This window comes from Mycobacterium sp. 20KCMC460 (assembly GCF_022179425.1).
Lineage (GTDB): Bacteria > Actinomycetota > Actinomycetes > Mycobacteriales > Mycobacteriaceae > Mycobacterium > Mycobacterium kiyosense.
Window position 1 is genome coordinate 57,672 of sequence record NZ_AP025525.1, and the last position, 57,006, is coordinate 114,677.

Below are 57,006 nucleotides of genomic sequence, written 5' to 3' on the forward strand. Positions count from 1 at the left end.
CGTGGCTCCAACCGGCGAGCCCGTACCAAGCGCGCGATCGCCACCCTCAAGGCCCGCGACAGCAACCGACGCAAAGACTGGCTCGAAAAGACCACCACCGACATCGCACACCGCTTCGACACGATCCGTCTCGAAGCCCTTGATGTGCGGGCGCTGACCTGCTCGGCGCGCGGAACCATCGAGAAACCCGGGCAACGGGTCGCCCAAAAACGCGGCCTCAATCGCGGTATCAGCCGCAGCGGCTGGGGCCGGTTGGCCGCGCGTCTGCAGCACAAAGCCTCTGGTCGGGTCGAACTGGTCCCGGCCGCGTACACGTCGCAACGCTGCTCGGCGTGCGGGCACCTCGCTCCGAAAACCGTAAGAGCCAAGCGGTTTTCGCCTGCGAAGCCTGCGATGCGGGCCCGTGCAACGCCGATGTGAACGCCGCACGTAACATCGCCGCCGGACGGGCGGTGACAGCACGGGAAGACCTCGGCATTGGCCGGTCGACGAACCGTGAACCTCAACTCAGCTCTCCTGCCGCCTAGGTAGTGGGATCGGGTTGGAATCCACTGGCTTTCAGCCAGAGGAGGACGTCAAGGTGTTTGTTACTACCAGCAACTTGTTGCGGACCGCACGACATCACTTGCGCGCGCACCGATGAAGCGGGAAGCACCTCACGGACGAAACTTCCTTAACTCAGCCAAGATCCGGATCGCTTCGTCGCGCTCATCCTCCCGTAGCCAAGCTAGCATCCAGATCAACGCCTCTTCAGTTTCACGAGACGCGGCGCTGAACTCTTCGTCCATCCGAGCGCGGGCGGCTTCGGGCATAGTGTCGCGGTGCTCGAGGAACGCCTGACGCATCTTGATCAGGCGCTGAGCAAGGGCCAAGCGGTCCCCCGCGGCCGTAGCGGTATCCCTGTCCGCAGGCGCAGCCGGCACGCCCGTCTCCTGGATGCGAGGGGCGCCACCTTTCAGGATTGCCTCGACACTGCCGGGCAGCCACGCAAGGCCTCGCTCTAATGCACGCTGTGTGCTGGCGTGTGGTTGGGATAACCGGTTGTTTTCGACCCCGCGAACGGTTGACTCCGACAGCCCTCCCCGCTCGGCGACCTCAGATTGGGTCAGCTTGAGCTGCTTGCGGCGAAGCCGCACCGCAACGCCGAGCCGATCTGAGGTCATAACTCGCTATCTTGCCCGACGAACCGTCAAATCCACCTGTCTTAGCCGTCAAGACCGTCAAATTCGTGGCTGATTTTCTGACGGGCACTGCCGGGCGCACCTCGACCACTGAAACAGCACATGACATGCGGCAACAGTGCGCACGGCGTCCGCCTGCCGTCTCTCCGTCGATGCGCCGCCACCCCCGGTTCTGACGGTTATAACCGTCAGAACCGTCAAAACCGTCAGAAATTCTGTTAGATTACGGGTAATTCACGGGCGATCGAGCCGCTGAAGAACCGACGACCTACAGAAAGGACGCCTCCCATGACCACCGCCCTGACCCCTTCGGCCGATAACCCCCCCGCCGGCGCCAGACCCTTCGCGTCCTTCCAGATGCGCGCCGACGTGCGTCTCTTCCAGACCAGCCAACATCTGGCCTGCCAAGAAGACCCCGAGTTGTTCTTCAACCCCCGCACCAAGCACCGCGCCATCAAGCGCTGCAACGACTGCCCTTTTCGGGGCCGCTGCGGCTACAACGCCGTGGCCACCGGCGCCACCCATGGAATCTGGGGCGGAGTAATCCTGCCCGGCGCCCAGCCCAAGGCCCTCAAACCCGTCTACGCACGGCTCGCCGCCCAGTTCGAACAACGCCGGCGCACCGAGCTCGGCGATATCCGAGTCGCGCCGCTACCAGAGCTCATTGACGACGAGGAAACCGACGCCGACGACGATCCCCTGGTCTTTCAGGCCGGCGCTGTCGCGTGAAATTGGTTGCGCCGTGGGTGTCGAACGAACCAGGAGGGGTGTGGAAAGCATGTTGACCGAGGCATTCAAAGGCGGTGATTGGCAGCCGCATACGGCCCAAGCTGCTGGCCTGACGCACACATGGGTAGAAGGGTGGTACGCAGGCGGGGTCGAGGCGATCGTTGCCGAGGTTCGCGGTGAGGCGTGGGAATGTCTGATGATCGAGAGCACGTCCAACGGCCCGATCACGCAGACCGCGCGCGCTAAGGTTTTCGCCCTCGGGGCAGCTGTTGTTGGCCCCCGCGATTCGCGTGCGATACACGCGGCCCTCGCCACCGTGGAGCAACGACTGCAACGCAGTCTCGGCCTGCCGTGCTCTGATTTCCGACCGCTGCTCCTGCTGGTCGGCGACGGCGACCACATCCAGAACGGTGTCCTCCAAAAAGCTGCGTTCCTCGGACGTGGGGCGAACGTGCACCTTGCGATCCATCACATCGCCCGGGCGCGAACCCCAAGACACTTCGACGACAACATCGGCGGTTGGTATCACGGCTCGGGTCAAAGTTGCGCAACCAATCTGGTGCCACAGCACACCTAGACCACGGAGGTTCCCATGAGCTCGGCGGTTGCAGAGCATCCCGTCATCGCCAGCGTCGACGACAACGGCACGGAACGCATCACGGTCTTCGATGACGATACGTCGGTGATCTGCGGGGCATTTCGGCCCGCCGGCCACCTTTACTGGCGGCTGTATCTGACCGCGACGGTCGCCAGCGCCGGCTGTCCGGCCCCCCAGATCCCACCCCCGCATGTACTGGCAGCGCGCCGCGAGGACGCGTGTCGGTGGGTCGAACTCATCGCCCACCTTTACACCCATCCCGCTGCCGTGGGCAGCTAAGCCGGAGGCCGGTGACCGGGCCCTTATCCCCAACACCCGCAAGGACTTTCATGATGACCATCCACGAAGCGTTCACCTCGATTCACGAGGCGGGCCTGCTTGACCACCTCAGCCGCGAACCGCGCCGGCCAGCCGGCCCTGCGGAGCCAGCATCGGCCGCCAACAACGTCACGCACCACCGCCACGGCGCGAGCACGGGCGCTTTCACCGGCCTGATTCCGAGCTGTCTACGACCGCGAGTCCAAGCTGCCGAACACCATTCACCCAACCCAGGGCCGTCGCACACCTGAATAAGGGCGACTCCCATTCTCCCAGCCTGTGATTCACACATGTGCACAAACATCAGGGATCACCCGACGCAGAGAGGACACCAAATGACCACGGCCACACAGGATTTGGTACCACAAACTCCCGCATCGCCGGCCGCCGGCGATCACCCTGGCTCGCAGCACGCCCGGCCGCAGCATCGCACACCGACTCGCTGGGCTGACATGATGGACGAACTGACCACGTTCATCGCCGAGCATGGCCACGCCCGCATACCCGAGGACTACCGAACTGAAAACGGTCGCTTCCCGGGCCGCTGGCTCAATGAGCAGCGAAAAGCCCACCGCGCCAACATACTTGATGATCAGCGGGCAGCGCAGCTTGCCGCCTTGCTCGGCCCGCGCTGGGCTACACCCCGCGAGGCTTATTGGGATGCCATGTTCGCCGCGCTGACCCAGTTCGTCGCTCAGCATGGTCATGCGCGCGTCCCGCAAAACCATGTCTCTGGCGACGGCACCCCGCTCGGAACATGGGTGGGCAACCAACGTTCCCGCCACCAACAAAGCACCCTTGACCCCGCACGCGCGGCACGTCTGGAAGCGTTGCCGGGCTGGGTATGGCGCGACAGCCGCGCAGACCGCTGGGAACGCGGCTTTGCCGCGCTGACCCAGTTCGTCGCCCAACATGGCCACGCCCGCGTCCCCGGCTCCCACATCACCGATGACGGTCACCGTCTCGGCGCATGGGTAACAGACCAGCGGCGAGACCAGCGCAAAAACCGCCTCGACCCCGCACGCGCCGCACGTCTACAAACGTTGCCGGGCTGGGACTGGAGCGGGAACGCGGGCCACGAGGAGTGGCTGGAGCAGCGCTGGGAACGCGGCTTCACCGCGCTCACCCAGTACGTTGCCGAACACGGCCACGCCAACGTGGCTCGACTTCACATCACCACCGACCACTTTCGCCTCGGTGAATGGGTGGATAACCAGCGTGCTTCCCATCAGGACAACCGGCTCAACCCCGCTCGCGCCGCGCGGCTAGCAGCGTTGCCGGGCTGGGTATGGCGAGAAAGCCGCGAGGACCTGTGGGAACGGCTCTTCGCCACGTTAGGGGCGTATGTGGCCGAGCACGGTCACGCCCGCTTCCCCAACGACTACATTCACCTGCGACGGGATCAAACTTGGTCAGTGGGCGCGTGACCAGCGCCGCAAGTATCGCCAAGGCCGCGTCAGTGCCGAGCGTGTCGCACGGCTAGAAGCCTTGCCGGGCTGGGCCTGGAGCGACAGGCTCGATGAGCAGTGGGAACGCGGCTTCACCGCGCTCACCCAGTTCGTCGACGAGCACGGTCACGCCAACGTTGCGTCACGGCATACCTGCAGCGACAGCTTCCACCTCGGTGGCTGGGTGTCCGCCCAACGCCGCAAGCACCACCGCGGCGAGCTCGAGGACGGCCGGGCCGCACGACTGGAAGCCTTACCAGGCTGGGTATGGCGCCGGCGCGACCGCACCCCAGGCGTTTACTGCGGGTGGGACGGCAGGTTCGCCGCATTGACCCAGTTCGTCGACGAGCACGGCCACGCTCGCGTCCCGTCAGCACACATCACCGGTGACGGCATTCGCCTAGGCCAATGGGTCAACGCACAGCGCCACACCCATCGGCAAGGCGCGCTGGACGCTGACCGTGCGGCACGGCTGGAAGCCCTGCCGGGTTGGGTATGGGGCGCCAGCGGCGAGCAGCGCTGGGAACGCGGCTTCACCGCCCTGACCCAGTTCGTCGACGAGCACGGTCACACCCGTGTCCCTCATGGCCACATCAGCGCCGACAGGTTCCGGCTGGGTCAATGGGTCAACACGCAGCGCTACACCTACCGGCAAGGCGCGCTGGACCCGCGCCGAACCGCACGCCTGCAAGCGCTGGCCGGTTGGGTATGGAACAGCGACGCCCCCGGCCGACAGGTCAATGCGGCGTGAGCGTGCGTTCGACGGCGCGGACCCGGTGGGGTCTCAATCCCCCACCCCCGCACCCGAATTCTCGCTGATTCATTGCTGATCGGGAATTCCCGATACTCCCTGCTCCAGACCTTATTGACAAACCGTCGATCCTTCGGCGTGTCACGGTTGCTGCAACCGAACCCCCTGGCAAGGTGATCTTCTATGGCTCCTCCAAGCAAAGGTGATCGCGGCGCGCACATGGTGAAAAACCATCCAGCCGTTACGCAACGTCTCATCGCCATGGCAGAAGAGGCGGGTTCGTCGTCGATGTCTCAGTACATCGCTGACGTTCTGGCTCTCTATGTCGGCCTACCTGAGCATGTTCGCGAGTTCAATCAGCTGCCGATCGCGGCGACCCGGAAGTTGGACGGCCTGCGGGGTGACTCGCGGGACAACAGGATCATGACGCGGCCGCATCGCGAGGTTTCTGAACGGCTTGCTCGACAGGCCGCCCAGTCCGGTTCGCATCGCGGCCAAGTGGCCCCCTATATCGCGGACGTCCTCGCGGTCCACGTCGGGTTGCCTGAGTATGCCCGAACCCCCACCTGTGTTGAGGAGGGTTTGCCGCTGGCGATGTGAAATCTCCCGCCCGGCCCCCCTTTCGTCGTGGCTGACGCTTGCCGGGCAGATGTGACATCTCAATAGGCGGTGCGGCTCTACCCGCTGATATGACGAAGGCCCCGCGTTAACGGGGCCTCTGTCTAGAGGGTTCAAACCGAGTTGGCAGCTCGGTTCCGGGTCCGCACCCGTTGCCCCTGAAAGGGACGTAGCTTGGACAGCTCGTCTCACGGTAGCGCATACCTTGCCGCGGTTCCAGATCCGCCGCGCGAACGGTGTGTAAACCGTGACATTTCTCGCGGCCGAGATCCTGGTCGGCCGTTTGCTACGCGGCCCCGCACGTATCGCGGTTGTAGCGCTGTTCGCCCGCGGCGCGGTGTCGTGCGCACAACCCCGGTAGCCCAGGTGCTGCAGATCCGCCGCGGCCACCGACTGCACGGTGGTGATCCCCCGCCGGCGAGCGTGTTCGTCAACCTCGAGCTCGCCGAGGACACCTACGCAGGCGTGCCGTGCTGGTCCGGTGGTGGCGCCTATTGGGCGCACGTCACCGTGGCCGCGGCCTACGACCTGCGCTACACCGAGATCCGGTCGCAGATGACCTCAGGGGGCATCGCCAAACGCACCCTGGTCGCGATCGCGGCCGCCTTCGCCCGCACTGCCGACGCCGACACCGGCCGCAACGCCCGGCCAACCAACGACCAATTGCAGCGCGCTACCGGGTTTACCGAGCGCACCGTCCAGCGGGCCCGCGAATGCCTGCGCCTTTTGGGCGTGGCCACCGAGGTCCTGCGCGGTCGCCAACGCACCTACATCGAACGCATGGCGTCCTGGCGAATGGGCGATCGCCACCGCGGCTGGGCGTCGGTATGGGCGCTGCACGACGATGCCCAGGTCAACCGGGTTATCCACACCGTGTCACCCCACCTGGAACGGTCCCCAGTAACCACCCACACCTCACCTTCAAAAGGACTGGTTACTACCCACGGGCGCCACAAGGGCGCCCGGCACGGCGTCGCTTCGCGCCGCCCAGCTCCAAACCCCGGAGGGCGGCAGTTGGCGGCGGCCTGGCGAGCCGATTCGCACGCCCCACCGTGGGCACGCCGCTTCACCCCGACCAGCTGGGCGGCCATGCTGGCCGCGCCGGCGGCCGCCGGCTGGACCCCGCGTGACCTCAACCAGCTCGTCACCGACTGGCTCGGCGTCGGCCGGCGCATCCCCGACAGCCCCGCACGTCCGATCGGATTGCTGGGGGCGATCCTGGCCTGGCACGGTGCGGACAACCTGGCCGATCGCCCGGCCGCTCTCGACGAGGCCCGCGAAGCTCAAGCCCGCGCCGCCGAAGAACGGCGCCGCGCCCAGAGTGCGGCCGAGCACCGCGCACATCTGGCCGGCCGGGCCGCGGGCCAGGCCGCGCAGTCCGGTCCCGGCCGCGCTGACGTGTTCGCCGCCCTGGCGGCCGCGCGACAGCGCAGCGCGCAGCGTCGAACCGCTGAGGCTGCCGCCGAACAGGCACGCATCGAAGCGCTCATCGACCGCGCCCGGCGCGCCGGCACTCCCACCCCGGACGCGACTCGGCGCGGCCTGTGGCGCTAACCCGCGGTGACGCGCCCCGTACCTCCCATCGTCGCGGCCCGATCTCCGTGAGCGGGAGCAGTGAACACCGCGCAAGACATGCGGTGAGATAGTCGTCGAGATATTTGATGCGATAGCGCGCCGGGTGGTGGGTTACCAGTCGTCGCGCAGTGCCTTGAGCTCGTGCCAGGATGATTCCGGGCCCCAGTACCGGTCGATGATCGCATTACTGGCCTCGAATAAACGATCGAAGCTTTCGCGTAGCACGTCGGTGATCAGATCTTCCAGCCCGGTGTGGGTGTAATCGGCCAGTGCGGTCGGTTTGATGAAAAGGTCGCTCAAATACCCGTCGGAGTCGAACGCCGCTATCACCACGTCGCTGATCGGGTCGCGTTCGCGCATGTTGTGGGCGGCAGCGTTGAGTTCGGCCAGCAACGCTCGCGTGACGCGAAGCCCCTGGTCGACGTCGGCGATTCTTTCCTGAGGGGTGCTCAATGCTTCTTCCGATCATCGGGTCTGGCGCGGCCTTCTCGACGGTTTTTGACCGGCTCGCTGTTGGGCGGCGCCACCACTTTCAGCTTGCGCTCCTGGTAGAGCTGCTTGTTGTCCGGGCCCGATCCCTCACCGCCGCCGCGCATGGGCGGCATCATCGGGCCCATGGCGCCCACCGCCGGGGCCGGTGCTTCGGCTGCCGCCGGCGCCGAGGGTGCCGACGCCGGCGCGGCCGCGGCCGGTGCGGCGACTTCGGGGGGTGCGGCCATGGGGCTCTCCCCGCCCGCGGGCTCGGTATCACCCCCACCCCCGCCGGCGCCCAGATCATCGGGGGGTGACAGATCGCCGGCCGAGGGAGGCTCCGGTGACTGGGGGGATTGGTCGCCGCCGTGCTGCGGTTCACCGCCGCCGGGATGCTGGCCCAAACCGCTCATCGCCGGCCCGGCCGCCTGTTCTAAGCCCTGTAGTGCCTTTTGGCCCGCGCCGGTCAGGCCGCCCAAAACCCCACCTAGGCCGCCTACGACGCCGCCCATGATTCCCGGGATGACTTCCGAAGGTAGCGAGCTGGCCGTCGCCGGTAGGGCATCGGTCAGTGGGTCCGCGGGGGCCGCCGGGTCAGGGGCGCCGGGCGGCCATGTCGGCCCCGGTGTCAGGTCCTCTCCTAGACCAGGACCTCCCTGCACCGGGTCCACCGGTGCGCTCTTGGGTGAATGCTGCGGTTGTCGTGGTCCCACCGGGCCGTCACCGGCTCCGGTCGGCGGGGTAACCGGCGCAACATCTGGGCTTGGGCCCGGCGGCGGCTTGGGTACGTCGGGCTGTCGTGGCGCCGCTTCGGAGAACGTGTACGTGGTGAACCCGGCCGTCGAGGCCGAGTAGAGCTTGCTGACCTTCACTTGCGCGTTGACCACAGCCACCCGGTGGGCGCCGCCGGCGCGGGCATTGGACTGCAACGCGGCTTTGAGCTCCCGCTCGGCGTCCAGCACGTGGCGATACGGCGGGACATCAGTGACGACTTTGGAGAAGTTCTGAATGTGGGCCTTGGCCTGCTCAGCCAGGCCGTCGACATAGTGGGCATGGCCCTCATACCAGGTCTGAAGTGCCCGCATCTTGGTCGTGGCTGCATCGGCGGATTTTGCTTGCCATCCATCACCGGCCGTGCTGATCGCGGTGCCCAGTTGATCGGCAGCCTCACGCAGTTGTTTGGCTTCGCCGCGCAGGCTGGTTTCCATGGCCTGCCAGGTCTGCTTGCCCGTGCCGGCCCGGCCGGTCTCAATCAACCTGGCGATGTCACGCGGGCTGGTGGGGACTTCACCCGCGGGCAGACCGCCACCTGCCCCGCCTGACACGAGATCCGCGGGCACCACATGCGCGGCCGGTAGGGACCGCGTACCCGACACCGCCCGCACAGCCCCACCCGATCCCGGGCTGCCCAACGTCCCTGCGGACTGCACTTCCTGCTCGTCGTAAGCGCCGGCGCTGGCATCGAGTTTCACCCCGAACTGGCGCGCCATCGTGTTGGCCATCGTGGTGTATTTGCGAGCCAAGCCCACCTGTGCGGTGAAACGGGTGCTCGCGCCCACCGACACCATGTCCGAGGCGCTTGGCTGCACCTGACCTGAACCGGGCGTTGCGGTCCCGCCCGCCGCGTCGGCCTGACGGCCCGCCGAGCGGACAACGTCGGTGTCAACCCGTACTGAATCCGCCACCGCGCAAGCCCTATGGTTAGGTTTGCAGGGTTTGCTGGTTGTCGGCTTCGGTCTGCTGGTAGGAGGCCAGGCTGGACCGAATATGGCCAGCCACACCCTCGCAGTATTGTCCCAGCGCCTGGCCGGCCTCAGCACGTGCCTGCAGCGTCTCGTTCAACGCCTGAAGCACTTCCCATCCGATGTCGCCGAAGCGTTGTCCCACGCTTTGCGCTGTGCCAGGGTCGACGCTGAGGCGCTCACGCACCCGCGGACCCTCTTGATCCCACCATTGCGCGTGCTGATCCCACTCGTCGAAATCCAGCGTCGCACTGTTGCCGGCCACCGCATACCTCCCATTGAACTGGCTGTTTGCTAAGCCTAACAACGACTTAGCGGGCTACGCATCGGTCGGCGCTGGCTAAAAATCGATCGTGTGCCGGTATTCGTCGACGTCGGTCAAACTGGGCCACCCCGGGGTCGTCGGCAGCGCTGTGCCGTATTCCTCGATGACACGCTGGCGCTGTTCGGCGCGGGCCCGCATCAACGCCAACCGGTGCAGACGCATAATCCGATCCGCCAGTATCTCTGCGGTCCACGACCGGGTGACCTCGGGTTCGAGCTGGACCTGCAGCCCCTCCCCTTGCCAGTCGACCGCGACCATCAAGGCGCCATCGGCCGACCACTCCGCGACAGTGGGAATGGCACCTTCCTCTGGCAGCTGTTCGTCGGTCACCGCGACTCCCGCATCAAGGCCCCACATTTAGGTACCGCTGGTATTCGTTGTCGTCGGCTGGCCTGCCGGAGCAGGGCTGCCCGGCGCAGGCGGCACAGCGGGAGTACCCGCCAGCCCAGGTGGGTCGATCCAGCCCGAAAAATCACCTGTAGGCAGGGCACTTTGTGGTTGTAGCTGCCCATCCAGCCAGATTTTGCCATTACCCATGTACATCACAGGGTCACGACTCTTAAATTGCGCGATTTCACCGGGCACCAAATGACTCGGGTCGGCCGGAGCGGTCACCGGTGTACCTGGCGGCGGTAGCTCCACATGAGCCTGCTTCCAGGCATCAGTGACGGTCTGACCGTTGAGGACCCCACGCACCGCCGCGGCGTGTTGGGCCGTTGTTGCCGTCACCGGAGAACCGTCCGGCATCTGCACCACCTGGCTTGGGTCACCACCCGCACTGGCCGGGACCGCGGCCGGCGGCGCAGGCTGGGTGCTCGGCGCAGGCTGCGTCGTCCCCGCGGGCTGAGTCTGCCCGTTCTTGCTGCCGGTGTCGTCCTTACCGGCCCCCCCGTCATTGTTTTTCCCGCCATCACCGTCACCCTTGCCGTGCGGGCCGTCTTCGAAATCGTCGGACTTGCCGTGATCGTGGGCGTCGGTGTCCTTAAATCCGTCTCCACCGCCCTGACCGGCAAGCCCACTCAGGCCGCCCAGGGCGTCCATCGGCAGTGAGCCTGCCGCCCCACCCAAGGCGCCCGGAATCGAACCCAGACCCGCCATCGCAGGACCCAACATCGACAGCGGATCACCCATGCCCGCACCGCCCAAGCCCGCCAACGGGTCGGTCAATCCCCCACCGCCTGTAGTGCTTCCGCCCCCACCGGCGCCCCCGCCATCACCACCACCGCTGCCGCCATCACCACCGCCACCGCCGCTATCAGTGGTGTCACCGCCCGTGTCACCGTTGCCGCCATCACCGCCGCCGCCGTTCGCCCCTCCGGCGCCCTTTTTCTTCGGATGATCCCCACCCGCGGTACCGCGGTACTCATCACCCAGGGCGGCCAGCAACTCAGCCTGTTTTTTGCTATCGACCTTCGAGCTGTCCAGAACCTGTTGAATCTCGGCCAGCTGACCATCCAAGAATTGGTTGAACAACGCCATAGCGTGCGGATCATTGGCCATCTGTGGGTTCGCCGCCAGCGCGCGGCGCGCTGTCTCAATGTTGCCCACGATCCCACTGATTTTCGACCGGGCCGCATCATTGGCGGCGAAGATCTGTTTCAGCAGGTCAGACAGCTTGTCATCCGTCTGATTCACCGCCCCGCTCGCCTGCTGGTAGGTCGTTCCGGCCTGATCGACGCCCTGCTGTAAACCACTGGGCCCGTTGGGAACTTGCGGCGCCGGCCCCCACGGCGGGCCTGCGTTGGGCAGCGGACCCGGCCCCCACTGCTCGGGAGGCCCATCATCGCCGCCGTCCCCGCCCTCATCATCCCCGTCGAATATGCCCGTCAGGTCATCCAACAGGTCATCGAAGACGTCAAATAAGCCCATCGCGGCCAAATCCCCTCTAAGTGCAGGTCGTTGGGCAAAACGCTACCGCCGCCTGCCGGCACTATGCGACGGTCGCGCCCCACCGATTTGGATCGATTCCCCGCGCAACCCCGACCGGTCAGCAAGCGCGTGAGATATTCCATGAGATAACGCAGCAGATAGCGCACGACATAGCGGCATCCAGCGTGCGAACGCGGAATTTCCCCGTTTGAGGTGCGGACTTACACCTCGCCAGTCGCCATGCCCAGCGCCGCACCGGCAGCGTCGCGAATCTTTCCCACCGTGTCGTGGTGCAACCCGACCTCCGGCTTCGCCCCGATCGCGCGCAGTGAGAGCGCCGGCCGAGACTCATACAAGTACCGCAGCACCTGCACCATCTTGTCGGTAGGCACACTCGGGCAATACCCCTCTTCGTGCAGCTTGGCCGCCGCTGCCTCCCACCGGTCCATTCGCTGCGCGGCCAGCTCCAGCGCCCGGTCACGCACCTGCGAGCGCGCATCCGGCGGTGGCACCGGATCAAACCGCCACAAGATCCCCAGAATGTGCGTGGTCGCCAATAGCGCCACCGGCGGCACGCACGCCAACCCTGCTGACCCCCACCGCATCCACGACACCAGATGCCCGGTAGATAGCCACGCGTGCAAGCCATTACCGCCGACACTCACCAACGCCCCAACACCTAACACTGTCCACAGAAAAACCCGGTTCCAGAACTGCGCGCGATACGGCGCCAGCGACACGATTACCAGGGTCGCGAGAATGATCACACCGTCAACAAGCAGCGGCGACAACCACGACGGCCAGCCCGGCCACGCCGTCATCGCGGCGAGACTTCGCAGCGAATTGAACGACAACACGAAGCTGATGGTCGCGATAAACACCGTGAGCCACACGGATGCGGTGCGGCTTCGGATCACGAGGCGCAAAGTCCGCTCGGCGTCGTCATGCGCCTCTTCACCCCTCCGGGAGGCAGGCATAGGCGACCGCGACTCCGTATGGAGCTCACCACTGCCGGTTGGTTGCCGCGGTTCGATCGGACTACCGACCGTGCTCGTCTCGCGGTCACTGTCGCCCGGGATCACTGCGCCATTGCGGCGGGCCTCAATGGTCGTCACCTCGGTATATCCCCCTCCGCGCCGTTAAGCTGGTAGATCATCAAGAAACGCTCCACAGGCAAAACCTACCGGCCCCAAAGCCCTTACGCGCTACTCGCGGCGATGCAATTCGGGCATTCGCTGCGCACCGCGAAGTATGGCGCAAGACAATCCGCGAGATATCCCGTGCGGCCTTAGCTGACATATCGCGTGCGATAGTGGGTGAGATAGCGGGCGTACTATCGGGCGTGGTACCGCGAGAGGGAGCGCGCACGACAGGGCGCGAGGTAGCATGGCACATAACGCGAGTATCAATGCACGCGATCATGCGCGGCTTATTGCAGGCAACAGCACACGCATTACGCCACGGGATAGACCACGGCAGATGGTGCGGCCCATCGCACGCGTTACCTCACGCATCCTGACACGCCGCAACGTGTGCAGTAGCGCGCGCACCGAGCTACGCGCTATGCTTCGCGTAGCTGCACGCGGGGGGAGTTGGACGTAGCGGGCGGAGGGCCTCCCGTTCGGGCCCCGCCTCTCGGGCCCGGCCCCCCCGAGGTAAGGGCCCCCCTGTGAAGGAGAGAAGGTTTCCCTTGTCTAATCCATCAACCCTTGAGGCAGCCCGACGCCTCGCTGTCAGTGACCCGGACCCGCAACTGCTCACGACCTTGCAAGACCTCATAGTGGCGGTCGCAGCGCACAAAGGGGAGTGGGTAAAACCGAAATCGCCAAAGAGTTGGCCTGGCTGCTCGCCGGCATCCTCATCGACTTCGACTGGGACCGCGGCGGCGCCTCCCGTGCTTGGGGATACCGCTACGAAACCCGCACCAATGCGCCGCTGCTTGATGCGATGGAAAACAGCCGAACACCCCGCCCGCTCACCGGAGGCCCTTTCCGCGCTGATCTGGTCCCATCTCACCCCGACTGGGGCAATAACCAGCCCCCGCAAGACCACGTCACGACCCAGCTTGAGAAATGGTCCGCCGAATGGCGCCGACCCCTCGTCATCGATACCCACCCTGGTGGGGGAGACGACGCCAACCCCAGCGCCTCCGGAGCCATCGCTGCCGCCAACGTCATCGTTGTACCGATCGTCCTGGAAACCCGGCCTCTGGAAGCCCTCGAAGGCATGGCTGACGAACTTCGCGCCTTCCCGCTGCTCATCATCCCCAACATGGTCGACGCAGCTCCGCGCAAGATGGTCGACTGGCTACAACGCATCAGCGAGACCTACAACGTCCCCGTAGGCCCATCAATCGGCAAATACGGCTGGCTCAGCCGCCGATCCCTACGTATGGCCGTCGCAGCGCGCACTCCCGTGCCCGCCAAGAATCGCCAATTCGTCGACGAGATCACCGACGTCGCCCGGGCGGTAATCACCTACGCCCAGAAAGCCCAAGGCTGACCATGAGCGACAACCTCGGCGGTATCCATCAACTCCACGAGCGTCGCGCTCGCCGCACCCGCCAAGCCCCCCAGCCGCGCCACCCCAAGCTCGGGGCGGCTGAAGCGCTCGATCAACCACTCACCGCCGAGGACGGCCGTAGCGACAGCACCACCACTGCGGCGGCGCCGACTCCGCCTGCACCAACGCCCTCACCGCCCCCAGCCGAGCCGCAAGCCACAGCGCCAGCAGAATCCCAGCCGGCGGCCGAATCACACGACCGCGCCACGGCAGAAAACGACGCCATCGAAGATGTCTCGCACGACAAGGCTGACAGTGACCCCGGCGCGATGCCAACACTGGACATCGATCCTGACGACCCCACCGCCCACATCGTTTCGCCGACTGTCCTGAGCATCCCCGCCTCGATCGTCAAACGGTTCGAACGCGCCCGCGCCCACGCCCCCAGTCACACAGCCCTCGTGCTCGATGCGCTCCGCGCACATGCCCAGGAACTTCCAACGCTCATCCTCAACCGCCGACCCGGCCCAAAACCCGGCGACCTCTTCCCCTTCCGTGAAGCCCCGGGCCGCACGTCCCAGGACACACCCCTACCGGTACGCATCCGCCCGACCAAAGGCGAACTCGCAGTCATGAAGACCCTTACCGACTGGGCCAGCGCTCGCATCGCCAAACAGCGCCCCGGAACACGCGAAACCAACAGATCTGAAATGGTCGCTGCTGCCTTGGACGTCTTTCTTCCGCCCCTCAAGAAGACCTCGCCCTGAGGCACACCAACCCCAAAAGCCGTACGATAATGCCGTACAATAACGGTACTGGGTATCGGTACGGTTAGAAGGGCCGAGGTCATGGCTATCAGTGCAAGTGAGGCCCGGCAGCGCCTCTTTCCGCTGCTTGAACAAGTCAACACCGACCACGAGCCTGTGCGGATCACGTCCAAGGCCGGAGATGCAGTGCTCATGTCGGCCGCTGACTACGATTCGTGGCAAGAAACGGTCTACCTCCTGCGTTCCCCCGAGAATGCCCGCCGACTCATGGAGGCCGTCGCCCGAGACAACGCCACCCGGCCCACCCCCGGCAGCTACACCAAGTCGATCGACGAACTCGAGGAGATGGCCGGCGGCCAGGAGTGAGAAGCATCAACTTCGATCCCGCCGCGTGGGAGGACTTTCTATTTTGGCTGGCTTCCGACCGCAAAACAGCACGGCGCATCACCAGACTCATCGCAGAAATCCAGCGCAACCCGTTTGCTGGGATTGGAAAACCAGAACCGCTCAAGGGTGAACTATCCGGGTACTGGTCACGGCGCATCGACGACGAACACCGGATCGTCTACCGCGCAGACGATAACGAAATCAAGATCCTCAAAGCCCGATACCACTACTGACCAGCTTGAACCCGACTGATCTAGGTGTCCACGCGTACCAAGATCTCGTACTCTCGGGCGGGCGGTGAAATCGCAAGTATGTGAGGCGATGCCGGCCGTCCACGATCGCCTGGCCAGCGATGCGCAGCGGGGTTGCCAGCCAGGCACGCGAGAGACCGACGTCGCCGCAGTGAGGCCGCGCCCAGTCGTCCCACTCAGAATCGAAGGCCAGCGGCTCATTGAGCAGGGGCGCTGATCGGGACAGGTCGGTGGCGGCCTCCACGTCATCGAGCAGGCCTGAGCTCCACGACGTCTGAGTGAGCGCGTACAGGACGATCCGTCGATACTCAGGATCTTCGGTCAGGTAGGCGCGTTTATGGGCCGTGGCGCTGAAATGGCGGTCGTCGCCGAGGTAGGCACGCAGCTGGCGCTCGAGCTGCTTGTACGGATGGTTCGGGCCTGCGTTCTTGCCCAGGCCCGAAGGCCAGGGCAACGAGCCCAGGCGGCGGATCACGAATCGGTGGACCATCGTCGAGGTTCTCGGATCATTTCTTCTCGGGGGCTGGACGCGATGATCGTTTCGACGGTGGTCGGGGAGAGCTGCTCGGCGGTGCTGTTTGAGGGAGTTGGGCGCGATACGCGGCGGTGGTTTCACGGGCGAGTGCCAAGGCCTCAGTAAGGGTGTGCACCCGTTCGTCGGCGCTACGTTGCATTTGGGTGAGCTGTTCGGTGTGGTCGATACGAAGCCTTTCTCGTTCTGCCCGTGCGTCGTCGCGTAGTCGCTCGAGCTCTTGGTTGAGCGATGCCAAGGCTTCCCGTTCGGCTTCTATCGTTCGCTGTGCGGCCGTGGCCTCAGCACGCGCAGTCGCGAGATCGGCGCGCAGACCGGCTAACTCGGCTGCGGTCTGCTGCGTGGCCTCGCGTGCGGAGTCGACCTGGGCCTGGAGGCGTTGACGTTCTTCTTCGGCCGCGCGGCGGGTTTGGTCGAGTTCACGACGCACCGCGGCAGCGGTGTGACGCTCACGCTCGGCCGCCTCGTCGGCGGCCTGTTGGGCGGCCTGGGCCGAGGCGGCCTCAAGTTGGGCGGCATTGGCGTCGCGGCGCGCTTGGTCAAGTTCGGCGCCGCGGTGCGCGAGTTCATTTTGGTGTTCGGCCTGCGCTGCCGCCAACTGCTCCTGCGCGCTTGCTACCGCGCTCTCGGCCTCGGCGCGAACCTGGGCTATCTCGGCTTGCAGCTCCTCGCGCACACGCGCCGTTTCGGCGATCGCGTCCTCGGCCAGCGCATCGGCTTCTTCGCGTTCACGCTCGGCGGTCTGTGCGCGCTCGTTAGCCTGCCGGGCGGCGCGCTCAGCGGTCGCGCTGCGTCGCTCGGCCTCAGTCACCTTCGCGAGCGCGTCCCGGTGCGCATCTTCAACCTCGGCGCCCGCAGCCTCGACGTCGCCGGCCGCCCGCAGCTGGACCACCAAGTCATCGAGGTACACGCGCAGGTCCGCCACCTTCTCCGGTAATTCGTCCAACCGCTGCTCCAAGGTGGCCCGGGCCAGGGACACCCCGGAGGCCAGCCCAACCTCCTCCTGCATCGCGACCGAACCACGCTGCGCGCGGCGGGCCCGCCACGCGTTGGCGCGGTTATGCACCGGCCCGCCGGAGCTGTCGGGCTGTTCGCAGTATCGCGACGGACGGCCCGTGGCTGGGTCCGGCCGGCTAGCGCGTGTGCAGCCGGGGTAGTTACAGCGATCCCGCGGCGCGGAGTCGTCCGTCGGGGCAGTTTCGCTCATTCCGTAATTTTACCGCTTTCGTCGCGGTAGAGCAATGACGCAACGAAACGAAACGAAAATACGAAACAAAAATACGAAACGGATCGCGCCGGACACGCGTGTGCCGGGCAGCGATGGTCAGATTGCGGGCGCGCGGTGCCTGCGCGCCGATGACGCGCCAAACCCCGTCACTGTGACGAAACCTGCGGCGACGAGCCCTACGCCACCCGGGGTGAATAGTTGGCCCGACCCGAGTCATCAACGGGCGCGCGGCGGCATGCGATGCGCACCGGCACCGCCGGCGGCTAGGAGGGCAATCGATGAGGGCCCGCTGCAACGCTGGAACATATGCCGGCTCGGCGATGTCAGCCGCTGCAGAGACACCAACCCAAACCGCGAAATTTGCCACACCAGCCGTCATTGTTCATGCATAACAGCTATTATGCATGAACAACGTGGGCGACCACCCGCACTCGCCCACCCGACTACCAAGGAATGTGAGACATGACCAGCCAGGCCACGTGGCCGCCGCCAGCGTCAATCGACGATCTTCCCAGGGACGGGTGGAGCTGGAGCGATTTCAGCCGACCCGTGTTCGAGTTCGCGCAGGTGCTTTCCGACACGAACGCTGTCGCGTGGTCGGGTGACTCGTGGGCGTTCTGGGAAAAGCCCTGGGATTGGAACAATGCACATGCGTTGTGGGAGAAGCTCGGTAAGCCTCGTCGAGACGATCCCACGTGGATGCGCTTCGTCCACGCGGTCGACACCCACACTGAGTCCGAACAATTGACCGACCTGGAAAACACCGGCCAGCTTGCCGCCCTCTGGTGGGAAGACGACGACGAATGGTCCACGTTCACCAAAGTGCTTGTCGCAGCAGGCCATAACTACCTGTCTGCCTACATCACCCCAACCTGCAGGCGCACACCTGCGCGGCGCCACGTGTTCCGCTGGACCTTCGATGCACCACACGCTGACTGGGTAGCACTCGGCCGGCCACAGCGACGCGGCCGCGGCTGGGCCGAATTCCTCATCAAGTGGCGCATGCCCGAACCGGCTCGCCGTGCCCGGTGACATTCCTGCACGGTCCCGTGGCCGTGGACGCACTGACGCCGAACGACCCAGCTGGTTTCGCGCATTCCTTACCGACCGGGCAACCCGTAAGCCATCGCCGCACACTCTGCAGGCCTACCGGCAAGACTTCGACGCGATCGCAGCCGCTATCAAGGGTGTCACCGCCGATGAATCCTTGGCGCAGTTTGATCCCGCCGACCTGACCAAAGACTCACTGCGCCAAGCGTTTGCAGCGTACGCGGGTACCCACGAAGCGGCCTCCATTCGCCGCTGCTGGTCGACATGGAACACGCTGTGCACCTACCTCTACACCGCCGAACTGCTCCCTGGAAATCCCATGCAGCTCGTCGGCCAACCCAAACCGGCCAGAGCCCTTCCCAGATCACTTCCCGCCGACGCCGCCCAAGCACTAATCACGGCGATCGAGGCGCCGGCGGCAAACAAACGCGCCGCCGACTGGCCCGAGCGTGACCGTGCCATCATCTTCACCGCTCTGCTGGCTGGATTACGCGCGGCCGAGTTACGGGACGCCAATATCGGCGACCTACGCCTGGGCGCCAGCGGAGGAGTCTTTCGTGTACGGGGAAAAGGCGGCAAACACCGCTCTGTTCCCATCGAACAAGCCCTCGTCGACGTCCTCAACAGCTACCTCACCACCCGAGCTGCCCGCTTCCCCACCACGACCCGCGGGCGCACAGGCGAGGGGCAGTGTCCCCAGTGGCCAGCCAGTGCGCCATTGTTCGTCGGCCGCGATGGCACTCGAATCACCCGCGGCGCTTTGCAATACCGTGTGCTGCGCGCTTTCAACCTCGCTGGCCCCGACGCCCAGCGCTCCCCGGGCGCCCTTGTGCACGCACTCCGGCACACGTACGCCACCGAACTCGCCGGGGCCAACGTTAGCGTCTACACCCTCATGAAGCTGCTCGGCCATGAATCCATGGCCACCTCGCAGCGCTACGTCACCGCCGCCGGATCTGAAACCCGCTCCGCGGCCGCCCAAAACCCACTCTATGAGCTGCTCGCCGCCGGCGGTGAGGCCGACAGCGCTCACGTATCGACCTTGCCCGCTGACCCACCGCAATAACCATTAATCACGTTTGGCTATCGCGCGGCTCAACCCCAGCTGTGAGAATTGGATCAAAACGCGCAACCGGCTCTCCCCGCCCGCTTCGTAGCAGCCGGACACCATTTTCCCACCTTCCCATTGTGGGAAAATGGGCTATACTCAGGAGATGACCGAACTTGCAGTGGTCGAAACCGATGACCGCAGCCGCGCAGTCCTACCGGGCCGTCCCAACCAACGTTTCGTGATGCGCGAAAACTCTGACGGCAGTTTGCTTTTGCAGCCTGCGCGAGTGGTGACCGACGCCCAGCATGAATTCGATTCCAATCCTGAGCTTCGTGACCTGCTCGCACGTGCAGCGGCATCCCCCACCGTGCGTCGCGCACGGACCCGCCGAACGTGAGCGTCGAGGGTGACTACTCCCAAGTCGCGGACACCCAGCTCGACGCCCTCGAACACAGCCCCGATGTCGACCTCTATAACAGCGTCTTGGACGCCATCGAATTCATCTTCCGACTTCCCGGCCAAGCCCAAGCGCTATCCACCGCGATCACCACGCCCGCCGGCATCCGGATGCGCCTACCCGTTGTCGGCCATCCGCCCTACAAAGTGTTCTGGTCGACTGATGGCCCCCGCATCGAGGCTGTCTTTCCCCACCCGTGAGCCGTCCAGCCCGCCCAGGGCGAGCGGTGCGCTTTTCCGAGCATCGACCCGTTTCGACGAAGTGGTATGCGAAATACCCTACCGCGCTGGGAGTCTCGCGTCATGAACCGCACACCGTCCGATCGTCCCGACGCGATAGATGCCGGACTTGCCGCGCACATGGCTCACGTGGTGTTCGATGCGGATGACCCAGACGGTTCCACCATCTGCATCGTGGAGATTACCGGCGACAGGTGTACTGCCATTGTGCGGGAAGCAGATTCCCCCAAAGCCAGCACGGTGATCCTGACCTTCGACCAACTCGCCGCCATGGCCGAGGCCGTGCAGCGCCGGCTTGGTCGCAACCTCTAAGCGGCGCCTCCTTCAACGCCCGTCGAGAGCTTGGAGCGTACACGAATCACCAAGGGGCGGAGTGTGAATCGTGTACTGGCAGTGCTGGCAACGGTGTGAGCGGTGCATCCGTAATTCGCAACGGCAGTGTGCTATTCCAACCAGGACATGATGCGGCCCGAGATCCGCGCCGCATTCGGGACAGTGCGACGGGCGAGGTTCTTCCCACCCTCGCCTAGTCTGCACAAGCGCCATTTTCCGATGGTAGCGGGGAAGTGCAGTTGAAGCGCCTGCGGCGCTGCTGAGTGGCTTGGGCCGTGAGGGCCCAAGCCGATGTTTGTTTGCCTTTCTGGCTTTCGATTATGCCGGCGGTCCTCCTCGCGCCAAGGCCACGGCCTGCGCTTCGCTCCGGGCACAAGGCTCGCACAGTTGGCCGACACGCTCGCTTCGCTCGCGGGTCGGCCAACTGTGCGCCCGAACCTTGCACTCGGCGGCCCTATGCCGGCCGAAATCTCAATTGCCAGAAGGCAAACAGAACGGGCGGCCCGCGTGGACGCCTGACTCACACAGAAAGGTTCAACCATGACCGAGACGACCAACCCCGAAAGCACGGGCATCGAAGCCGGGCAGGTGATCGGGACGCTCGAACACCTTGACCCGATGTCGCTGGATATCGGGGACAATGTGCGCGACGATGCAGCGCTGAGCAAAGCGTTCATCGCCAGTGTCGCCGAAAACGGTGTCCTAGTGCCGATTACGGGTGTTCGTGACCCGGAGCGGCCCGAGGTCATCCGCGTCCGCAACGGCCAACGACGCACCCTGGCCGCCCGCGAGGTCGGCTTGTCCAGCGTTCCGGTCTACGTGCTGCCGTCCGCCGCTGCCGATGCCAGCCAGGAAACCATCGACCGCATCGTGCACCAGATCGTGACGAACGATCAGAAACGGGATCTCACCGACGCCCAGCGGGCGCGCGGTATCCAGCAGATGATCGACGCCGGGCTGTCGGTGACCAAGGTAGCCAAGCGGTTGTCGGTCCCGAAGGACGCCGTGAAGGCTGCGCACGCGGCCTCGCGGTCAACGACCGCCATGGACGCGCTGGCCAACGGCCAACTGAGTCTGGGCGAGGCGGCGGCGATCACCGAGTTTGAGGACATGCCCGGTGCCGTTGAGCGGTTGATGACCTCGGCTGGTCGAGGGTGGTTTGAGCACACCGTCGCCCAGCTGCGCCAAGAGCGCGACACCGCCCAGGCCAGGGCCGAAGCCGCCCGGCCCTACGCCGAGAAGGGGTTCACCATCCTTGAGCAGCGTCCGGATTCGTGGGACCCGGCCTGCATACCGCTGCACCACCTGGTGACCGCCGAGGAGGATGAGGCCGACGACACCGCTGTCACCGACCCGGCGCACTGGGCGGTGTTTCTCGTTGAGGACACCGCACTGTGCGACGTGGAAACGGGCGATGTCGTGGACGAACAGAGCGTGGACTGGGACACCGAGGACCAGCCCGATGCCACGCCCGCAGAAGGGCTGCGCCACGCCAACACGGTCACCGAGGCCCAGGTGTTCGATCCCGATTACTACTGCCTCGACTACCGTTCCGCAGCACTGACCCCGCAAAGCTGGTTCGCGAGGCAGGCCGGACTAGTGGACACCGTCAGCGGCGAAGCGGTCGACTTGGACGACGAGGCCCGTGAGGCAGCACGCCAGCAGGCCGCGATCGAAAAGGCCGAAGCCGACAAGCGTGAGCGTCGGAAAGTGTTGGCGCTCAATAAGTGTGGTGATGCGGCTCTGAGTGTGCGGCGCGAGTTCGTCAAGAAGCTGTTGGCGCGAAAGACGCCGCCCAAGGGTGCGGCCCTCTTCGTCGCTGGCGTCCTGGCCAGCGATAGCCACCTGCTAAGTGACCACAACGCACTCGACACGACTGCTGAATTACTCGGAGCGGACAGCGCCCAGGCCGTGGCCAAGCTCGTGGCTGATCTGCCTGCCAGCGGCGACGGGCGTGCTCAGGTGATCACGCTGGCCCTGGTTCTCGGCGCACTCGAATCGCGAACCCCCAAGGATGCCTGGCGCAACAACGCGGGCTACTGGGGCCGCCATGTCGGCAGCGGTGAGTATCTGCGTTGGCTTGCCGAGAACGACTATCCGCTGGCTCCGGTCGAGGAAGTCGTGACCAAGGCCAAGAGCGCCGAGGAGGTCTACGAGCGGTATTTGGCCGATGCGGTAAAGGAATAGCGCGCTCGTCAGGTGGGGTCAGGGCTGAGGTTCTGGCCCCACCTTTCGCCAGTGCTGAGCCCCCGCCATAGCCGAACAGCTTGTGCCTTTCTGGCTCGCGATTCTGACCGCCTAGACCGCTACGCGCAAGGCGCCGGCCTTCGCGGTGCTACGGGCCGAAGGCTCGCGAACTTTTCCCTCTGCCGCTCGCTGACTCTCGCTGGGAAAACTTCGCGCCCGGGCCTTGCACTCCGCGCCCTATTGGCGGTCCCCATCGTGATTGCCAGAAAGACAAAAGAATGGCGGCAATGAGGCCAACGTAACGAATCGTTGCAGCGACACCATGAATGGCGCAAAGGCGATGGCGGCAGAAAGGATGGGAGCGGAGTATTCGTCTGGCCCCCCGTTCCAGTAAAGTCGCGTCGAATCGTGAATCGGAACGAACTTCCGGCGCAACATAGGTTCTCCGTAGACCGGCCACCGCCGACATCAGCTCGCTACAAAACACCAGGCTAAGGCCATCGAGGAGGCAAAGATAGCAATGTACGTCAGGCCAGGGAAAGCGAGCACCCACGTATCGGTCGGCATCAGCGCGGAGCGCTCAAGAAATTGACCGAAATCCCTTCTCGCGACTATGGCATAAGAGCAATCTCGGCAGTAATATTTAATTATCAAACACAGCATCTACTAATGCGAAGGAGGCGACTAATGTCCCCAATTACTGTTTATACCAAACCGGCCTGCGTGCAGTGCAACGCGACTTTCCGGGCGCTGGATAAAAAGGGAATCCGTTACGAGAAAGTCGACGTCACCGAGCACCCTGAAGCCCGCGACTACGTGATGGGCCTGGGCTACCTGGGGGCACCCGTGGTCTATGTCTCCCCCACGGTGCATTGGTCGGGTTTCCGCCCGGATCGCCTGGCCAGCCTCACCGCCGCCTAGAGCCAACCCCACACCGAAGGACGCACATTCATGCACACCGACACCGCACTCGAGCAAGCCGAAGCCGAGTTCACCGAGCTCGACGCCATCGAGCGAATCGCTGAAACGCGAAGCCATTTGCTCACCCACATCTCCGCGGCCGTCAAGGCACTGCAGGACGCGACCAGCGCGTTGGCGCAGCTACGCAGCAACAGCGTCTATGACGTCGAGTTTGTGGAGGGACGCGATGGCCGCGACGTCGCCACTTTCCTCGACGAGAGCATTCGCAACACCCGCGCGGCCTACGCCGTAGTGCACACCGTCATCGACCAGGAGACGCCGTGATTGCCAACGCACCCCAACTCCGCAGTCCTGGAACCGCTTTGGACGACGTGCGAAATGCCCTGCAAGCGGCAGGGCACAGCATCCGCCCTCGCGGCGGCGAGGCCTTCATGGCCAGCTGCCCCCTGCACACCGACCACTCCCCCTCCCTGTCGGTGGGGTGGCGCGAAAACACCGGCGCCGGGCACGGCGGGGCGGTCCTACTGCACTGCTTTAGCTGCCAGGCCCCGGCGGCCGACATCGCCGCTGCACTGGGCCTGCGGCTGGCGGATCTGTTCGACAACCCCACCCCCGGCACGGCGCAAAGATGGCCGCGCACAGCACAATCCAAGGCTGCTCGGCGAGCCCCTGCGCTGGGACCGCTCCCAGCGCGCATCACTGCGGCGCGCGAACACCGAAACCATCAATGGCGCCGGGCCCGGGTCTACACCTACCTCACCTCCACCGGAACACCGGTCCAGCAGGTCATCCGCGAAGAATGCGAGTGCACCGGCCACCCCCACAAACAGTTCCGGCAGCGCTACCGCGACGGCCGCCAGTGGGTGTACCGCAAGCCGCACGACTTCGCCCCGGTGCTCTACCGGCCCAACGCCATTCAAGCCGCCACCAAACGCGGCGCATGGATATGGCTCACCGAAGGCGAGAAAGACGCCGACACCCTGACCGCGCTGGGCCGCCTGGCCACCACCAACGCCCAAGGAGCCGCCAACTTCCCCGCCGCACTAGTCAACGCGTTCGCCGGCCTCAAGGTCGCCATCGTGACCGACCGAGACCTTGCCGGCTATCAGCGAGCGATCAACCTCTACGAACTCCTCCACACCATCACCGCTGAGATCGTCGTGCTCTTACCCGCCCTCGACGTCGAGAAGGCAGACGTCACCGACCACGTCAACGCCGGCCTGTGGAACCGCGCCGAGCCCTTCGGAGGCCTTGCCGTCATCACCGCGACCGAACTGCACACCTTGGCAGCGGCCGCCAAAGCTCGGATGGCCGCCGACCGCTTCGACGTCGCCCTGCAGGAAGCCCGCGCACACCACGCCCGGCGCGGCCTGGTGCCCGGCAGCGCACACAACGCCGCACGATGGCTCGCCGAAGCCGCCGAACAACTGCGCGCGGCGCAGCGCACCCGGCAAGACCTGCACCCCGACACCACAGAGCAACCGTCACCCATCGAACGCGCCACCGCGGCCGCCGTCGACGCCCTCCTCGAGCGGCTCGTCACTGACTACCGAAACAACACCCGCAGGCCAGCAACGCCCGCTGGCCAGGATCGCCTGAAGGAGTCTGCATGACATCGCGTTTCGAGATCGTCATCACTAACCGTGCGGCGGCGGCCATCGCCGCGACCGCAGGACGGCCCGGGCCCGCAGCCAACACCGCCCGCGCCTGGATAGACAGCATGACCGCCCGCGCTCAACTACGCTCCGAGCGTCGCCTGCGCCACGCTCGTGCCGCCTAACCCGGAGGTGACCCCACTCATGCACGCCGTTACCCGCCGATTGGCCACCGCCGCAGGGCTGCTGATCACAGCAACTGTGACTCTAGCCAGCCCACCCCCGGCCCAGGCCGCGCTCGCCGTGGTCAGCCCCGGCGAAGAGGTCGACTACATCAACCCCTCCGGAGGTAACCAATTCTGCACCATCGGCTACGTCTACACCGGCGCAGACCTGCACACCTACGCCATCACCGCCGCCCACTGCCGCTCCAACCCCGCGTCAGGCTATGCGCGCGACAAGCGCAGCGGGCTCACTGGCAATTTCGTGCGCACCATTTTCGAATCGCCCCGCAGCGGCGGAGCCGACTACGCGCTAATCGATTTCCACACCAACTCCATCGCATCGGCGTTGATCGACGCCAACCACACGCTGTTTACCGACGACCATCCCGAACCCCAGATCGGTGAAACCGTATGCCGTATCGGGGTTTCCAGCGGCCAACACTGCGGACAGATCGCTGCCAGCCAAGGTCAAGATCAATACCTGACCACGGGGATGCCGCCGAGCATCCCAGGTGACTCCGGAGGCCCTGTGTGGACGCCGACCGCTCAGGGCTACGCCAGAATCGTCGGGATCTGGCTTGGAGAGAAAACTACGGCCGCCGGCCAAGAATACGGCCGCTTCGGCTCACTCGCTAGTGGCCTTCGCGCCCTTAACGCACCCGACCGACCGGGTCAAAATCTCAGCAACCCCGAGTAATCCCCGCGCGGATACGACACATCGACACTGAGTCCCTGTGCTGGCCACCGGCCGGTCACCAGCCAGGTAACCGCCGGCACCGCAACACCAGGCGGCCCATTCATCAGATCACGCGCGAACGCCTCTTCGAACACCACACCAGCCTACAAGGCCATCGTGGCGCACACCCGTCACCTAGCGGTCACCGAGATCCGTAGCCCCTCACCTTATTTGCCTGTCAGCGGGGTGCTCATGGTAAGCGGGCGGGGACCCCGACCGGTCCACCCACGCCCGCACCGGGCATCGCCGTACCGAGTGACTGTTTTGGGCCCTAATGCCAGCTCGCCCCAAGGCGCTACGCGCCGGGCGAGCGCGGGCCCAAAACCCGGCGCCACCCGCCGCGGGACTCTTCGGGATGGACCGCCCACCCTCACCCGCTTACCCGCACCCCAGCGCTGACCGGCGCACATCAGCACAATCCCGAAACGGAGAAACACCAATGACGAAATCCGCGACACCCATTCACGTCACACCCGCCGGCGCTATCACCCACAGCATCGTATCCATCAAGGGCCAGCTCGAGCCCGACATCACCGTGCACCACGCCCGCACACCGATCGCCCGTATCGGCATCACAGTCGGCGGCATGCACATGAGCCTGCAGAACTGCCAGACAGCTCAGGGTCTGCTTGAGGCCTTCGTCGCTGCACGGACTCAGATGATCCATGTGCCTGCGGAAATCCCCACGGCTGGCGCCGCGGCCGACGAGCCCGCCGGCCGCGCAGTGCTCGCCGTCGAGTGGACGAGAGCACCGGCCTACGCCGTCGTGTCACAGGCGGCGCTCAATAAGCTCAAAACCGCGAAACTGCACTGGGTCGAGATCTACACCGGCCCGATCACCTGGCAATTGCGCGACCGCGCCGCCATCTTGTCGATGATCGACGCGCTCCGACAGGTCCACCAAGTGGCGATCGCCGTCTTCGCCGATGGTGAGCGCTACCAGGCCGATCCCACCGACGCCGACTATCGAGCGGCCTAAACGGATACCGCGGGGTCCGGCCGGCTCTCCCACCACCAGCGGTTGGCCGGGCCCCCTTTTTTCTTCCGGCCCACCAGCAGTGCCGGCGCGCCGGGCGCGACCGGACTGGCCACCTGGCGGTGGCCACCGAGATCCGTAGCCCCTCACCATCGTTTGCCGTTAGCAGGGGTCGCAGTCTAATCGGCAGGGGGCCCGACCGCTCAACCCACGCCCGCACCGAACTACACAGGCCGAGTGACCTTTTCGGCCCAATGCCAGCTCGCCCCAAGGCGCTGCGCGCCAGGCGAGCGCGGGCCGAAAACCCTGCTGCGTTCGCCGCGGGACTCTTCGGGGTTGACCGCCCACCCTCACCCGATTAGCCCACTCCCCCAGCGCTGACCGGCGCACCACTCAGCAGACAGAACGGAGAAACATCATGTGCTACAACCGCATCGCGATATTGGCGGATCTGCGTAGTCAACTCGTCAACGGGACCTGCAACCCCAGCCGCGGCCTCGCCGAACTCACCGCCCCTCTTCTGCTCGACGACAGCTTTAAGACCCTGCTCTACAAGATCGCCGACCGCCGGCCCCTACGGGCCGCGCTGCTATGGAGCCGCATCGCTGACCACCTCAACGGCCAGGCCCGCATCGAAGCGCTCACGCTGGCAGCCGTATTCGCCCTCAACGGCGGCAACCCCGGCATCTCCGCCAGCTTCATCACCCGCGTCGACGTCGCGGCCCGCCGCGAACACCTCGAAATACCCGCGATGCTCGCCATTCTCAAACTCGACCACCGCGTCCGTGACCACCTGGCCTACGCCGTCGCCTGACCCCACCAGCAGAACAGAGAGGCCTGAGCCGCCATGAGCGACAAAGAATACTGGGAACAATGGTGCGAATCCACCGTCCTGCCCGTCGAACGCATCAAACGGCACGCCAAAATCCGCTACGTCGACGGAATCCGGTGGATCACTTATCCCGACGAAATCAATGGCACCAAAGTGGTCGTCGACATGCCCGTCAACGCTCTGACGAAATCCTGCGACCAAGACCGTCATGACCAGTGCCCGCACCGTCTAGGCGGGCCACAAGAAGGTGGGGTAGTCCTCAAGGTGTCACTCCCCGGGTTCTGTTGGTGCGGCTGCCCATGCCACCGCGATCCGTTCCGCGCCGGACGACTGTTCTGACTACGGCGCCCGAGGCGGGCCCCCCTTTTTCTTCCAGCCCCCAAGGTGCCGGCGCGCCCCGCGCGACCGGACTGGCCACCTGCCGGTGGCCACCAAATCCGTAGCCCCTCACCTTATTTGCCTGTCAGCGGGGTGCTCATGGTAAGCGGGCGGGGACCCCGACCGGTCCACCCACGCCCGCACCGGGCATCGCCGTACCGAGTGACTGTTTTGGGCCCTAATGCCAGCTCGCCCCAAGGCGCTACGCGCCGGGCGAGCGCGGGCCCAAAACCCGGCGCCACCCGCCGCGGGACTCTTCGGGATGGACCGCCCACCCTCACCCGCTTACCCGCACCCCAGCGCTGACCAGCGCACATCATCACCATCCGAAACGGAGAACACCAATGACCAGCATCGCCGTCCCCGACCCATGGGCCATCACCGACCCAGACGAAGCCCAAGCACTGTCCGCCCCCGGGCCCGCCGCGCACGACGCACACAGCCACGCGCGACACCGTGAAGACGGCAATCTGCCCGACGTCGACGAGCTCGCCGTACTGCAAGTCGCCAACGACGGGTTACGGCTGCCGCTGCGCGGCGACGACCGTGACGAAGCCGTACGCCGGATGCACGGCCGAATCGACCCGGAGTTGATCGCCTGGCGTCTTTACACAACCTCGCGCACACGGCGCGCGTCGCATCACGACTCGGGTTGACACAAGGCAACGCCAGCCGAAACCTACACCGAGAACTCGTCACAACGTGACGATGTCAGCACCACGAACCGGGGTCCGGCCACCTCTCGAGTCATGAGGGGTTGGCCGGGCCCTCCTCTTTCTTCCAGCCCGCGCTCGCCGGCGCGCCCCGCGCGCCCGGACTGGCCACCTGCCGGTGGCCACCAAATCCGTAGCCCCTCACCTTATTTGCCGTCAGCAGGGGTCGCAGTCTAATCGGCCGGGGGCCCGACCCGTCAACCCACGCCGGTGCTGGCGCCGGCGGCGGAGGACATTTGCGGCCCTATCAGCTCGCTCCCGCTCGCGGGCCGCAAATCCGCCGGCACCACCACCGGACTCTTCGGGGTTGACGGCCCACCCTCACCCGATTAGCCCACTCCCCTAGCGCTGACCGGCGCACCACTCACCGCACGAAACGGAGAAACACCATGGACCACGAATTCGAACTAGCCTTCAACCTCATCGACGAGGCCGCAGGACGCATCCAGCACCAGCAGTACGGCATCACCCGAATCCTCTTCCACAACCACGGCGACATCGCCCTCACCACGGTGCACGACTACACCCGCGACAGTGGGCACCGACTGGTGCTATTCGCCACCGACGCCCACGGCCAGCTGGCCGCCGTCGAAGCCACCGCGCCCGACCTCAACACCGAGCCGCACACCCGCATCCTCAAAGTCCGCGCCGGCGACCTCACCTTCCACGCCGTCCCCGGCCACGACTGGGCCTACCGCGCCGCCCACACCGGACACACCTTCACTCTCATCGCCGGAATCGCCGACGAGCCGATGTGGACCGTCACCCTCGACAACAACCCACCCGTCGTCCACGAGGACCTCGACACCGCCCTCGACCACATCGCCGCCGGCGCCCTGCTGGCGGCCTAATCCCTTCACCCTGCGCGGCCGGGCCCGCTTCACACACGTGAACGTCAGCCCGGCCGCGTACGATCCCCCACCAGAAAGGACGCACCCGCATGACCGACCTCGACTACGCCCAAAACTGGGACTTCATCGACCCCGCCGACGGCAAGCGCCGCAAGATGCGGTTCAGGTTCCATGAACTGCATTACCCACTACCCAGGATCGCCGACTACGAGGGAACCGGGCAGCTGATCGCCGTCGCTGAGAACGGGGACGAAATCGCGATCAGCCGCCCTGATGTCCAAAGAGGCGACATGGAAGCCGCCATAAACGGATTTCAAAATTGGGCCAGCCACTATGTGAGTCCAAGAAAACGTGTCGTCGACCTGGCGCTGATCCGCGACCGCCTCCGCGCCGCAGGCCTCACCTAACCGCACTAGCTTCCCGGGGTCCGGCCACCTCTCCCACCACGAGGGGTTGGCCGGGCCCCTTCTTTTTCTTCCGGCCCAGCAGGGTGCCGGCGCGCCGGGCGCGACCGGACTGGCCACCTGGCGGCGGCCACCAAATCCGTAGCCCCTCACCCTTTTAAGCCGTCAGCGGGGTGCTCATGGTAAGCGAGCGGGGGCCCGACCGGTCCACCCACGCCCGCAGCGAACTACGCAGGCCGAGTGACCTTTTCGGCCCAATGCCAGCTCGCCCCAAGGCGCTACGCGCCGGCGAGCGCGGGCCGAAAACCCTGCTCCGTTCGCCGCGGGACTCTTCGGGGTTGACCGCCCACCCTCACCCGCTTACCCGCACCCCAGCGCTGACCAGCGCACATCATCACCATCCGAAACGGAGAAACACCATGAGCGCATACGTCGTCGAAGCCGAACACATCAACGTCCTGCTGTGGGCCGCCCACCAGGGATTCCACCGCCCCCTGGGCAACCTCACCTGGGTCTACGACAACCCGATCCGCGTCAGCCAGCTCACCCACGACAACCTCGATCAGGTCGGGCAGATGCTCGTCGACGCCAACACCGCCTCAGTCAACTACTGCTACTTCAACAACCCCATCCACGAGCCCTACGAGTACCGCTACACCCGCCCCCTGCACACCAGCTGGTCAGTCGTCGAAGTCCTCAAGGCGTTGCAGTGCTACGAATACCAGTCCTGCGAACCCAAGGACTGGCAGCGCACCGAGGCCTACGCGTTCTGCCGCGAGCTGCAGAACATGTTGATCCAGTGCCTCCCAGGCTACGACCGCGCCCCGTGGGGCATCACCCGCATCACCGCGCCCGCCGCGCATCCGCGCAGCGCCTAAACCCGAAGTCGCCAGCCTGAAAGGAGGCACTCAATGATCATCGAAGGCACCGTGAACCGCAGCATCGACAACCGCCGGGTCGAGATCCCGTTCTTCATCGACACTCTCACCGGCACGTACAGCCAGTGGGGATACGACACGATAACCCTCGGGGAGAACGTCGATCTCCTTGAGGCGTTGCGTAACGCCGCCTGCGACATCACCTAAGACGTATCACCATTCCGGGGTCCGGCCAGCTCTCCCACCACCATGGGTTGGCCGGGCCCCCTTTTTCTTCCGGCCCACCAGCAGTGCCGGCGCGCCGGGCGCGACCGGACTGGCCACCTGGCGGTGGCCACCGAGATCCGTAGCCCCTCACCATCATTTGCCGTCAGCAGGGGTCGCAGTCTAATCGGCCGGGGGCCCGACCACTCAACCCACGCCCGCACCGAACTACGCAGGCCGAGTGACCTTTTCGGCCCAATGCGAGCTCGCCCCAAGGCGCTGCGCGCCAGGCGAGCGCGGGCCGAAAACCCTGCTCCGTTCGCCGCGGGACTCTTCGGGGTTGACCGCCCACCCTCACCCGATTAGCCCACTCCCCCAGCGCTGACCGGCGCACCACTCAGCACACAGAACGGAGAAACATCATGCCAACTACCACCTTGCGCACCGAAGCCGACATCGTTGCCGCCGCTGCAGCGTTCCTGGGCTTCGCCCCCACCAACAGCATCGTGGCTTACATGCTGCACCATGACACCACCACCGCCGACCTGGTGGTCCGCAGCGCAATTCGCTTCGACGTCACGATCACCGTCGAGCAAGCCGCCAAGTTTCCGGCCACCTGCAACCTGCGACCCGAAACCAACCACGCGCCGTGCTCCTCGCCGTCTGCGACGAAAGCTATCAATGGCATGCCCTCACCATCCTCGACACCCTGCGTGACGCGCTGCGCGCCGCCGGGATCACGGTGTTGCACCGCCTGATGACTCGTGACGTCACCACCGAAGGCCAGTGGTATGACCCCGACACCGGCGCCACCGGACCCACCTATCCCTACACCGACTCTCTGCTCACCGCGCACCGGGTGCTTGGCGGTGAACGAGTCAGCCCGGCCCGCAGCGACATCCAGGCCGAATTCGCGCCCCTGCCACCGGCCCCGCCGATCGCTCTCGGTGACCACGGAGAGCTCGTCATCGCCGCCGCAGAAGAGATCGCCGCCGCGCTGGAAGGACACCCGATCAGTCGCACCCTGCCGACCCGCGCGGGCATCGCCATCACTGCCGACGTCGCCGTGCGCGACGCCATGATCGCCGCGGCCGCCCAACACACCGAGGCGGGCGCACAATTGTGGACTCACATCGGCCGGCGCCTGCGCGGGCGGCCACGCGCCGAAGCGCTCACCATCGCCGCCGCCTGCTACTGCCTACTGGAGGACAGCGTGCGCGCTGCGATCGCGGCACGGGCCGCACTCGAGGAAGCCGACGCCGCGACCGCCCCGCCGCCGCGGCTGGCGCTGATGCTGCTGGCTGCACTGCGCTCAGGGATGTCTCCCGAGCAGATCCGCGCCGCCATCATCGACGCCACTAAGCCCGAATAAGCCCAACAGGTCCCGGGGTCCGGCCAGCTCTCCCACCACGAGGGTTGGCCGGGCCCCCTTTTTTCTTCCGGCCCACCAGCAGTGCCGGCGCGCCGGGCGCGACCGGACTGGCCACCTGGCGGTGGCCACCGAGATCCGTAGCCCCTCACCTTATTTGCCTGTCAGCGGGGTGCTCACGGTAATCGGGCGGGGGCCCGTCCCCTCAACCCACGCCCGGGCCGGGCATCGCCGTGCCGAGTGACTGTTTTCGGCCCTACCGCGAGCTCGCCCAAATGGCGCTTCGCGCCGGCGAGCGCGGGCCGAAAACCCGGCGAGCACCCGCCCCGGACTCTGCGGGGTTGAGCGTCCACCCTCACCCGCTTACCCGCACCCCCGGCGCTGACCGGCGCCAAACAACACCGTTTCCCGGAAAGGAACATCTCTCATGGCACACGAACTCGACACCACCAACGGTCACGTCTCCTTCGCCAACTCCCGCAGCGACCACTGGCACCGCCTCGGACAATCCGTTGGCCACACCATGACCGCCCGCGAGGCACTGGAAGCCGCGCACCTCGCCGGCTGGAACGTCCGCAAAATGCCCCTGCAGGTGCCGCAAGAACCGGTCCTCGACGACACCGGCGTCACCACCCCCACGCCCCTCACGGTGCCCGACTTCTATGCGACCGTGCGCACCAACCCCATCACCGGGCGCCCCGACGTCCTCGGGGTCGTCGGCAGCAAGTACGAGCCCCTCCAAAACGAGGCCTCCTGCGACCTGCTCGACGCCCTGGTGGACCAAAGCGGCGGCGCGCACTTCGAGACCGCCGGTGCGCTGCGCGGCGGCCGGGAAACGTTCGTCACCATGAAGCTGCCCACCAGCATGGTCTTCGACGGAAAAGACGGCACCACGGACCGCACCGACTTCTACCTCGCGGCCTTAAATTCTCACGACGGCAGTGCAGCCTTCCGATTCCTGCTCTCACCCATCCGCATCGTCTGCGCGAACACCCAAAGCGCCGCGATCCGGTCGGCCAAGGCCAGCTTCTCCATCCGCCACACCGGCGGCGCGCGCGCCTCCATCGCCGAAGCCCGCAACGCCCTCAAGCTCAGCTGGCGCTACATCGAAGCGTTCGAGGCCGAAGCCGCCACGCTCTACGCCGCCCCGATGGACACCGACGAGATGCGCGACTTCGCCAACACCTTGCTCGAGGTCGACTCGGCCGGCACCGCCGCCACCAAACGCCACCGCCGGGAGCGCGCCAACGGAATCGTCAAACTGTGGACGTCCTCCCCGACCATCGCGCCCATCGCCGGCACCCGCTGGGCGGCCTACAACGCGGTCACCGAATACCTGGACCACGTCATTCCAGTTCGTGGTGCCAGAACCGCCAGCGACGCCAGCGCGGCCCGCGCGTTGCGCAACATCGCCACCGCGGCCAGCGGACAATCGCTGAAAACCCAAGCGTTCCGGACGCTGCAAACCCTGTAAGCAACCGCTCGACGTTTCACCCGGGCCCGGCCAGCTCCCCCACCAGGGGTTGGCCGGGCCCCCTTTTTTCTTCCGGCCCAGCCGGGTGCCGGCGCGCCGGGCGCGCCCGGACTGGCCACCTGGCGGTGGCCACCGAGATCCGTAGCCCCCCACTTTGTTTGCCGTCAGCAGGGGTCGCAGTCTAACCGGCCGGGGGCCCGACCGTGCAACCTCCGCCCGCTGCGGTGATCGCCGTACCGAGTGACTGTTTTCGGCCCTACGGAAGCTCGCCCCAAAGGCGCTTCGCGCCGGCGAGCCCGGGCCGAAAACCCGGCGAGTAACCGCAGCGGTCTCCCAGTTGCACGCCCACCCTCACCCGGTTAGCCGACACCCCAGCGCTGACCGGCGCACCACTCACCGCACAGAACGGAGACCACAATGACCAACACCGTGCAGGCCATCGTCATCAAGCCAGGCAGCCGAACCGGAAGTAGCATTCGAACGCTCACCACCGATCTCCGCACGCTGCAGAGTCTCGTCGGCGGCTACATCGAGGCCACCCACGGATATCGCAATAACGACGGACACGACGAAGATGCGCCTCGGATGACCTTCTACCTCAACGAGGAAGGCAAGATCCACCAGCTCCCGGAAAACGGACTCGCCACGGCCATGTGGTGGCACTACAACCGAAACGCCATCGGACGCGACTACCTCGTAGGCACCGTCATCATCGTCGGCGGCGCCGGTGACGCACCAACACTGCCGCCCGACGTCGTCGACACCTACAACCGACTCGTCACCGGCGAGTACTACACCGGATTCGCCTATTGAGCAATCCAGCGACCCAGGCGCGGCCAGCTCCCGCATCCGCTGGGGTTGGCCGCGCCCCCCTTTTTCTTCCCGCATCTCCGTTGCTTGCCGCGCCTCGCCACCTGTGCGCCAGTGTCGTCCCGATCTGCGCGCCCGGACTTGCTCAACTCGACGTTTGTCCTCCCTGATCCTTGCCGGCGCTCGGCGCCCGCCCACGCCGTACCGCCGCGGCAGCGCCAGGCCGCCGCCGGCGTCCTCTACACGGCCAAGCCGGAGCCGCCCGGGTGCGCGTCTCTGGCCCCCGATCGCGATCCGAACTTCCCGCGGCCACGCCGCCGGTCGCCACGGTCCAAATCTGTTGGCGCCGCGCGGCCTACCACAGTGTCGGGTCGGTCGAACCCAGCAACGCTGCCTCAACGGCTTCGGCGTCCCATCCGTGGCGCACCGCGTCGCGCAGTGCCACCGCACGCGCTCGCCGTGCCTTGACTCCGTGATCGCCGCGCCGGACCAGCACCCGCCCGCCGCCGCGGCGGGCCCGTGCCATCATCAACATGTTGTCGCGCTGCGAGCCAGCAATGACATGCAGCAACCCGAGCTCGTCGGGCAGACTCGCTCGCACGCACACCGGATTGTCACACCCGTGCAAGGCGCGCACCCACGGCTCTAAAGCCTCCCCATCGAGCGAGGCGGCGAGCGCATACCGGTTCGCCCGCACCATCATCCGGGCTCCGCCGCGGCGCAGCCAAAACCGTCCATAGCCGTCTGCGCCGATCGCCGAGCACCAGATGGCGCAATCGTTGGCGCCCGGGCCGCGCACGACGTTGTTCTCGAACCGACGTAGCTCCTCGGCGTGCGACCGCCGATCCACCACTAGCCGTAGCGGTTGCGAAACCCCCATACTCCCGATGCTTTCGGCTTCCCTGCGGCCCTAGGCCGCCCGTCGCCGTCATCATCCCTGCCGGCACTGACAATCCTCGCGTCCCGGCTACGCCCGTGCCGGGATTGGCTCCCGCGCCAACGCATCCACCGCCGTCCCCCGAATGCCGTCCCCGTTGCCTCCCACGGCCTCTCGACTGGCCGCCGGCTCAGACGCAGTCGCCGCATCCGCCGCAGGTGCCTCGGCCTGTTCGCTCGATTCCGTTTCGCGAATCAAGTCGCGCACCGCCTTTTCGCTGATCCCGGCCATGCGGCCGATCTCCCGCAGGCTTTCGCCTCGATCACGCATCGCGCGCAGCGCGGCACCGCCCTTAAGGCGTTGGGCAGCACGGCGCTGCACCGCCTGCTGGGTCAGGGCCTGCTGGCGCTCGGCCAACCACTCATCGACCGCTTCGGCGCGGTCGCGCGCATCGAAGAACGTCGCTAGATCCTCGACGTTGGCCTTCGTCCGCCGAATGACTTCGTCTTGAGCCGCTGTCGCCGCTTCTCGCGCCGCGCGCCGGGCTTGCTTGCTCACCGCCTTATTTCCCATGCATCACACCGTAAAGCCCGTAAATCCCTTACGCCGCACCCGAACCCAAAAATCTCACCACCGCCGCCACCCGCTATGCCCGGACCCGAACCCTCACCACACCAGCCCGCCGTCACTTAGGCCACCCTAACTCCTCCCGCTCTACCAACATCACACCTCTTGCACTCAGGTCACGGTTTGGTAACGGCCCGAAGTTAGGGGGCCTAACGAACGCGATATTCGTGTCGCGCGGGCGTCGCGTAACACTCAAGCACATGTCACGGTGGATTGGTGGTGATGCGGCGGTGATGGGCTTACACAAGTTGACCGCTGGCGATGGCTACATGTATCTGATTCGCCAAGTCGCCGCCTCGGATGCCACCGACCGGGGCCGTCCCAGCCTGGGCGAGTACTACAGCGCCAAAGGCGAATCTCCGGGCACCTGGATGGGCCGCGGGCTGGCCGCACTCGGCCAGCCCGTCTCCCGCGACCCCGCAGACCCCTTGGTCGCCCAACTGTGGTCGGTCCCGCACGGATCGCAAGTCAGCGAAGACCAAATGAAAGCCCTTTTCGGTGAAGGACTCCACCCCAACGCCGACCGAATCACCCACCATCTCACCGGATTTGGCCTCGCCCAGGCCGGCAAGATCGCCGCCGTGCGGCTAGGCCGCCCGTTCGCTACCAACAACACCAAAAACCAGTTCATGACCCGGCTGCGCCAGGCCTACCGCGACTACAACACCACCGTGGGCAACGAGGAGCACGCCAGCCTCGCCGCCGACATTAAGGCCCGCATCCGCACCGCACTCGCGCGTGAAATGTTCACCGAAACCTACTCTCGCCCACCGGCTGATGAACGAGAACTGTCGGGGTTTATCGCCAGCAATTCCCGCGCGGCCACCACCGCGGTGGCCGGCTATGACCTCACCTTCACCCCGGTCAAATCCGTCTCGGCGCTGTGGGCGATCGCGCCGACACCGATCGCGCAAGGGATCGAGGAATGCCACCGCCAGGCCGTGGCCGAAACCCTGGAATTTCTCGAAGACCAAGCAGCCTTTGCGCGCATGGGGGCCCACGGCGTAGCCCAAGTCAACAGCACCGGACTGATCGTGGCGGCCTTCGATCACCGCGACTCCCGCGCCGGAGATCCCAACCTGCACACCCACGCCGCGGTCAGCAACAAGGTACAAGTCATCGGCCCCGACGGGGTGCCGCGCTGGCTGGCCTTAGACGGCACCCCACTGCACCACGCCACCGTCGCCGCATCAGAGTTTTACAACACCCGCATCGAAGCGCTGCTCATCGCAAAGCTCGGTGTGCGTTTCGCCGAAACCCCCGCCAAACGCGGCAAACGCCCGGTGCGCGAAATCGTCGGCATGGCTACAGCTTTGATCGAGAAATTCTCCTCGCGAAGCGCGGCCATTGACCATCGTGTCGGTGAGCTGGCCAAGCAATTCCAGGTCGACCATGGCCGTGAACCCACCGTCGTCGAGATGCTCGCGTTGTCTCAACGGGCCACCTTGGAAACCCGCCAAGCCAAGCACGAACCGCGGTCGCTGGGTGAACAGCGCCACGTGTGGCGGGTGCAGGCCGTCGAGGTGTTGGGCAGCCAGCGCGCCCTGACCGCCATGGTCGCCGACGTCACGAATCAGGCGGTGTCCCAACGGGTCGAGATCACCGACAAATGGGTCCACGAGCACGCCGCCGCCATCATCGCCACCGTCTCAGAATCCCGGGCCACCTGGACGATCAACCACGTCCGCGCCGAAGCCCAACGCGAGCTGCGCTACGCCAACCACCCCGGCGGCCCCGAACTGGTCAACCAGCTCGTGGCGAGCGCTTTAAGCGAGCACAGTGTCGCCTTGACCACCGATGCTGACGCGGAGAAAAACGAGCCCGTCGCCCTGCGCCGCCAGGACGGTTCCAGCGTCTACACCCGCCACGACACCACGGTGTATAGCAGCGCGGACATCTTGTCCGCGGAGCGGCGGATTTTGGCGGCCGCCGGGCTGCGCGATGGCCGCACCGTCGATGACACCAGCATCGGGTTGGCGCTGCTGGAATACCAAGCCAACCAAGACGTCGAGCTCAACGCCGGCCAGGTGGCGCTGGTACGCGAAATGGCGTCTTCGGGGGCCCGCGTCCAGCTCGCCCTAGCCCCGGCCGGCACCGGGAAAACCACCGCGATGGCCGCCCTGGCGGGCGCCTGGCGCAACGCCGGCGGCAACGTGATCGGGCTGGCCCCCACCGCCGGTGCGGCCGAAGTTCTCAACACCGACCTCAACGCTCCCACCGACACCATCGCCAAACTCGTCCAGCTCACCGAAACCCGCGCCGGCGAACCCGCACCCGCCGATGATCCGGCCCGAAAATGGTTCACCGCCATCGACTCTGACACCCTGCTGATCATCGACGAGGCCGGTATGGCCTCCACGTTGGATCTCGACACCGTGATCGCCCACGCCCTGGCGCGCGGGGCCAGTGTGCGCCTCATCGGTGATGACCAGCAGCTGGCTTCCATCTCCGCCGGCGGCATCCTGGGTGACCTCGCCGATCGCTACGAGACCGTCACGCTGAGCACCGTCGTGCGCTTCACTCACCCCGAAACCGGGCAAGCCGAAGCCGCCGCCAGCCTGGCCATCCGCGCCGGCGACCCCGCCGGCATCGGCTTCTACATCGATCACCACCGCATCCATGTCGGCGCCGATGCCACCGCCGCCGACATGGCCTACCGAGCCTGGTCGGCCGACATCGCCGCCGGCCGCGACTCGATCCTGTTAGCCCCCACCAACGAGCTCGTCGCCGAACTCAACGAACGCGCCCGCATCGACCGCTTAGCCCAGACAACCAGCCAACCCACCAGCCCCGCAGACGCCACGACCGTCACCCTGGCCGACGGACTGACCGCCTCAGCCGGCGACTGGATCGCCACCCGCAAAAACGCCCGCTGGCTGCGCACCGCACAACGCGGCAAATGGGTCAAAAACGGGCACCGCTGGATCATCCGCACCGTCCACGAAGACGGCTCGCTGACCGTTGTTCCGTTGCGTGGGCGAGCCACCCCGGTCCGACTGCCCGCCCGCTATGTGGGCACCCACACCACCTTGGGCTACGCCAGCACCATCAACGCCGCCCAAGGCATGACCGCCGGGCGCCGCGACATCGAAGGCACCTGCCACACCGTCCTTTCCGACCGCCTCACCCGCCAACAGCTCTACGTGGCCTTAACCCGCGGCCGCACCGAAAACCACTGCTACGGTTCCACCGCCGAAGCCGATCCGCACCGCATCCTGGCGCCCAAAGCCACCCACCCCCCCACCGCCGTCGACATTCTTTCCGCGATCCTGGCCCGCGACGGAGCCCAACTATCGGCCCACAGCGCCGCGGCCGCCCACATCGACCCCTTCAACCGGCTGCACCGCGTCGCCGACATGTACACCGACGCCCTGACCGCCGGCGCCGAACACCACGCCGGCCCTGCCGTCATGGCCCGCATCGACACCACCGCCGCCGCGCTTCCCCACCAGGTGACCGAAGCCCAAGCATGGCCCGTCCTGCGCCGCCACCTCGCCCTGCTGGCCATCGAAGGACACGACCCCATCGCCGCCCTACACGACGCCGCGGCCACCCAGCTCGGCGACGCGCACGACCCCGCCGCCGTACTCGACTGGCGCCTGCCCGCCCCCATCGGCAACACCGCCGCAGACCTCGGCCCGCTGCGCTGGCTACCCGCCATCCCCGACGTCCTGGCGGCCGATCCGACGTGGGCGACCTGCCTGCAGCAACGCGCTCAACTCGTCGGCGAACTCGCCGAAAACATTCGCACCACCGCCCGCGGCTGGGATGCCGCCACCGCACCGGCATGGGCGCGCCCCCTGCTCGACGACCACCGCAACCTGCTCGCCGAAATCGCCGTCTTCCGCGCCGCCCACAACGTCGACCCAGCCGACACCCGCATCACCGGACCCCACCAAAACGCCACCCGCTCAGCCATCGTCCAACAAGCCATCCACACCCGCCTCGACGACGCCCTCACCCGCGCCGGCGCCGACACCACCCGCTGGCGCCAACTCACCGCCACCCTCGACCCCCACATCACCGACGACCCGTTCTGGCCGCGGCTGGCCACCCACCTTGACGGCGCCGCCCGCGCCGGTGCCGACGTCGCCGCGCTGCTGCACGACGCCGTGGCCCAACATGGGCCCCTGCCCGCCGAAATGCCCGCCGCGGCCCTGTGGTGGCGACTGGCCGGTACGCTGGCACCCCCCTCACTGGAAGGCACCGACACCAAGCTGCGGCCCGCCTGGACCGCCGACTTGCACCACTTCCTGGGTACCCGCATCGCCGAGGCCGTCATCACCGATCCCGCCTGGCCCGGGCTGGTCGCCGCGGTCACCGCCGCCGATTGGCCCCCGCAAGATCTGCTCGCCGCGGCCGCCGAACACCTCCACGACATCTCGGCCACCCAAACCATCCGCCCCGACGAGTACGCCCGCCTGCTCACCTACCGCGTCGAGCTGCTCGCCCACCACGCCGCCACCATCGACCCCGACGTCCCCCACCCCGCCGAACAAGCCGAAACACCCACCGGCCAACAGCAATTCGACCTCAACGAGCACCTCATCAGCGAGGCCGATCTGCACGAGCCCCCGCCCGACCCCTACGACTACCCCTACGGCTTTGTCGAAGACGACCTCGCCGGCCTCGACATCGCCGACCTGCCCACCACCCGGCCCGCCACACCCGCCCGCGTCGACGACATCGACATCCCCGGCCTGCGGGCCCACCGTGACGCCGCCCACCAGCACGCACAACAGCTCGCCGACGCTATCCTCACCGGCGGCGGCGGGCCCGCCGAACGCGCAGCCGCCGCCGAGCTCACCCAACTGCACCAACAGCTCGTCGACCAACGCCCCTACCAGCAGGCCCTAGCCGCCGCGCACACCCGCTGGGTGCACGCCGAAGACACCGCCGAGCTACACCGCCAACTCCTCACCCAGCTCGAGGCCGCGATCACCGCGGCCACCGAACGCGGCGAACACGACGCCGCCGACCGCTACCAGCAGCACCACAACCAAGCCAGCGCACAAACCGAGCGGGTCGACACCGCCGTGCGCACCGCCCGCGCCCGCCTCGAGCAGGCCCGCGCCGAACTCATCGCCACCGCCGGCGGCGCGGCCGGCATCGTCACCGAACAACACCTGCACGACCGGCGCGCCTACGCACTGCGCGCCGACACCGAAACCCTCAATGCCGCCCGCCGCCAGGCCCGCGCCCTCGACGACCAACTCGCCCGCGCCGAAGCCGCCGCGGCCCGTGCCCTGGCCCAAACCCCCGCCCATACCTACGATCTGGGCGCCGACCTAGACCAACTCCACGCCGAAGTCGACTTCCTTGCCGCCGCCAGCGCGGCCAGCCCCGCCGCGATGTACAGCCCCCCGCCGGCAGCCCTTGAAGCCCTCGACGATAAGCACCGTCGCGCAGTCACCGCCATCACCACCAACATCCACAGCGTCCAACTGCTCCACCTGCACCCGGGCGCCGACAAAACCACCGCACTGGCCGCCCTGGCCGCCACCGCCCACCGCCACAACAAGCCCACGATCGCAGTGACCGACACCGAGTCCGCCGAGCGCACCTACGCCGACGCGACCACCACCATCGACGCCTACCGCGACGATGTCACCAGCAAGCACCGCACCTTACCGCTGGGTAGCCTGCTCATCGTCGACGACGACCATGCCCTCACCGCCGATCAGCTGCGCTGGCTCGCCCACAGCGCCGCCGCCACCAACACCAAACTCCTGCTCATCGCCACCCCCGGCGAACAGCAACCCGACCACACGCTGCTCACCGTCTTGGCTAACGACCTGCCGCACGCCCAGCAACTCGGCGTCCCCGACCCCGAGTATCGCCAGACCCGCACCGCGATCGACCGCGCCGCCCACCACGTGGCCGCCACCAACACGCCCAGCACCGAGCGCAGCCGCGCCGAGCAACTGTTGCGCCAACGCGACCAGGTTCTCGGCCAGCTGGCCGACATCGCCACCACCACAGCACGATTGGATGCCATCGCTGCCCGCGACCGCGCACGCGGCCGCGACCAAGACCGCGGCAACGGCCTCGAACTCTAACCGCCCACCGTGTGGGTGCGGCAGTGTAATTTTTCCCGGCACGGGCCCAGACCACCGTCTCGCGTCGGGCAGCGCTTTCATCGATGTCCCGCGACAATAACCATGTGGACACCTGGGCCGAAGCCGATTTGGCGTGGAAGCTGGTCGACGCCACCAGCCCGTCTCTTTCCGCCGCCGAAAGTGCCCAGCTTTACGCCGTGCTCGGTGCAGGTGACTCCTACCGCGCCATTACCACCGTCTTGCGCGCGCTAGTGCAGCACGCCGTGCCCTTGCCCGCCGACCTCAAAGCTGAACTCACTGACTGCCTTAGCGCCTACCAGCACAGCGTCGCCGCACCGCATCTAGATCAGCTGCTGCGTGCCGTCCCACCCGTGTAGGTTTTGGTGGCGAAATTCGCCATCTGGCGTCCGGTCGGTCTCAACGCCGCCAAGGATGAGCGTCGAGCATCGCCGTCACCACCTCGGCCACCCCGTCGCCGGCGTGACCCTCCTGGCCCAGCCGCTGTGCCGCCGAAGCGATCCGGGCCAGCATGCCGCCGTACGCCTGGGTAGCCGCGCCCACATAGGTATGCGCGGCGTGGGCTTGCCAACCATCGCTGTACCGGGCCGACAAGGCGTGTAACTGCTCAGACAGATCGCCGGCTTGCCGCTGCACCGTCGCCACCAGGGCGCGGACAGCCTCACCGTCGACCGATTGACCGTCGCTGATCATGCCGGCTTCCAGTACCTGGTCAAGGGCAGCGACCGCCGAGAGCGCGTCTTCGATTGCGCCGGTATGCGCCCGCAGTTCCGGCGCGGGAATAGGAACACTGAGCAGATCCGGGGCGCCCGCGCCGGCCAGGCGGGCCTGCTCGGCTTCTGCGCGTGCCTGCGCGGCCTCTGCTTGAGCCGCATGTAGAGCCGTCACAGCGTCGTCAGCTTCTGCCCGGGCCCGTGCCAGTGCAGCGCGCACCGTGGCAACCTCGCCATCGGCGCGGCCCTGCACGGCCGCGACCTCGGCCGCCGAGCGAGCGCGGACCTCTTCGAGCTCGCCGCGCAACTCTTCTAGGGCTTGCTGCGCTGCACCGCGCTCGGCGGCCCGCTCGGCGCTGCGTTGTTCGGCGCGTTCCTCTGCGGCACGTGCCCGCTCCTGGGCGGCTGCTACTTCGGCGCCGGCGTCGGCACGTACCCTTTCGAGCTCGGCTCGGACCTCTTCTAGGGCTTGCTGAGCGGCTGCGCGTTCCTCGCGGCGCTCTGCAGCTCGTTCTTCGGCCCGCTCATTGGCGGCGCGCAGCTGCTCGGCGGCGGTCGTCTGCTCGGTGGCGGCGTCGGCGCGTACCTGTTCGAGCTCGGCGCGCAGCTCGTCCAAAGTCTGTTGGGCACTGCGAAGTTCGGCGGCGTGTTGGGTGGCCTTACTCGCGGCGGCGGTGTCTGCTCTGCGCGCCTGTTCGCGGGCCTCGGCGGCCGCCCGGGCGGACTCCTCGGCCTCGCTGCGAGCTATCTGTGCGGCCGCTTCCGCGTCGCGTTGGAGCTGCTGGGCCTGGCGCGTCTGATGCTCGGCTACCGCGCGGCGATGATCGGCCTCGACAAGGCGCATCACCGGTGAAAGATGTTGCGGTGCTGGGCCTTCGCGGTTGCGGTGCTCGATGAGCTCAGATTCACTCATCGCGGCCGCCGCGGCTACCTCTGCAGGCGAGGCTTTGCCGTGCCGCTGCGCAGCATCGACCGCGGCGGTGGCGGCCCGTTTGGTGATCGGCGCCCAGCGATCGACGTCGAGTTCCTCGATGTGCTGCCGCAGATGTGTCATCGGCGCTGACGGCGGCGATCGCTGGCGACCGCCACTTTGCTGGGGGTCTCGGGCGGTGCGCCATTAGTCTGTGCCGGTTCGGCCGCGGGCTGATTTCCTCGTGGCCGCTGGTCGGCCGGGGCTGTAGCGGACGGTTCTGAGGACACGCTGCCCTGGTGGGCCAAGAGCCGCGAGAATTCGTTCAGATAGACCGTGACCGCCTCGGCGAGGGTGTCGGCGCGCAGATCCTCAGCGTCGCGCAACAAACCCCGCAGCAGTTCGAGAGCTAATTCTGGCCCCAATCCCACGGTGGCGCGTTGGTTGTCGGCCGGTTCTACACCGGCAGTTTCCACTATCCACACCAGCCGCTGCCAGCACTGCTGGACTGTCGCATTGTCGCGTTCGGCATCACGAACTTGCTGGTAGCGCTTGGTGGCCCGCCCGACCGCAAACAGTACGACGGCGGCCAACACGAGGGCTGCCAGCAGGGCCGCAGCCCCGCCGAACCCGGCTGACATCAGAAACTCACGGGCCGGTGGCAAGTCAGGCAGCCGTTGAGCCACCCAGACATCCGAAATCATCGGCGACGTCGCAAGCAACGACATGGGAAAACCATACCGAGACACCACGGCCGTGCGCGACGCTCAGCCCAATTTGGTGCGCCCCCGTCTTTCACTTAAAAGGGCTAAAAGGCCCCGTCGCCCTCGGGGTGCTTGCCCAGCGGAAGGCCAGCCGCCGGGGCTCGCCCTCATCGTTCCTGACCTCTTTTGACGCCCGTGGTTCATTGGGCTCAAGGTTGAAGGTCGTCCGGGCACTCTCCAGGGCGTGCGCTCCGTAGTACTTGGCGTAATGGTTTAGCAAATAGTCGGCGATCACCTGGTACGCGTTTTCGACCGAGACGCACCCTGCGAGCTGTTCCCATTTGGCGGCTTCTTCGCTCTCCCAGTCGGCGTCGCTGACCCACAGAGTGCCGTTCTCGATGGCCACGAGCTCTACATAGCGCCACGTGTGTGGCGCGTGGTAACGCACCTGTGTTTCGCCGATTCCGGTACCGAACTCCGGGTGCTCGAACGCGGCGCGCTGCGTGGTTTTGAGAACCCCATCATTGAGTAGCTCAACGGCCGCGTACCGCTCCGTTTGACCGTCACTGAACGTGACATCGGCCGGCCCCAACGTGTCATCTTCAATGCTCATCGCCACCCCAGTTCGATTCTTATCTTTGCGTCATTCTCTCAGCGGCATAGGACATGTCGTAACCACCAACTAGTTCACAATCGCCAAGCGATGCTGCTCGTAGGCCCACCCCGGCTCCGGTTCGGCGTAGGAAGTGGTGAGCCGTTCAACCACTTGCCCGGTACGTGTGTCGATTAGCGTCCATTGCTCTTCGATGCAGGTTCGGGAGCCGCCGACGTGTCTACGTGTCATCCGGAGCTGCCGAAACTCATTGTCGCCCACGCTTATCCATATGGTGGGGACCATGGGCACGTCTTCGGTCACGTACCAATCAAACTCGCTCTGTCGCTGAAGCGTCTGGTGATGTCCCAGGAGCGGTGTAAAAGGGGCGTCACGTAGGCTCCCTGTTTTGCGTTGGTGATTTTATGCGATCGCTGACGAATTGGATGCCGCCACGGCGAGCATGTCTTGGTCTTACTTAGATCGCCTCAATGCTCACTGACGCCGGTTTCGGATTGCCGGTCGAATCCGTTGCAGCAGTTGGAAGTCCCGTCGGTGGCAAGTCGACCGTTGTGTCCGACAGACCGTGCATCCGATCACCCCGGCGCGATGGAAAGGAATCACCGGAATCATCGAGGTTTTAACCCTGTGCTGCTGATGGCTCGTGAATAGATACTCGATCGGACCGCCCACTCCTCGAACGGGAGGACATCTTCGACCACGACCGTGCCCCAAGGCCGTCAACTGCACCTCGCTGGGTTTTTCTCGGCTGGCAACGTGACCCACGCCCACGGTGCGTGGCGTCACGTGGGCGCTACGAATGGCTTTCTCAGCGGTGAGTATTACAAGCGGATCGCTCGGACGTTGGAACGCGGGAAGTTCGATTTGTTGTTTTTGCCGGACGGTTTGGCGATCGAAGACAGTTACGGTGGGGATCTTCAGACCGGCGTCGGCCTGGGCGGTCAAGGCGCGATCGCCCTGGAACCGACCAGTGTTGTTGCAACAATGGCCGCGGCGACCGACAGATTGGGTTTGGGCGCGACGGTTTCCACGACGTACTACCCGCCCTACCACGTCGCGCGGATCTTCGCGACGCTGGACCATCTGTCGGATGGCCGGGTGTCCTGGAATGTGGTGACGTCGCTTAACGACTCGGAGGCGCGCAATTTCGGGGTCGACAAGCACCTAGAACACGATATCCGCTACGACCGTGCCGACGAGTTCCTTGAGGTCGTGAAGAAGCTGTGGAACTCCTGGGGCGACGATGCTCTGCTGTTGGACAAGGCGGGCGGGCGGTTTGCCGACCCGAAAAAGGTCCAATACGTTGGGCACCAGGGCAAATGGTTGTCGGTTCGCGGCCCGTTGCAGGTCCCCAGGTCACCGCAGGGCGAGCCGGTTATCCTGCAGGCGGGATTGTCACCGCGCGGTCGGCGCTTCGCCGGGCGGTGGGCCGAAGCGGTGTTTAGCATCTCGCCGAATCTGGACATCATGCGTGCGACCTATCAGGACCTCAAGGCGAATGTGGCCGCCGCTGGCCGCGATCCGGACCAGACGAAGGTTTTCACGGCGATCATGCCGGTCCTCGGAGAGACTGCGGCCATCGCCCGAGACCGGCTGGAATACATCAACTCGCTGGTGCATCCTGAGGTCGGTCTGTCGACCCTGTCGAGTCATAGCGGGATTGATCTCTCGGCGTATCCGTTGGACACCAAGTACGCCGATATCGTGGCCGACCTTGGTGACCGGCATGTGCCGACCATGTTGCAGATGTTTTCCGCGACCGCTGGCGGCAGCGACTTGTCGCTCGGGGAACTGGGACGGCGATACGGGACCAACGTCGGGTTCGTGCCGCAGTGGGCGGGAACAGCCGAGCACATCGCCGAGCAACTCGTCAGCCATTTCGAGGCTGGTGCCGCAGACGGGTTCATCATCTCTGCGGCCTATCTGCCCGGCGTCTACGACGAGTTCGTTGATCAGGTGGTGCCGTTGCTGCAGGAGCGCGGAGTGTTCCGCACCGAGTACGAGGGAACTACCTTGCGCGAGCATCTCGGGTTGAGCCGCCCGACCGGTAGGAGCGTGCAATGACCACGACTCCGGTCGAGCGTGATGTCCTGGCCTACAGTAACTGCCCGGTTCCCAATGCGCTGCTGACCGCCTTGGAAGCGGGTTTGTTGGCGCAGGAGGGTATCGCCCTGGAGGTGTTGAGCGGCGCCCAGGGCGCTTTACACTTCACCTACGACCATCCCGCCTACACCAGGTTCGGTGGGGAGATCCCGCCGTTAGTCAGCGAGGGGCTGCGGGCACCGGGGCGTACCCGCCTGCTGGGCGTCACCCGCTTCGCCGGGCCTCAGGGCTTTTACGTGTGCGCGGACAGTCCGGTGCGGTCGCCCGCCGAGTTGGCGGGCCGCCGGGTCGGGTCTCGGCGGCGGCGATTCGCATCTTGCGCCGCGAGCTGGGTGACTGATCGCCAGCTCGACCCGTGGCGGCAGACATTGATCGCCCTGGGCACCTGGGAGGCTCGGGGCCTGCTGTCCACGCTGGAGCGCGGCGGTGTGAAACTGGGCGATGTCGACCTGGTCGCCATCGAGACTCCCGGCGTGGATCTGCCCGCGGACCGGTTGAGCGCCGCCACCAGCGTCAAGGGCGCCGATCTGTTCCCCGCGGTGGCCCACCACCAAGCCGGCGTCCTAGACGCTGGCACAGTCGACGCGCTGTTCAGCTGGTTGCCGTGGGCTGCCGAACTGGAAGATCTCTACGGCGCTCGTGTACTGGCCGACCTCAGCGGCGACCAACGCAACCTATACGCCAGCGTCTGGACGGTCAGCGCGCAGCTGGCTCGAGACCCACCCCGATCTGGTGCAGCGGCTCGTCGACGCCGCGGTGCGCGCTGGCCAGTGGTCCCGTCACCACCACGACGAGGTGGTGACAATCCATGCCGCCAACCTCGGCGTGGCGCCCGCGGCGATCGACCGAGGATTCGGCCCCGACTTCGCTGAGCACCTAGTGCCACGCCTGGACGAATCCGCCATCAACCTGCTGGACCAGACACAGCGGTTCCTCCTCGACAACGACCTGATCGATCACCCGGTCGATCTTGAGCAATGGGCCGCACCGGAGTTCTTAGCCGCAAGCCTGAACCGATCGACACCAGGAAACGGATCATGACACTGACGACCAACACCGCGAAGCCCCGGCCAGCCGACCTCGCCGACCCCGTTGCCGTAGCGCGTGATCTGGCCCGGACATGGCAGGACGGCCTCATCGAGCGCGACCGTGCCGGCGGATCGGCCACCACCGAACGCGAGGACCTGCGCGCCAGCGGCCTACTGTCGCTGGCAGTTCCGCAACGGTTCGGGGGATGGGGTGCTGACTGGCCCACCATCTTCGAGGTGATCCGCGAGATCGCCAAAGTAGACGGCTCCTTGGGTCATCTGTTCGGGTACCACACCGTGTGCATCGCGTTCATCGAGCTCTTGGGGTCGAGCGAACAGACGGAGCACGTCTACCGCCAGGTGGCGCAACACAACTGGTGGCCGGCAACGCATCCAGCGAGAACAACAGCCACGTGCTGGACTGGAAGGTCCGTGCCACACCCCACGAAGACGGAAGCTACCGATTTGAAGGCACCAAGCACTTCACCAGCGGCGCCACGGATTCAGACCTGCTGCTCGTCTTTGGAGTAGTTCAAGACGCGTCAGCGCAGCAGGGATCGATCATCACCGCGGTGATCCCGACCGACCGAGCCGGCGTCACAGTCAACGACGACTGGGACGCCCTGGGCATGCGTCGCACCGACAGTGGCACCGTGGAGTTTCACGACGTGGAGGTGCGCGCTGACGAGGTTCTCGGGGGCCCCAACGCCATCATCAATGACTTCTTCCAGTTCCAGCCCGCCAGCCTGTTCGGGCCACTGGTCCAGCTGAGCTTCGCCAACGTCTACCTTGGGATCGCGCAGGGGGCGCTCGACGCCGCGCGCGACTACACCCGAACCCAAGCCCGCCCGTGGACACCAGCCGGTGTCACCCAGGCGGTCGAGGATCCCTACGTCGTGCGCGCCTACGGCGAAATGGGCATTGCCTACCAAGGCGCGGACGCCGCCGCGCGAGACGCCGCGCGACTGTTGCAAACCGTCTGGGACAAAGGCCGACAACTGACCGCCGAGGATCGCGGTGAGCTCATGGTCCGCGTGTCCGGCGTTAAGGCGTTGACCTCACAGGTCGCCCTCGACATCACCAGCCGCATCTTCGAGGTCATCGGAGCCCGCGGCACACACCCCCCGGTACGGATTCGACCGATTCTGGAGAAACATCCGCACCCATACCCTGCACGACCCGGTCTCCTACAAGATCGCCGAAGTCGGCAACTACATACTCAACGGCCGCTACCCGGTGCCCGGCTTCACGTCATAGCCACGTTCGGGTGGGGAGAAGGCTCGCTCCCCACCTGAAACGAATAGTCGGCCTGTGACAATCGATTCTATGCGGTGGCAGCTGAATCGGTTGGCGCCACGCCGGTTTCGGCGTGAACTCCCGAATTCCGTTGCGGGAGTTCGGAAAGTGGGTCATGCAGCGACCTGCGCAGGTTGGCCAGCAGCCGCAGCCCGGCCGGTGTCATGGTGAACCCTCGCCACCCGGCCGAGGCGCGATCGAGCACCGCCCACACCAGCTTCAGACAGGAAACCTCGCCGGGCAGCCGACCGATGACCTTGACCCGGCGGCGGGTCTCACCGAACGTCCGCTCGATGAAATTGGAGTGCCGCACCCGGGTCCAGTGCTCACGCGGGAACCGCAGGTAGGCCGTCAGCGAGTCACGGTCGCTGAGCAGACACCGCACCGCTGCCGGATAGGAGTCGCGCCAACGCCTTTCGAACACGTCGAGCCGCTTCTGCACATACCCGACCGCGTCGGGGCCGGGCTCGATCGTGTCGGGCACCTCGAAGATCGACCAGTAGTCGGCCTTGACCTCCGCTTGGGCGTTCTTGGGCACCTTGGCCAACACGTTTCTGGCGCGATGCACCAGACACCGCTGCCGCAGCGCCGCGCCCATGGTGCGCTCGACCGCGCCGATCAACCCGGCCGCACCGTCGCTGACCACCAGCAGCGGACACGCCAACCCACGCTCACCGAGCCCGGTCAAAAACCCCTCCCACGCGTCACCGGACTCGCTTGAAGCGGCCTTCAGCCCGACGAACACCGGGTTGCCGTCGGTGTCGATACCCCACGCGGCCAGCACCGGGTCGGCCGACGCGTTGGCGTGGTATTTGAAGTGGCTGCCGTCGAGGAACAGGTAATCCAGCTCGATGTCGTCGAGCCGGCGAGCGCTCCAGGCCTCGAACTGGTCGCGGATGTCTTCGCAGATGCGCGACACCGTCGATTTCGACACCGCGGCGGTCTCGCCGAGCGCCTCGGTCAAGGTGGCCTGCACATCGCGTGTCGACAGTCCGCGCACGAACCCGGCGATCACCAGCGACTCCAGCGCGTTGGTCTTGGTCACCCCCTTACCGAACAACTGGGAGGCGAAGCGCTCGGCGGTGCCGCGCACCTTCGGCCGCTCCAGCGTCACCGGGCCGGCGGTGGTTTTCACCGTGGTCGGGCAGTACCCGTTGCGCATCCCGGCGCGGGCGCCCGCACTGCCTGCGGCCCGCTCATAGCGGTCCCGGCCCAAAAACGCGGTCACCTCGGCCTCGATCGCGGCCTGCAACAGCAACCGGGCGCCGAGCACCGCGACCTGCTCGATCGCACCCGCCAGGTCCTCGCCGCCGGCGAACACCTCATCAATTTCTGCCTGCAACCGCTGCGCAGGCGATATCCTCTTCGACACGGACGTGGGTTCCTTCCTTCAGACTTGCTGGTCTTCGAGGGAACCTACGTCCGAACCCTTTTACACCGCTGGAGGGACACAACCCCATCCCGGGCATCCCGGGCATTCCACTCTGGCTCGGCATACCGGGCATCCCGGGCATCCCGGGCATTCCACTCTGGCTCGGCATACCGGGCATTCCGGGCATGCCGCTCTGGCTCGGCATCCCGGGCATCGTCGACGAAGGGGACATGCCGCCCGGCGTCGTGGGCTGTCCCCACTGGTTCAGCCACGTCTGCATCTGTTGAATTTCCGGTCCCTGCGCAGCCTTGATCTGGTTGGCCAGGTCGACGACGCGAGGATCGATGCCCTGCTTACCCAGGATGATGTCGCTCATTTGGATGGCTTGCTGATGGTGGGCAATCATGTGCTGGGCAAACATGACGTCATGATCGTTGTGCGCCTGCGTGCCCGCCGGGGAACTCGACACGCTCGACGAGCCGGCCGTCGTGGTACCGGATCCGGCCTGATTGCCGGAGTTGCCGCATGCTGTCAAGGTCAGCAGCGCCACGACTGCAGCCGCAGCAGCGGAGGCGGTCAGTGATCGTTGCACCATCACTATGACTTCCTTTCGAGAATCAAGTGCAGGGTCGGTTTCGCATACCTATACGGGTAAACGGTAGCAGGCGCGGGAGGGGCGACTCGGAGAGCGACGGTGTTGGAATGCATTCGGGCACCAACACTGTTGTCGGCGGCGTCCGTGTTCCGGCGCCGGCTCGCCAAGGGCCTTCTTCAAAATCCGGTGTCACGGCCAGCGGGCCCGCGGCTGCGACCATCATGTCACTGCGTCCGGCGCCCGGCCGGGTGAGAGGATACTTGCCGTTGTGTTGCGGCACACGCTATTTGGCGGCCGAATGGACGCCTGATCTGACTGCACGGCCCGAGGTCTCTTCAACTCCGGGACGACCCATCAGTCGATCCTCAACGGCGCTAGTGTCCGCCGCCACCGTGCCCACCGCCGCCATTGCCGCCGCCACGATGTCCCCCGCCTCCGTTTCCTCCGCCGCCGCCGGGCCCAAAAGGACCATGCCCGCCGCCGGGGTTAAAAGAGTCGTGGCAGTGGTTCCAGTCCCAGTTCGACCCCCAGAAGGGGTTCCAGTACGCCCCAGGGCACCATTGGTCGGTCGGGAATGTTCCCGGCTGTGCCTCAGCGATGGCACCACTGCCAAATCCGAACGTGCCCAAACTCGCTGTGATTGCAACGGCAGCCGCAGCAATTGTCGTCTTCCGTTTCATGGTTCAGCAATACCCGCGGTGTCAGACCGCCAAACAGTGGCACGGCAAAAGCAGTTGCCTATGCGGCCATGAGAATGGTTGTGAGAGCGGATCGGAGTCCATCTCGTGTGACGGGTTCGGCGGTGTGCACACGCGCTCTATCGCCACATGCCGACGGGTAGCGCCGCCTCGAGAGCCGCCAAGGTGGGTGCCAGGACCGGTAGGCCGGTCAAGTGGCTGGCCGTTGAGCCAGGATCTTTGAGCCCGGTCGACGTCGACAGCAGCACGACGCTCTCGTCAGCACCGATCCAACCTCGGGCAGCGAGCTGCTGAGCGGCAAGGACCGTCAACACCGACGCGCCTTCTGCGTAGATGCCTTCGCTCGACGCCAATTCGAGTTGCATACGAGTGATCGCGTCATCGCTCGGTTCTGCTACGGCCGTTCCGTTGGTGGCCCTGATTGCGTCCAATCCCTGATAGGTGGCCACCCGCGCAGCGACCGAGAATGCGGTTGACGGTCGAGTGGGGACGGTGGGCTGATGTCCGGGTGGGGCTTGGAGCCCGTGGGCATAGGCACCGAACGGGTCCACCGCGACCAACCTGGGCATGCGGGTACTGAGACCGAGACCAACCAGATCAGCAAAACCCCGGCGAATACCGGCCAACCCGTCACCGTAGGCCGTCGGGACGACGACAACGTCGGGCGCTTCCCCGAGTTGTCGCCACAGCTCGTAGGCGATCGTCTTGTATCCCTCCACCCCGAACGGGTTGGAACCGATCGGCGGCGTTACTGCCCCGGATATCGGCGTCCAGCCGAACGCCTCGACCGCTTGTCGCAGCACCGACCACCGATCCGGGCCGTTCTCATAAGCGACGACGCAAGCGCCGTAGGCGCGGATGAGAATGCTCATCTCGCGCGGCACCGACGACAGCGTGAGAACCACGCACCGAAGCCCTGCCGCGGCTGCGTAGGCGGCCACCGCTGCGCCGTGGTTTCCGGTCGACGAAACGATGACGGTCGAAGCTCCCAAAGCAACCGCCTTGGTGACGGCCGCCGCCGCCAGCCTGTCCTTAAATGACCACGTCGGATTGCGGGCTTCGTCTTTGAGCATGAGCCTGTGTAGTCCAAGCCGGGACCCTAGCCGTTTCAACGGAACGAGGGGCGTCTGACCTTCACCCAAGGTCACCGGAGCGTCCTCTGGCGCCAGTGGCAGCAAATCGCGGTATGCGAAGATTCCTGCCTGGGACGCCTTCCATGGCAGAGGGCCCGCCTTGATCGCATAGACCGGGGTCAGATTCACTCCAATGCCGGCGCGTGCACAGCGCGAACATCCGAAGGCGGCTCTATCTTCCGGTGCTTCCTCGCCACAGCGGGGGCACCGGAGCAATCCGAGATACCGGGCGTTCATGTCGGGGTCGGCTGCTCAGCGTCAGCTCCGTCTTACCAGTTCGGTTTGAAGGTGCGCAGCCGGAGGCTGTTGGTCAGCACGAATACCGAGGAGAACGCCATAGCCGCACCCGCCAGCATGGGGTTGAGCAGGCCGGCGGCTGCCAGCGGCAAAGCGGCGATGTTGTAGGCGAATGCCCAGAACAGGTTGCCTTTGATCGTCGCCAACGTCTTACGCGAGAGCTCGATGGCGGCGGGCACCGAGCGCAGGTCTCCGCTGACCAGTGTCAGATCGCTGGCCTCGATCGCGACGTCGGTGCCGGTCCCCATCGCAAGCCCCAAATCGGCCTGCGCCAGGGCCGCGGCGTCGTTGACACCGTCACCGACCATGGCCACAACTTTGCCCTCGGCCTGCAGCCGCCGTACAACTTCCACCTTGTCCTGCGGCAGCACTTCGGCGATGACCTGGTCGATGCCCACCTGCCCGGCGATCGCACGGGCCGCGTCCGTGTTGTCGCCAGTCAGCATGATCGGGGTCAGCCCCAGCGCTCGCAGCCGCTCGACGGCCTCGTGCGACGTCGGCTTGACCGAATCCGCCACCACCAGGATTCCCCTGGCCGTGTCGTCCCAGCTGACCACGACCGCGGTCTTGCCTTCCGACTCGGCCTGACCCAACGACCCAGTGAGGCTGTCCGGTAGCTGCTGCGAGCGATCCGCCAGGAGTCGCCGGCCCACGGTCACAGCGTGACTCTCGACGATTCCCTGCACGCCCAACCCTTCCCGGTTGGCGAAACCCTCGACGGTGGGTAACTGGCCGATTTTCTCACGGGCTGCCCGGGCGATCGCCCTGCCGATCGGGTGCTCGGAAGAGTCCTCCAGCGCGCCCGCCAACCGCAGCACCTCAGCGGATTGTTCATCGCGCGCAGCGATCACGTCCAGCAGGGCCATGTTGCCGGTGGTGACGGTACCGGTCTTGTCGAGCACGATGGTGTCGATTCGCCGTGTCGACTCCAGCACCTCGGGTCCCTTGATCAAAATCCCGAGTTGGGCCCCACGGCCGGTGCCGACCATCAAGGCGGTCGGCGTGGCCAGACCCAGGGCACACGGGCATGCGATGATCAGCACCGCCACCGCCGCAGTGAAAGCTGCGGCGATGGATCCGGTTGTCGCGACCCAGAACCCAAGTGTCGCCAGCGACAACGCGAGCACGATCGGCACGAAGATTCCCGATATGCGATCGGCCAACCGCTGCGCCTGCGCTTTGCCCGATTGCGCCTCTTCAACCAGCCTCGCCATCTGCGCCAACTGAGTATCTGCACCGATCCGGTTGGCGCGCACCACTATTCGCCCGCCGACGTTGACGGTGGCGCCCACAACCTGATCTCCGGGGCTTACTTCAACCGGCACCGACTCCCCGGTGAGCATAGAGGCATCCACCGCCGAGGAGCCCTCGATCACCAGGCCATCGGTAGCCACCTTCTCACCAGGGCGTACGACGAATTCGTCACCAACAGCGAGCTGCTCAATCGGGATGCGGTGCTCGACACCGTCTCTGCGCACCGCGACCACCTTGGCGCCGAGCTCTAGCAGCGCCCGCAGCGCCGCACCGGCCCGCCGCTTGGAGCGGACCTCGAAAAACCGGCCGGCAAGGATGAAGGTGGTGACGCCTGCGGCGGCCTCCAGATAAATGTTGCTGGTGCCATCGCTACGGGAGATCGTCAGCTCGAATTGGTGCCTCATGCCCGCCATACCGGCGGTGCCCCAGAACAACGCGTAGACCGACCAACCCAAGGCGGCGATCGTGCCCATCGAGATCAGCGTGTCCATGGTGGCGGTGTGGTGCCGCAAATTCACCCAGGCGGCCTTGTGGAACGGTAGCCCTCCCCACACCACCACCGGCGCGGCCAGCGTCAGCGAGAGCCACTGCCAATTGACGAACTGCAGGGCGGGCACCATGGCCATCGCAAGCACCGGCACGGTCAACACCAGTGAAACCAGCAGGCGTTGCCTTATCGCTGCGGCCGGATCGGTTTCTGCGACCGGCGGGGAAGCCTCGTGGTTCATAGCCGGTGAAACCTGCTTGGGCGCTTCCGCGGTATAGCCCGCCTGCTCCACCGTCGTCACCAACTGATCGGGTGAGACGTTGCCGAGGTAGTCGACGTGGGCCCGCTCGGTGGCATAGTTGACCGAGGCGCTGACGCCCTCGATCTTGTTGAGCTTCTTCTCAATCCGGGCCGCGCACGAGGCACACGTCATCCCACCGATCCGCAGCTCAAGATGCCGGGTGGTTTCCGTGGCGGAGTCCATGATTTTCCTTCAGTTGAATCAGTTGAAGTGGTACGGGCTGTTTCAGCGGACCAGCTGATAGCCGGCCTCTTCCACCGCATTCTTGACCGCATCCAACTCGATCACGCCATCGCTGTCGATGGTCACTTTGCCGCTGCCGAGCTCCACGTCCACTGCCGTGACGTCAGGGATATTGCCGACTTCCTCACGAACGGAGGAAGCGCAGTGCCCGCAGGTCATCCCGGAAACGGTGACGGTCAAGGTGCTCATCGCGGTCTCCAATCTGTAGCTAACGCTTGGTAATCTCTGTCTACCATACCCCCCTAGGGTAATCAACCGTTGATCAAGACGTGCGGCCCGGCTTGCTCCCCAAATCGGTGTCGTGGCTGTGGCATGCGGTAGAACTATCGAATACCCGGTTTTACCGCCCGAATACATGCACCATCGACCCGGCTACGAAGGGACCAGCAGATGCCGGTAGGCAAGTCCGATACCGTGACCGCGCCCGCAACGCCATTCGCGACAGGGACCATCGACCGCTCACTTCACCTGATCATCAACGCAATCGAGTCCAACCCACACACACCCGGCGCAGACGTCGATGTGACTCTGCACCTGCCAGGAGGAACTGTGACGGGTGTCATCGAGCCCTGCTGGCATTTCGACCAGAAGGTTCTTGGCTACCTTCAGACGGTCGGTGCGGACCATAGCCGACAAACCTTCACCGACGGCAACTGTCCGAACTGCCCCAATGGTGGCGAACTTCACGAGTACATGCACCTATC

59 protein-coding genes and 3 pseudogenes (2 of these 62 running past the window's edge) are annotated in these 57,006 nt (G+C 66.0%); 42 read left to right on the forward strand and 20 right to left on the reverse strand.

Annotated elements, in window-relative coordinates; translation table 11 throughout:
* A pseudogene (locus MKCMC460_RS29305) lies at positions 1–527 on the forward strand (RNA-guided endonuclease InsQ/TnpB family protein) (it extends 657 nt beyond the left edge of the window).
* A 129-nt stretch (positions 528–656) separates the two neighbouring features.
* Here MKCMC460_RS29305 and MKCMC460_RS29310 read toward each other — a convergent pair.
* Positions 657–1,163: a helix-turn-helix domain-containing protein gene (locus MKCMC460_RS29310; protein WP_015388889.1), complete on the reverse strand. Its 507-nt coding sequence runs from the start codon at positions 1,161–1,163 to the stop codon at positions 657–659.
* Between the two features lie 306 nt (positions 1,164–1,469).
* Between MKCMC460_RS29310 and MKCMC460_RS29315 the strand changes: the two genes are divergently transcribed.
* From MKCMC460_RS29315 to MKCMC460_RS29345, 7 genes are all read left to right on the forward strand, one after another.
* Positions 1,470–1,910: a WhiB family transcriptional regulator gene (locus tag MKCMC460_RS29315; RefSeq protein WP_015388890.1), complete on the forward strand. Its 441-nt coding sequence runs from the start codon at positions 1,470–1,472 to the stop codon at positions 1,908–1,910.
* Positions 1,911–1,959: 49 nt separating this feature from the next.
* Positions 1,960–2,487, forward strand: a complete 528-nt coding sequence (locus tag MKCMC460_RS29320; RefSeq protein ID WP_139803242.1) for a hypothetical protein — start codon at positions 1,960–1,962, stop codon at positions 2,485–2,487.
* Between the two features lie 15 nt (positions 2,488–2,502).
* Positions 2,503–2,787 carry a hypothetical protein gene (locus MKCMC460_RS29325; protein WP_015388892.1) on the forward strand — a complete coding sequence of 95 codons (285 nt, stop codon included), beginning with the start codon at positions 2,503–2,505 and terminating at the stop codon, positions 2,785–2,787.
* A gap of 374 nt (positions 2,788–3,161) precedes the next feature.
* On the forward strand, positions 3,162–4,253 hold the full coding sequence (locus MKCMC460_RS29330; RefSeq protein WP_238306178.1) for a helicase associated domain-containing protein: 1,092 nt from the start codon (positions 3,162–3,164) through the stop codon (positions 4,251–4,253).
* Positions 4,254–4,314: 61 nt separating this feature from the next.
* Positions 4,315–5,025: a helicase associated domain-containing protein gene (locus tag MKCMC460_RS29335; RefSeq protein ID WP_015388896.1), complete on the forward strand. Its 711-nt coding sequence runs from the start codon at positions 4,315–4,317 to the stop codon at positions 5,023–5,025.
* Positions 5,026–5,208: 183 nt separating this feature from the next.
* Positions 5,209–5,625: a hypothetical protein gene (locus tag MKCMC460_RS29340; protein ID WP_007172373.1), complete on the forward strand. Its 417-nt coding sequence runs from the start codon at positions 5,209–5,211 to the stop codon at positions 5,623–5,625.
* Between the two features lie 360 nt (positions 5,626–5,985).
* Positions 5,986–7,197 carry a helix-turn-helix domain-containing protein gene (locus MKCMC460_RS29345; protein ID WP_309297913.1) on the forward strand — a complete coding sequence of 404 codons (1,212 nt, stop codon included), beginning with the start codon at positions 5,986–5,988 and terminating at the stop codon, positions 7,195–7,197.
* Positions 7,198–7,329: 132 nt separating this feature from the next.
* Here the strand turns inward: MKCMC460_RS29345 and MKCMC460_RS29350 are convergent, their stop codons facing one another.
* The 7 genes and pseudogenes from MKCMC460_RS29350 to MKCMC460_RS29380 all read right to left on the reverse strand — a co-directional run bounded on the left by MKCMC460_RS29350 (position 7,330) and on the right by MKCMC460_RS29380 (position 12,542).
* Positions 7,330–7,671 carry a hypothetical protein gene (locus MKCMC460_RS29350; protein ID WP_015388899.1) on the reverse strand — a complete coding sequence of 114 codons (342 nt, stop codon included), beginning with the start codon at positions 7,669–7,671 and terminating at the stop codon, positions 7,330–7,332.
* Positions 7,668–9,374 carry a PPE domain-containing protein gene (locus MKCMC460_RS31590; protein WP_176213608.1) on the reverse strand — a complete coding sequence of 569 codons (1,707 nt, stop codon included), beginning with the start codon at positions 9,372–9,374 and terminating at the stop codon, positions 7,668–7,670. The genes MKCMC460_RS29350 and MKCMC460_RS31590 overlap by 4 nt, the downstream gene beginning before the upstream one ends.
* 16 nt (positions 9,375–9,390) lie before the next feature.
* Positions 9,391–9,696 (reverse strand): type VII secretion target, encoded by a 306-nt coding sequence (locus tag MKCMC460_RS29360; RefSeq protein WP_015388901.1) that lies wholly within the window; start codon positions 9,694–9,696, stop codon positions 9,391–9,393.
* A gap of 75 nt (positions 9,697–9,771) precedes the next feature.
* Positions 9,772–10,086, reverse strand: coding sequence for a hypothetical protein (locus tag MKCMC460_RS29365; protein WP_041321561.1), 315 nt, complete (start codon positions 10,084–10,086; stop codon positions 9,772–9,774).
* A 27-nt stretch (positions 10,087–10,113) separates the two neighbouring features.
* On the reverse strand, positions 10,114–10,923 hold the full coding sequence (locus MKCMC460_RS29370) for a hypothetical protein (RefSeq protein ID WP_238306179.1): 810 nt from the start codon (positions 10,921–10,923) through the stop codon (positions 10,114–10,116).
* 249 nt (positions 10,924–11,172) lie between these two features.
* Positions 11,173–11,625: pseudogene (locus tag MKCMC460_RS31955) on the reverse strand (hypothetical protein); the annotation flags it as partial.
* 221 nt (positions 11,626–11,846) lie between these two features.
* On the reverse strand, positions 11,847–12,542 hold the full coding sequence (locus MKCMC460_RS29380; RefSeq protein WP_238306180.1) for a DUF2637 domain-containing protein: 696 nt from the start codon (positions 12,540–12,542) through the stop codon (positions 11,847–11,849).
* Positions 12,543–13,431: 889 nt separating this feature from the next.
* Between MKCMC460_RS29380 and MKCMC460_RS29385 the strand changes: the two genes are divergently transcribed.
* From MKCMC460_RS29385 to MKCMC460_RS29400, 4 genes are all read left to right on the forward strand, one after another.
* A complete protein-coding gene (locus MKCMC460_RS29385; protein WP_041321564.1) occupies positions 13,432–14,127 on the forward strand; it encodes a ParA family protein in 696 nt (231 codons plus the stop codon).
* A gap of 2 nt (positions 14,128–14,129) precedes the next feature.
* Positions 14,130–14,894, forward strand: a complete 765-nt coding sequence (locus MKCMC460_RS29390) for a hypothetical protein (RefSeq protein WP_015388905.1) — start codon at positions 14,130–14,132, stop codon at positions 14,892–14,894.
* An 81-nt stretch (positions 14,895–14,975) separates the two neighbouring features.
* Positions 14,976–15,260, forward strand: a complete 285-nt coding sequence (locus MKCMC460_RS29395) for a type II toxin-antitoxin system Phd/YefM family antitoxin (RefSeq protein ID WP_007172404.1) — start codon at positions 14,976–14,978, stop codon at positions 15,258–15,260.
* Positions 15,257–15,514 carry a Txe/YoeB family addiction module toxin gene (locus MKCMC460_RS29400; protein WP_015388906.1) on the forward strand — a complete coding sequence of 86 codons (258 nt, stop codon included), beginning with the start codon at positions 15,257–15,259 and terminating at the stop codon, positions 15,512–15,514. Before MKCMC460_RS29395 ends, MKCMC460_RS29400 begins: the two co-directional genes overlap by 4 nt.
* On the opposite strand, the gene MKCMC460_RS29405 is transcribed toward MKCMC460_RS29400, so the two are convergent.
* A complete protein-coding gene (locus MKCMC460_RS29405) occupies positions 15,492–16,022 on the reverse strand; it encodes a hypothetical protein (RefSeq protein ID WP_015388907.1) in 531 nt (176 codons plus the stop codon). The genes MKCMC460_RS29400 and MKCMC460_RS29405 overlap by 23 nt on opposite strands.
* A gap of 16 nt (positions 16,023–16,038) precedes the next feature.
* Entirely contained in the window at positions 16,039–17,073 is a 1,035-nt protein-coding gene (locus tag MKCMC460_RS29410; protein ID WP_084028306.1) for a hypothetical protein, read from the reverse strand.
* Positions 17,074–17,754: 681 nt separating this feature from the next.
* Between MKCMC460_RS29410 and MKCMC460_RS29415 the strand changes: the two genes are divergently transcribed.
* The 22 genes from MKCMC460_RS29415 to MKCMC460_RS29525 all read left to right on the forward strand — a co-directional run bounded on the left by MKCMC460_RS29415 (position 17,755) and on the right by MKCMC460_RS29525 (position 34,977).
* Positions 17,755–18,324 carry a hypothetical protein gene (locus MKCMC460_RS29415; protein WP_015388910.1) on the forward strand — a complete coding sequence of 190 codons (570 nt, stop codon included), beginning with the start codon at positions 17,755–17,757 and terminating at the stop codon, positions 18,322–18,324.
* Position 18,325: 1 nt separating this feature from the next.
* On the forward strand, positions 18,326–19,408 hold the full coding sequence (locus MKCMC460_RS29420) for a tyrosine-type recombinase/integrase (protein WP_051197882.1): 1,083 nt from the start codon (positions 18,326–18,328) through the stop codon (positions 19,406–19,408).
* A 148-nt stretch (positions 19,409–19,556) separates the two neighbouring features.
* Positions 19,557–19,790, forward strand: coding sequence for a hypothetical protein (locus MKCMC460_RS29425; protein WP_081656402.1), 234 nt, complete (start codon positions 19,557–19,559; stop codon positions 19,788–19,790).
* On the forward strand, positions 19,787–20,050 hold the full coding sequence (locus tag MKCMC460_RS29430; RefSeq protein ID WP_015388913.1) for a hypothetical protein: 264 nt from the start codon (positions 19,787–19,789) through the stop codon (positions 20,048–20,050). Before MKCMC460_RS29425 ends, MKCMC460_RS29430 begins: the two co-directional genes overlap by 4 nt.
* Positions 20,051–20,152: 102 nt before the next feature.
* Positions 20,153–20,401: a hypothetical protein gene (locus tag MKCMC460_RS29435; protein WP_015388914.1), complete on the forward strand. Its 249-nt coding sequence runs from the start codon at positions 20,153–20,155 to the stop codon at positions 20,399–20,401.
* A 561-nt stretch (positions 20,402–20,962) separates the two neighbouring features.
* Complete coding sequence (locus tag MKCMC460_RS29440; protein WP_015388915.1) at positions 20,963–22,609, forward strand: ParB N-terminal domain-containing protein; 1,647 nt, start codon at positions 20,963–20,965, stop codon at positions 22,607–22,609.
* A 687-nt stretch (positions 22,610–23,296) separates the two neighbouring features.
* The gene (gene nrdH / locus MKCMC460_RS29445; protein ID WP_041321572.1) at positions 23,297–23,530 is read left to right on the forward strand and encodes a glutaredoxin-like protein NrdH; all 234 of its coding nucleotides are present in this window, start codon (positions 23,297–23,299) and stop codon (positions 23,528–23,530) included.
* A gap of 30 nt (positions 23,531–23,560) precedes the next feature.
* Positions 23,561–23,854, forward strand: a complete 294-nt coding sequence (locus MKCMC460_RS29450) for a hypothetical protein (protein ID WP_015388917.1) — start codon at positions 23,561–23,563, stop codon at positions 23,852–23,854.
* The gene (locus tag MKCMC460_RS29455) at positions 23,851–25,143 is read left to right on the forward strand and encodes a toprim domain-containing protein (protein ID WP_015388918.1); all 1,293 of its coding nucleotides are present in this window, start codon (positions 23,851–23,853) and stop codon (positions 25,141–25,143) included. The genes MKCMC460_RS29450 and MKCMC460_RS29455 overlap by 4 nt, the downstream gene beginning before the upstream one ends.
* Positions 25,140–25,310 (forward strand): hypothetical protein, encoded by a 171-nt coding sequence (locus MKCMC460_RS29460; RefSeq protein ID WP_015388919.1) that lies wholly within the window; start codon positions 25,140–25,142, stop codon positions 25,308–25,310. Before MKCMC460_RS29455 ends, MKCMC460_RS29460 begins: the two co-directional genes overlap by 4 nt.
* Before the next feature lie 40 nt (positions 25,311–25,350).
* A complete protein-coding gene (locus MKCMC460_RS29465) occupies positions 25,351–26,046 on the forward strand; it encodes a S1 family peptidase (RefSeq protein WP_238306181.1) in 696 nt (231 codons plus the stop codon).
* 478 nt (positions 26,047–26,524) lie between these two features.
* On the forward strand, positions 26,525–27,064 hold the full coding sequence (locus MKCMC460_RS29470) for a hypothetical protein (protein WP_041321574.1): 540 nt from the start codon (positions 26,525–26,527) through the stop codon (positions 27,062–27,064).
* A gap of 415 nt (positions 27,065–27,479) precedes the next feature.
* Positions 27,480–27,875, forward strand: a complete 396-nt coding sequence (locus MKCMC460_RS29475) for a hypothetical protein (RefSeq protein WP_015388923.1) — start codon at positions 27,480–27,482, stop codon at positions 27,873–27,875.
* 33 nt (positions 27,876–27,908) lie between these two features.
* The gene (locus MKCMC460_RS29480; protein WP_015388924.1) at positions 27,909–28,232 is read left to right on the forward strand and encodes a hypothetical protein; all 324 of its coding nucleotides are present in this window, start codon (positions 27,909–27,911) and stop codon (positions 28,230–28,232) included.
* Between the two features lie 383 nt (positions 28,233–28,615).
* On the forward strand, positions 28,616–28,927 hold the full coding sequence (locus tag MKCMC460_RS29485; protein ID WP_015388925.1) for a hypothetical protein: 312 nt from the start codon (positions 28,616–28,618) through the stop codon (positions 28,925–28,927).
* Positions 28,928–29,373: 446 nt separating this feature from the next.
* Positions 29,374–29,835, forward strand: a complete 462-nt coding sequence (locus MKCMC460_RS29490) for a hypothetical protein (RefSeq protein WP_238306182.1) — start codon at positions 29,374–29,376, stop codon at positions 29,833–29,835.
* 89 nt (positions 29,836–29,924) lie between these two features.
* Positions 29,925–30,242, forward strand: coding sequence for a hypothetical protein (locus MKCMC460_RS29495; protein ID WP_015388928.1), 318 nt, complete (start codon positions 29,925–29,927; stop codon positions 30,240–30,242).
* Between the two features lie 416 nt (positions 30,243–30,658).
* A complete protein-coding gene (locus MKCMC460_RS29500; RefSeq protein ID WP_041321576.1) occupies positions 30,659–31,117 on the forward strand; it encodes a hypothetical protein in 459 nt (152 codons plus the stop codon).
* Between the two features lie 33 nt (positions 31,118–31,150).
* Positions 31,151–31,324 carry a hypothetical protein gene (locus MKCMC460_RS29505; protein WP_015388930.1) on the forward strand — a complete coding sequence of 58 codons (174 nt, stop codon included), beginning with the start codon at positions 31,151–31,153 and terminating at the stop codon, positions 31,322–31,324.
* 613 nt (positions 31,325–31,937) lie between these two features.
* Complete coding sequence (locus MKCMC460_RS29515) at positions 31,938–32,693, forward strand: DUF4192 family protein (protein WP_370653219.1); 756 nt, start codon at positions 31,938–31,940, stop codon at positions 32,691–32,693.
* Between the two features lie 424 nt (positions 32,694–33,117).
* On the forward strand, positions 33,118–34,164 hold the full coding sequence (locus tag MKCMC460_RS29520) for a DUF932 domain-containing protein (RefSeq protein WP_015388933.1): 1,047 nt from the start codon (positions 33,118–33,120) through the stop codon (positions 34,162–34,164).
* A 417-nt stretch (positions 34,165–34,581) separates the two neighbouring features.
* Entirely contained in the window at positions 34,582–34,977 is a 396-nt protein-coding gene (locus tag MKCMC460_RS29525) for a DUF3846 domain-containing protein (RefSeq protein WP_015388934.1), read from the forward strand.
* Positions 34,978–35,329: 352 nt separating this feature from the next.
* Here MKCMC460_RS29525 and MKCMC460_RS29530 read toward each other — a convergent pair whose 3' ends face one another.
* On the reverse strand, positions 35,330–35,854 hold the full coding sequence (locus MKCMC460_RS29530; protein ID WP_041321578.1) for a hypothetical protein: 525 nt from the start codon (positions 35,852–35,854) through the stop codon (positions 35,330–35,332).
* Between the two features lie 87 nt (positions 35,855–35,941).
* The gene (locus tag MKCMC460_RS29535) at positions 35,942–36,424 is read right to left on the reverse strand and encodes a hypothetical protein (protein WP_015388936.1); all 483 of its coding nucleotides are present in this window, start codon (positions 36,422–36,424) and stop codon (positions 35,942–35,944) included.
* A gap of 254 nt (positions 36,425–36,678) precedes the next feature.
* On the opposite strand from MKCMC460_RS29535, the gene mobF reads away from it, so the two are divergent.
* Both mobF and MKCMC460_RS29545 read left to right on the forward strand, forming a co-directional pair.
* Entirely contained in the window at positions 36,679–42,537 is a 5,859-nt protein-coding gene (gene mobF / locus MKCMC460_RS29540) for a MobF family relaxase (protein WP_238306186.1), read from the forward strand.
* Positions 42,538–42,620: 83 nt separating this feature from the next.
* A complete protein-coding gene (locus MKCMC460_RS29545; RefSeq protein ID WP_015388938.1) occupies positions 42,621–42,914 on the forward strand; it encodes a hypothetical protein in 294 nt (97 codons plus the stop codon).
* A 40-nt stretch (positions 42,915–42,954) separates the two neighbouring features.
* Here the strand turns inward: MKCMC460_RS29545 and MKCMC460_RS29550 are convergent, their stop codons facing one another.
* From MKCMC460_RS29550 to MKCMC460_RS29560, 3 genes are all read right to left on the reverse strand, one after another.
* Positions 42,955–44,322, reverse strand: a complete 1,368-nt coding sequence (locus tag MKCMC460_RS29550; RefSeq protein ID WP_015388939.1) for a hypothetical protein — start codon at positions 44,320–44,322, stop codon at positions 42,955–42,957.
* On the reverse strand, positions 44,319–44,906 hold the full coding sequence (locus MKCMC460_RS29555; protein ID WP_015388940.1) for a hypothetical protein: 588 nt from the start codon (positions 44,904–44,906) through the stop codon (positions 44,319–44,321). The genes MKCMC460_RS29550 and MKCMC460_RS29555 overlap by 4 nt, the downstream gene beginning before the upstream one ends.
* A 67-nt stretch (positions 44,907–44,973) precedes the next feature.
* Positions 44,974–45,495: a hypothetical protein gene (locus tag MKCMC460_RS29560; RefSeq protein ID WP_157884956.1), complete on the reverse strand. Its 522-nt coding sequence runs from the start codon at positions 45,493–45,495 to the stop codon at positions 44,974–44,976.
* A 705-nt stretch (positions 45,496–46,200) separates the two neighbouring features.
* Between MKCMC460_RS29560 and MKCMC460_RS29565 the strand changes: the two genes are divergently transcribed.
* The 5 genes and pseudogenes from MKCMC460_RS29565 (at position 46,201) to MKCMC460_RS29580 (ending at position 49,921) form a co-directional block, all read left to right on the forward strand.
* Complete coding sequence (locus MKCMC460_RS29565; RefSeq protein WP_036456163.1) at positions 46,201–47,559, forward strand: LLM class flavin-dependent oxidoreductase; 1,359 nt, start codon at positions 46,201–46,203, stop codon at positions 47,557–47,559.
* Positions 47,556–48,470: a 2'-hydroxybiphenyl-2-sulfinate desulfinase gene (locus tag MKCMC460_RS29570; protein WP_305071308.1), complete on the forward strand. Its 915-nt coding sequence runs from the start codon at positions 47,556–47,558 to the stop codon at positions 48,468–48,470. Before MKCMC460_RS29565 ends, MKCMC460_RS29570 begins: the two co-directional genes overlap by 4 nt.
* Positions 48,471–48,477: 7 nt before the next feature.
* The gene (locus MKCMC460_RS31595; RefSeq protein ID WP_305071309.1) at positions 48,478–48,639 is read left to right on the forward strand and encodes a hypothetical protein; all 162 of its coding nucleotides are present in this window, start codon (positions 48,478–48,480) and stop codon (positions 48,637–48,639) included.
* Positions 48,636–48,935, forward strand: a pseudogene (locus tag MKCMC460_RS29575) (acyl-CoA dehydrogenase family protein); the annotation flags it as partial. The gene MKCMC460_RS31595 and the pseudogene MKCMC460_RS29575, both read left to right, overlap by 4 nt.
* A gap of 68 nt (positions 48,936–49,003) precedes the next feature.
* Positions 49,004–49,921, forward strand: a complete 918-nt coding sequence (locus tag MKCMC460_RS29580; protein ID WP_238306187.1) for an acyl-CoA dehydrogenase family protein — start codon at positions 49,004–49,006, stop codon at positions 49,919–49,921.
* Positions 49,922–49,950: 29 nt separating this feature from the next.
* Here the strand turns inward: MKCMC460_RS29580 and MKCMC460_RS29585 are convergent, their stop codons facing one another.
* From MKCMC460_RS29585 to MKCMC460_RS29605, 5 genes are all read right to left on the reverse strand, one after another.
* Positions 49,951–51,294, reverse strand: a complete 1,344-nt coding sequence (locus tag MKCMC460_RS29585) for an IS256 family transposase (RefSeq protein ID WP_238306188.1) — start codon at positions 51,292–51,294, stop codon at positions 49,951–49,953.
* Positions 51,248–51,889, reverse strand: a complete 642-nt coding sequence (locus MKCMC460_RS29590; RefSeq protein ID WP_238306251.1) for a DUF305 domain-containing protein — start codon at positions 51,887–51,889, stop codon at positions 51,248–51,250. The genes MKCMC460_RS29585 and MKCMC460_RS29590 overlap by 47 nt, the downstream gene beginning before the upstream one ends.
* A gap of 817 nt (positions 51,890–52,706) precedes the next feature.
* Positions 52,707–53,957, reverse strand: coding sequence for a pyridoxal-phosphate dependent enzyme (locus MKCMC460_RS29595; RefSeq protein ID WP_238306189.1), 1,251 nt, complete (start codon positions 53,955–53,957; stop codon positions 52,707–52,709).
* Positions 53,958–53,989: 32 nt separating this feature from the next.
* Positions 53,990–56,242 (reverse strand): cation-translocating P-type ATPase, encoded by a 2,253-nt coding sequence (locus tag MKCMC460_RS29600; RefSeq protein ID WP_238306190.1) that lies wholly within the window; start codon positions 56,240–56,242, stop codon positions 53,990–53,992.
* A gap of 42 nt (positions 56,243–56,284) precedes the next feature.
* Positions 56,285–56,491 (reverse strand): heavy-metal-associated domain-containing protein, encoded by a 207-nt coding sequence (locus MKCMC460_RS29605; protein WP_238306191.1) that lies wholly within the window; start codon positions 56,489–56,491, stop codon positions 56,285–56,287.
* A 201-nt stretch (positions 56,492–56,692) separates the two neighbouring features.
* Here MKCMC460_RS29605 and MKCMC460_RS29610 point away from each other — a divergent pair, with 201 nt between their 5' ends.
* Positions 56,693–57,006, forward strand: the 5' portion of a protein-coding gene (locus MKCMC460_RS29610; protein ID WP_238306193.1) for a hypothetical protein. It continues 97 nt past the right edge of the window; only the first 314 of its 411 coding nucleotides appear in the window; its start codon is at positions 56,693–56,695; the stop codon falls past the right edge of the window.

Bases quoted from the DNA above. Each gene is read 5' to 3' on its own strand.
- MKCMC460_RS29450 (WP_015388917.1), top strand. From the start codon at position 23,561: ATGCACACCGACACCGCACTCGAGCAAGCCGAAGCCGAGTTCACCGAG.
- MKCMC460_RS29495 (WP_015388928.1), top strand. From the start codon at position 29,925: ATGACCGACCTCGACTACGCCCAAAACTGGGACTTCATCGACCCCGCC.
- MKCMC460_RS29485 (WP_015388925.1), top strand. From the start codon at position 28,616: ATGACCAGCATCGCCGTCCCCGACCCATGGGCCATCACCGACCCAGAC.
- MKCMC460_RS29605 (WP_238306191.1), bottom strand. From the start codon at position 56,491: ATGAGCACCTTGACCGTCACCGTTTCCGGGATGACCTGCGGGCACTGC.
- MKCMC460_RS29595 (WP_238306189.1), bottom strand. From the start codon at position 53,957: ATGAACGCCCGGTATCTCGGATTGCTCCGGTGCCCCCGCTGTGGCGAG.
- MKCMC460_RS29460 (WP_015388919.1), top strand. From the start codon at position 25,140: ATGACATCGCGTTTCGAGATCGTCATCACTAACCGTGCGGCGGCGGCC.
- MKCMC460_RS29395 (WP_007172404.1), top strand. From the start codon at position 14,976: ATGGCTATCAGTGCAAGTGAGGCCCGGCAGCGCCTCTTTCCGCTGCTT.
- MKCMC460_RS29535 (WP_015388936.1), bottom strand. From the start codon at position 36,424: ATGGGAAATAAGGCGGTGAGCAAGCAAGCCCGGCGCGCGGCGCGAGAA.
- mobF (WP_238306186.1), top strand. From the start codon at position 36,679: ATGTCACGGTGGATTGGTGGTGATGCGGCGGTGATGGGCTTACACAAG.
- MKCMC460_RS29555 (WP_015388940.1), bottom strand. From the start codon at position 44,906: ATGTCGTTGCTTGCGACGTCGCCGATGATTTCGGATGTCTGGGTGGCT.
- MKCMC460_RS29600 (WP_238306190.1), bottom strand. From the start codon at position 56,242: ATGGACTCCGCCACGGAAACCACCCGGCATCTTGAGCTGCGGATCGGT.
- MKCMC460_RS29340 (WP_007172373.1), top strand. From the start codon at position 5,209: ATGGCTCCTCCAAGCAAAGGTGATCGCGGCGCGCACATGGTGAAAAAC.
- MKCMC460_RS29550 (WP_015388939.1), bottom strand. From the start codon at position 44,322: ATGACACATCTGCGGCAGCACATCGAGGAACTCGACGTCGATCGCTGG.
- MKCMC460_RS29390 (WP_015388905.1), top strand. From the start codon at position 14,130: ATGAGCGACAACCTCGGCGGTATCCATCAACTCCACGAGCGTCGCGCT.
- MKCMC460_RS29320 (WP_139803242.1), top strand. From the start codon at position 1,960: ATGTTGACCGAGGCATTCAAAGGCGGTGATTGGCAGCCGCATACGGCC.
- MKCMC460_RS29325 (WP_015388892.1), top strand. From the start codon at position 2,503: ATGAGCTCGGCGGTTGCAGAGCATCCCGTCATCGCCAGCGTCGACGAC.
- MKCMC460_RS29505 (WP_015388930.1), top strand. From the start codon at position 31,151: ATGATCATCGAAGGCACCGTGAACCGCAGCATCGACAACCGCCGGGTC.
- MKCMC460_RS29520 (WP_015388933.1), top strand. From the start codon at position 33,118: ATGGCACACGAACTCGACACCACCAACGGTCACGTCTCCTTCGCCAAC.
- MKCMC460_RS29545 (WP_015388938.1), top strand. From the start codon at position 42,621: ATGTCCCGCGACAATAACCATGTGGACACCTGGGCCGAAGCCGATTTG.
- MKCMC460_RS29530 (WP_041321578.1), bottom strand. From the start codon at position 35,854: ATGGGGGTTTCGCAACCGCTACGGCTAGTGGTGGATCGGCGGTCGCAC.
- MKCMC460_RS29525 (WP_015388934.1), top strand. From the start codon at position 34,582: ATGACCAACACCGTGCAGGCCATCGTCATCAAGCCAGGCAGCCGAACC.
- nrdH (WP_041321572.1), top strand. From the start codon at position 23,297: ATGTCCCCAATTACTGTTTATACCAAACCGGCCTGCGTGCAGTGCAAC.
- MKCMC460_RS29435 (WP_015388914.1), top strand. From the start codon at position 20,153: ATGAACCGCACACCGTCCGATCGTCCCGACGCGATAGATGCCGGACTT.
- MKCMC460_RS29480 (WP_015388924.1), top strand. From the start codon at position 27,909: ATGAGCGACAAAGAATACTGGGAACAATGGTGCGAATCCACCGTCCTG.
- MKCMC460_RS29475 (WP_015388923.1), top strand. From the start codon at position 27,480: ATGTGCTACAACCGCATCGCGATATTGGCGGATCTGCGTAGTCAACTC.
- MKCMC460_RS29330 (WP_238306178.1), top strand. From the start codon at position 3,162: ATGACCACGGCCACACAGGATTTGGTACCACAAACTCCCGCATCGCCG.
- MKCMC460_RS29490 (WP_238306182.1), top strand. From the start codon at position 29,374: ATGGACCACGAATTCGAACTAGCCTTCAACCTCATCGACGAGGCCGCA.
- MKCMC460_RS29590 (WP_238306251.1), bottom strand. From the start codon at position 51,889: ATGGTGCAACGATCACTGACCGCCTCCGCTGCTGCGGCTGCAGTCGTG.
- MKCMC460_RS29440 (WP_015388915.1), top strand. From the start codon at position 20,963: ATGACCGAGACGACCAACCCCGAAAGCACGGGCATCGAAGCCGGGCAG.
- MKCMC460_RS29310 (WP_015388889.1), bottom strand. From the start codon at position 1,163: ATGACCTCAGATCGGCTCGGCGTTGCGGTGCGGCTTCGCCGCAAGCAG.
- MKCMC460_RS29405 (WP_015388907.1), bottom strand. From the start codon at position 16,022: ATGGTCCACCGATTCGTGATCCGCCGCCTGGGCTCGTTGCCCTGGCCT.
- MKCMC460_RS29500 (WP_041321576.1), top strand. From the start codon at position 30,659: ATGAGCGCATACGTCGTCGAAGCCGAACACATCAACGTCCTGCTGTGG.
- MKCMC460_RS29470 (WP_041321574.1), top strand. From the start codon at position 26,525: ATGACGAAATCCGCGACACCCATTCACGTCACACCCGCCGGCGCTATC.
- MKCMC460_RS29560 (WP_157884956.1), bottom strand. From the start codon at position 45,495: ATGAGCATTGAAGATGACACGTTGGGGCCGGCCGATGTCACGTTCAGT.
- MKCMC460_RS29570 (WP_305071308.1), top strand. From the start codon at position 47,556: ATGACCACGACTCCGGTCGAGCGTGATGTCCTGGCCTACAGTAACTGC.
- MKCMC460_RS29410 (WP_084028306.1), bottom strand. From the start codon at position 17,073: ATGCAGGAGGAGGTTGGGCTGGCCTCCGGGGTGTCCCTGGCCCGGGCC.
- MKCMC460_RS29415 (WP_015388910.1), top strand. From the start codon at position 17,755: ATGACCAGCCAGGCCACGTGGCCGCCGCCAGCGTCAATCGACGATCTT.
- MKCMC460_RS29425 (WP_081656402.1), top strand. From the start codon at position 19,557: ATGACCGAACTTGCAGTGGTCGAAACCGATGACCGCAGCCGCGCAGTC.
- MKCMC460_RS29315 (WP_015388890.1), top strand. From the start codon at position 1,470: ATGACCACCGCCCTGACCCCTTCGGCCGATAACCCCCCCGCCGGCGCC.